Genomic DNA, 57,671 nt, shown 5'->3' with positions numbered 1-57,671 from the left:
TGGTGGCGATCACCATATAGACATCGCCCGGCACAAAACGGAAGGCCATCAGCTCTTGCCAATCCGCGCGAGTCAATACCAGAACCACACCCAGCAAAGACATCAAACCACCGACCAGTTGCCGCCCATTGACTGTAGATTTGAAAAACAGGCGGCCGATCACCAGCATCCAGAACGGCAAGCTGGCATTGACCAGCGTCACGTTAATGGGGGAGGAACTTTGCAGTGCCAGATATTGCAAAGCGTTATAGATCCCTATGCCCAGCAAACCCAAAATGGAGTAGCGTTTCCAGTTGGCCCACAAATTGCTGCCGCGTCGCAGCACTTGCCGTCCCACAAAAAGCAAGATGGTGAACGCCACCAACCAACGAAAAAAATTCAGGGTAATAGGCGGCACCTGATCATGAATCAAGCGTCCGACGATGGCGTTACTGGCCCACAAAATCGTAGGTAAAACCAGTAAAGCCGTCGTGCCAGGGGTCAGTTTCTGAGTGCTCACAACATGTCCTAAAAAACGGCAACGGCGCGTGTGATCCCTGCTCAGGTCAACACGGCGCCGCTACGATGGGGCTAGTATATAGGCAAGCATGCCCTGCCCTCTACGCCTTTACCTGCCTGCTTGTGACCATGCAGGCTGGTCAATCTTTGACCAATCCATAAATATTATTTATAATCATACAATTGTCACGTCATGGCGCTGATTGAGTTTTATTGGCCCATCCCATCCACGCTCGTCTGGCTTTGACAACATCAGATGCAGCTACCCAGGGTAAATCGACCTTGAAACACCCCCACTTTTGGGAATAAAGCTTGACCCGATCAAGCGCCCCAAGTGCATTACTTGGCACCACAACCAGCACTCTTAACCGCAAGGGACTGTCCCGCGCGTCGTTATGCAGGTCTACGTTTCTGGCAAGTATTCGTGTTTTTGCCCGTTTTTCAGGTAGGCAGACCCTGTCTGCCCTGGCCGGTTCTTCCCACGAACGGCGGGCGTGTTTTCAATTTGATCAACCCGACCCTGTCTGGAACCCAACCGTTCTGACAGACACAGATTCACCTCAATTTTCATGGGCCTAGTGCAAGGCTGGACACCAGACACCGTTTGTACGGTTTGTCGGTCTGCCTGGTTGCTACGCCCGTCCCCGTCCCGCCCAGCAGGGCCTGACGGGAATCATTATTTTTAAAGGAGTCCCGATTTATGGCCAAAGAAGAGCTACTTGAAATGCAAGGTTCCGTCACCGAAATCCTGCCTGACTCACGCTTTCGTGTCACCCTGGACAACGGTCACGCCGTTATCGCCTACACGGGCGGCAAAATGCGCAAGCACCACATCCGTATTCTGGCTGGCGACAGCGTCACCCTGGAAATGTCGCCCTACGACCTGAGCAAAGGTCGCATCATTTTCCGCCACTTGCCCAAGCGTGTTGGCGCCCCGACCTCTGCCCCTCGCCGCCCCCCCCACCGTCGTTAAGACATAGCGCCACACCCCTGTCACAATCAGATGCAAAGATAGGTGCGCCTGACAGGGGTGCGACAAGAGCCATCAGCGCTTGGGTGCACCCCACTCTTTGTGGGAGTCGCCTTGAAAAAACTACTGACGCTCAAAACCGGCTTTATCGCCTACTTTGCAACCCTGAGCCTGTTTTTAGTCCTGATGCTGATTGCCCTGCAGCACCTGAGCAACAGCATCGAACAACGCAAGCACCTGGAAGCCCAGCGCCACGACACCACGGCGCTTAGCAAAGACTTCAAACGCATCAGCGAATTGCTCAGCCGTCAGGCCATCGCCTTTGTCTCCAGCGAGCAAATTGAATTTCAGGATAACTTCCGCCGTCTGCTGGCGGTGTTTACCGGTGCCCAAGCCGATCAGGAAGGGGTCACCTTAGCAATGCTGGACCGTTTCAGGGATCTGGAGCTGGAGCCGGCTGAGCAGGATTTGCTGCGCTCTGCCTATGAACAGACCCTGGCCCTTAGTCAGGTTCAGTCCGAGGCGATTCAAACGGCCAGTGGCCAGTTTGAAGATGACAACGGCACGATCCGCATTGCCTTGCCCAATGCCTTGATGGCCAAAGTGCTGGTGTTCAGCCAGCAATACATTCAAGCCTCCGCCCAAATCACACACACACTGGATGAATTCGAGCATCAATTCAGCGAACGCCTGGACCGTTCTCTGGATCTGGCTGGCCGCAGCAGCGATCGTGCTTTCAGCCTGGCACTGGCCGCTCTGGCTCTGTTTTTCATCGCCAGCTCAGCGGCCCTGCGCTTGCTCTATCGCTCCATCAAACAACCCCTGGATCAAGGCGCAAATCTGGCCAAGGAACTGGCCAAGGGTAAACTCAACGCCCAGCTCAACGTCCGTCGTCACGACGAGTTCGGCACCTTGTTAAGCGCCCTGAACGGAATTGGGCAGGGCGTGCAAACCGTCGTACATCAGATCCGTGAACAAACTGGCCTGATCCGCGATGGCTCAACAGCAATTGTGTCGGCAAGCCATAACCTGGGCGAACAAATTCTAGAGCAGTCCACTGAGCTGAACCAGACGGTCAAAACCATGAATCAACTGGCCGATACCGTCAGACAGAACGCCAAACAGGCCCGAACGGCCGACCAACTGGCTCAAGACACGTCCAGTCAGGTCGCACAGGGCAACCAGGCCGCCCAAAACTTGCTCGATACCATCAACGCCATTGCCGACAGCTCACACAAAATGAGCGAGATCACCAAGCTGATCCGCAGCATTGCCTTCCAGACCAATATTCTGGCCCTGAATGCTGCCGTGGAAGCCGCCCGAGCGGGTGTGCACGGTCATGGCTTTGCGGTGGTTGCCGCTGAAGTGCGTAATTTGGCTTTGCGCTCCACCGATGCCTTGCAACAGGTTTCCACCTTAATTTCCAGCTCGGTCGAACAAACCGAACAAAGCTCGGTGGCCGCGCGCGGCATGGCGCAGGTCATGGCCAGCACACAAGACAAAGTCAATGAAATGCGCAGTATTGTGGCCGATATTGCCCAGGCCTCTCAGGATCAGGCGACACATATCGAATACGTAAACCAGGTCATGACGCGTCTGGACCAGCAAGGTCAGTCCAACCGCCAACTGCTTGAACACAGTGCCCACACGGCCCAGGAGCAGTTGGAACAAACGACGTTTCTGGCCCAGGTGGTGGCCCATTTCAGCCTGGATAGCGATCTTGCTGAACCCTCTGCCCCCACTGTACCCACCCTCTCACACCGACCTTCCTATCAATCTGCGTCCACCTATCGCACCGCTGCTTGCACAATGTCCAGTTCCTGAGCGGCCAATACGTGCCATAGACCTCCGATAAGGGTAAAATCGGAAGTTTGCCGCGCGCCGCCCTGCTGGCTGGCGCGGATGGCACCTCAAATATAGGAAAGCCGCTGAATCATGGAATCGGAACGACTTAATCAACTGGAAGCCCGCCTTGCCGATTATTCGGAGCGGGAAAATGCCTTACGGAGGTATCTTTGACTACGATGACAAAGCGCATCGTTTGCACGTAGTCAATGCCGAACTCGAGGACCCCAACGTCTGGAACGACCCTCAACACGCCCAGGATCTGGGCCGCGAAAAGAAAAGTCTGGAAAACGTGGTGCATGTGCTGGACGCCTTGCACACGGGCTTGAAAGATTCACAGGATCTGTTTGAGCTTGCCGCGATGGACGATGACGATGCCACCATCGCCGCCATCGAGGAAGATTGTGCCGCCATGGCCAGCCGCATCGAAGAGCTGGAATTTCGCCGCATGTTCTCCAACCCTGCCGATCCGCTCAATTGCTTTATGGATATTCAGGCCGGTGCGGGTGGTACCGAAGCCCAGGACTGGGCCTCCATGCTGCTGCGCATGTATGTGCGCTATGCCGAACACAAAGGCTTCAAGGCTGAAATCCTGGAACAGTCTGACGGTGACGTTGCCGGTATCAAATCGGCCACCATCAAGATTGAAGGCGATTACGCCTACGGCTTTTTGCGCACTGAAACCGGCGTGCATCGTCTGGTTCGCAAAAGCCCTTTCGACTCGTCCAACGGCCGTCACACCTCGTTCACCAGCGTATTCGTCTACCCGGAAATCGATGATTCCTTTGAAGTGGAAATCAATCCGGCCGACTTGCGTATCGACACCTACCGTGCCAGTGGTGCGGGAGGTCAGCACATTAACAAAACCGACTCGGCCGTTCGTATTACGCACGAACCCAGCGGCATTGTGGTGCAGTGTCAGAACGACCGCTCGCAGCACCGTAACCGTGCTGAAGCCATGCAGATGCTGAAATCGCGTCTGTACGAGCTGGAAATGCGCAACCGCATGGCCGAGCAGCAAAAGCTGGAAGACTCCAAGAGCGATGTGGGTTGGGGCCACCAGATCCGTTCCTACGTGCTGGACCAAAGCCGCATCAAGGACTTGCGTACCAACTACGAAAGCTCCAATACCCAGAAGATTCTGGATGGCGACCTGGATGCCTTTATTCAAGCCAGCCTGAAACAAGGGGTTTAATATGCACACTTCCACGCTGACTGTTCTAAGCGGTGCCTCTCGCGGTCTGGGCTTGTCCCTGGCGCGTCAGGCGCTGGCTGCTGGCCATCAGTTGATCACTCTGGCCCGCAGCGAACTGCAACTGGATGCGCCCCAAGGGGCTCATCAGCATCTGCAAGTGGATCTGGCCAGCGCGGAAGGCGCACAAGAGGCTGCCAAGGCCCTGCAAGCCTTGATCAGCCAGACACAGGCTCAACGCTACGTCCTCATTAATAATGCAGGCACGGTTGATCCCGTTGGGCAGGCCAGCCACCTGCTCGATGCCCAGGCTATTGCACAGGCGCTGCAATTGAATGTCGCCAGTGTCATGAGCCTGACCGCCGCCTTTTTGCAAGGCGCCCCCAAGGATGCCCAGCGCCAGGTGCTCAATATCTCCTCGGGTGCTGGCCGCAAGCCCGTTTCGGGCTGGGCCGTGTATGGCTCCAGCAAGGCAGCACTGGATTTCTATACGCAAACCCTGAAACTGGAAAATCCCGAGCTGGCCGTTTGCTCTCTGGCTCCGGGCGTGGTCGATACCGATATGCAAGGCCATATCCGTAGCCAGTCCCGCGATCAGTTCCCGAACCTGAGCCGCTTTATAGACCTGCATCAGCAAGGCCAGCTAAGCAGCCCGGACGATACCGCAGAGCGAATTTTGCGCCACCTGAACAGCCCGGAGTTTGGCCAGCACGTCCTGGACGACATCCGCCACTACGAATAAGTACTGACACAATGACTGAATCGCTAGACACTTCCGCACCCGTCGTAGACGAAAACCGCCTGATTGCCGAGCGTCGCTCCAAGCTGGACCGCCTGCGCGAAAATGGCATCGCCTACCCCAACGATTTTCGCCCTGATGCCCACGCTGCCGAGCTGCACAAGCAATACGGCGAGCAGGACAAAGAGGCGCTGGCTGCAAGCCATAAAGTCGTGAAAGTGGCTGGCCGCATGATGCTCAAGCGTGTCATGGGCAAAGCCAGCTTTGCCACGCTGCAAGATGCCTCCGGCCGTATCCAGATCTATCTGGACAAAGCCGCACTGGGTGAAGAGAACTATGCGCAATTCAAGGGTTGGGATATCGGTGACATCCTGGCCGTGGAAGGCACCGTCTTCAAAACCAATAAGGGCGAACTATCCGTGCACGCCTCCAGCGTGCGCCTGCTGGCCAAGTCCCTACGTCCCCTGCCCGACAAATTCCACGGTCTGGCCGACCAGGAATTGAAGTACCGTCAGCGCTACGTCGACCTGATCATGGGTGAAGACACCCGTCAAACCTTCCTGGCCCGCAGCAAGGTCATGAGCAGCCTGCGTCAGCACATGGCCCAGGCCGATTTCCTGGAAGTGGAAACCCCGATGCTGCACCCCATTCCGGGTGGCGCATCGGCCAAACCCTTTGTGACCCACCACAATGCGCTGGACATGGAAATGTACCTGCGTATTGCTCCCGAGCTGTACCTGAAGCGTTTGATCGTGGGCGGTTTCGAGCGCGTGTTCGAGATCAACCGCAACTTCCGTAACGAAGGCGTCAGCCCTCGTCACAACCCCGAATTCACCATGATGGAGTTCTACGCGGCCTACACGGATTACCAGTGGCTGATGGACTTCACCGAAAACCTGATACGCGAAGCCGCGATCAGCGCCCGTGGTACCGCCACCCTGCAATACCAGGAACGCGAGCTGGATCTGAGCCTGCCTTTTGATCGCCTGACCATTACCGGCGCCATCATGAAGTACGCGCCTTCCTACCAGATCGAACAACTGGAAGACATCCAGTTCCTGCGTACTGAGCTGGCTCGCCTGAAAGTGGACGTGAACTCGCCCCCGCTGCGTGATGCCGGCCTGGGTGCCTTGCAACTGGCTCTATTTGAAGAAACAGCCGAATCCAAGCTGTGGCACCCCACTTTCATCGTGGACTACCCCGTAGAAGTGTCGCCGCTGGCACGTGCCTCGGACACCCAGGAAGGCATTACCGAGCGCTTTGAGCTGTTCATCACGGGCCGCGAGATCGCCAATGGCTTCTCGGAGCTGAACGACCCAGAAGACCAGGCCGCTCGCTTCCAGGCTCAGGTTCAGGCCAAGGATGCTGGCGACGAAGAAGCCATGTTCTACGACGCTGACTACATCCGCGCTCTGGAATACGGCATGCCTCCTACAGGCGGCTGCGGTATCGGGATCGACCGTCTGGTCATGTTGCTGACCGATAGCCCTGCTATCCGTGACGTGATCCTGTTCCCGCACCTGCGTCGCGAAGACTAATCACAGTCTCAAGACAGAAAAACGCGCGGCCTTGACCGCGCGTTTTTCTTTATGCATCGTCGCCCCCATACGCACATACGCACATACGCACATACGCACATACGCAGCTATTCTGCCTGTTCGGGAACCGCCCCTCACTCCCATCGCCGCATTAGCCAGCCCCAAGCCCGTAAGGGCAGACATCACTCAGGTTTGATACCAGCAACGGCCGCTACGTCACGAAACAAAGCAATATCACGCGCCACAATCTGATCCAGCGACTCAGCCGATCCAGGGGCGATCACAAAGCCCAGTTCCTCCAGAGGAGCAGCAAACTCGCGGGAATCAAGTACAGCCGTAATATCGCGATTCAGCACAGCGACGACCTCATCGGGCGTGGCACGTGGCACAAAGATGCCCTGCCAACTTTCGATCACGAAATCAGATACACCCAACTCATGAAAAGTGGGAACATCCGGCAAAACCTTCGAACGCTCCAGCGACGTCACCGCCAGAGGAATGAGCTCACGCTTCTGAATGTTCTGGGTTGTCCCAGAGATATCAATAAGCGCCGCATCTACATGCCCGCCTAATATGTCCAAAACAGCCGGCGCCCCTCCCGCGTAGGGGATGTTATTGGTTTGCGTACCCAAACGCTGATTAAGCATCTCGACAGCCAGATGATAGATACTGCCATAGCCAATCGGCAGCGCGGCGGATACTTCGCCAGGTCGCTGTTTAAGCAGCGTCACGTACTCATCAAAATGGCTGACACCCAAGCCTGGGCGAACTACCAACACCTGCGAATTAACAATGGTACGAGTTACGCCACGAACATCGGTCGGGCTATAAGGTAGTTTGCGGCCAAGGGCAGCATTGATCGCGAGCTGGTCACCACTGGACAACAACGTGTGGCCGGTCGGTGCCGCGCGAACGACCCGGTTGACACCAAGACTGGTGTGCGCGCCGGGCACATTGTCCACAATCACTGTTTGTTGCCACAATTCGGCAAGGCTTTGCGCCAGCATTCGCGCAATGCGATCGGCGTTGCCACCCGGATTCACCGGAACAACAATGCGCACGGGCCCCGAAGGGAAGTCATCGAGCTGCTGCGTGTGTGCCGACGCCGTAATAAATGCAGCACCTAGTGAGGAAACAGCACCTCCAAGCCGGGCAAGCATACCCGCACCCATAGCATTCAAGATCATGCGACGATTCAAGCCTGCCTCCGGTATCTCCACACTACCCTATTGACTGAACGACATTGTGTTGCGGTGCTTGCAAATCACGATCGTAGTCTAGAGAAGCCCCGCCCACGGATCAAGCAGACCTTTCCCGTGTCATTGATCAAGGCCCTGCCAGGGATGTTCGTACAGTCAGGGAAACTGGCCCAGCGAACCTCATGTGAAACAAAAAAGGACGCTTTTAAGCGTCCTTTTTTACTGCCACCACAAGGTTTTTAAATAAACCTTGCAAGGCCTGTACGTCCATCCCTGCACAATCAATCCACCGGCAAACGCATCACCGCCTGTGCCCATTTATGGGCCACTTCGGGCGAGGAGAAACACGAAGCCTTATCTGCCACCACACGCACCGCGCGTTCCAGCAACTGAATGTCTGCCTCGTGCTGACGTGCGACGTGCGGGTCCTCGAAGAAGATCACACGCTGGCAACGGTTTTCCAGTACCAGCTCGGCAATTTGCGCATCGCCGCCCAAAGGACCGCTTAGATAAGACTGAATCCAGGGGGTTTCCTTGGGCCAGCCTTTGGACCAAGCCAGCTCGTTCAACAAGCGACTGGTCGTCCCTGTTCCCACGCGTTGGCCAAAACGGGACAGCAGGTCGAAATGCTTGTCAGCGAACTCAACCATCTTGTCCTTGAGTGCATCGTGCGCGATCAAGGCCAGAGTTTGGTTGGGGAAGTCAAAAATACGTTTGCAGCTGGAGTCGGGCCACAGGCCACGACTGACTCGCTCCACTTCAATCCATTCAATCGCCCCCATCAGGGTCGAAATAAAAGGACGACCATGCGTAATGCACTGACGCTTAAGCGCCAATGCTTCCGGGAAAATGGAAGATGGGTCTACCGGGTCAATCAGATAAATGGCGCCATCAAAAGGCGGAGTGCCATCCGGGCTTTGTGTGACCCGGGCAACCAGCTTCATCAAGCCGCCATCACGACCATAGGGATAGCGAACCAGGCCGCCATAGCCTTCCAGCAGGCCCGAACGCTCGATAGCATTACAGGTACGACCCACCGTATAAAGCTCAACTTCCAACTCGCGAATACCGCTGGCTGAGCGCCGCAACCACTGAAACAAAGCCGCATCTGCCGAATCATGGTGCAACTGATTGGCCGCCAAACCGAAACGTAATGACATGAGTTCCTACACGGTAAACGATTCGCCACACCCGCAGGAGGCTTTCTCGTTTGGATTGATGAATTTAAAACCTTCATTGAGGCCATCGCGGCCATAATCCAGACGCGTGCCATCAATAAAGGGCAGGCTCTTGGGATCAACAAACAGTTTAACGCCGTGCTCTTCAAACAGTTGATCGCCTTGAACCGGCTCATCAACAAAATCCAGCTTGTAGGCCAGACCCGAGCAACCGGTCAGACGTACACCCAAACGTAGCCCCAAACCGCCCCCGCGTTTTTTCAAATGACGCTGGATATGTTCTGCGGCGGGCTGAGTAAGAGAAATAGACATAATCTTTTCCTTTCTATAAACCTGAAGGGGATTCAGCCTTCAGGCTTGGACAACTAAAACGCGCCTTTGTTCTGTACCGAGGCAACGGCAGCCTGAACCGCCTCCTGGACCAACAAAGCACAATGCACTTTGACCGGTGGCAATTCCAATGCTTGCTGCACATCCGTGGACGAGAACTGGGCCGCTTGCTCCAGACTGCGATCTTGCAGCCATTGCGCCGCAAATGAAGCAGCTGCGATGGTACAGCCACAGCCATAAGCCTTGAAACAGCTCTCCTGAATCTGACCCTGCTCCGATACCTTGAGCTGGATACGAATCAAGGCCCCGGTTTGGTAGCTTCCTGCCTCCCCCGTGCCTACGTCAGCATCACTGCTGTTCATGACACCCACATGACGCGGGCGCAGAAAATGCTCCATGACAGCGTCACTATATCTCATTGCGTGAACGGCTCCGAAGCGGACTCGCTCCATAAAGGAGAGATGGCCCGCAATTGTTCAACCACACGACCGATGGCGGCAATCGTGTCATCAATGTCCTGCTCGGTCGTGAAACGGCCCAGACTCAAACGCAAGGAACTGTGTGCCAACTGATCGCTACGACCCAGGGCCGTCAATACATAAGACGGTTCCAAACTGGCCGACGTACAGGCCGAGCCACTGGACACGGCCAAATCAGTCAGGGCCATCATCAGGGCTTCACCCTCGATGTGATCCACACTGATGTTCAGGTTATGTGGCACACGCTCATCGAAGGTGCCGTTCAGGTACAAATCTGGGATCTGCTGCAAACCAGCCCACAGCCGATCACGCAGCGCGGTGATGCGCTGATTGTCTGTATCCATTTCCTGGGCGGCCAACTCAAACGCACGTCCCATGCCCACGATCTGATGTGTGGCCAAGGTGCCGGAACGAAAGCCGCGCTCGTGACCACCACCATGAATCTGCGCTTTCAGACGCACCGCCGGTTTACGGCGGATATACAAGGCACCTATCCCTTTGGGACCGTAGGTCTTGTGGGCCGACATGGACATCAAATCCACCGGCCATTCCTGCAGATTGATCGCCACCTTGCCGGTAGCCTGGGCGGCGTCCACATGGAACAGCACCTTGTGCTTACGGCAAATTGCACCCAAAGCCTGCACATCCTGAATCACACCAATTTCGTTATTCACCAGCATGACCGAGGCCAGGATGGTATCGGGACGAATGGCTTGTTCAAACGCCTGCGGATCAATCAGACCACTGGGCAGGACATCCAGAAAGGTGACTTCAAACCCTTCGTCCTGCAAGGCCAGACAGGTGTCGATCACGGCCTTGTGCTCCGTACGGACGGTAATAATATGGCGGCCCTTGGACTGATAAAACTGTGCGGCACCCTTCAAGGCCAGATTGATGGCTTCGGTCGCACCGGAAGTCCAGACGATTTCTCGCGGCTCTGCCCCGACCAGGGAGGCAACCTGACGACGCGCCTGATCCACGGCTTCTTCCGCATCCCATCCATAAGGATGGCTGCTGGAGGCGGGATTGCCAAATCGTTCCGTCAACCAGGGAATCATGCTGTCGGCCACACGCGGGTCTACCGGTGTGGTGGCGGCATAATCCATATAAATACGCTGAGCGCGACTCATACAAAACTCCGGAGTCAGTAGCGGCGACTGCCCACTACAAAGTACATTCTTCTGGCTGACCGGCTTCCTGAGCGGCCAACTTGAGCTGACGCAGGCGCTGCTGATCAACCAAGTCCTGTAGCGAGACAGAGTCCAGATAATCGACCATTTTACGACTAAGCGTCGCCCAAAGCTCGTGAGTCATGCACTCGCCTTTCTGCCCATTTGTGCCCTGCTTGCAATTACCCTTGCCACCACACTGGGTAGCATCAACGGGCTCATCGACCGCAAACACAATGTCAGCAACGGTGATGTGGCGGGCCAGACGCGCAAGCGTATAGCCACCACCCGGACCCCGCACACTATCGACCAGTTCATGGCGGCGCAACTTGCCAAATAACTGTTCAAGATAGGAGAGCGAGATACCCTGTCGCTGGCTGATGCCTGCGAGCGTCACCGGTCCACTTTGCTGGCGCAGCGCAAGATCGATCATCGCGGTTACGGCGAAACGCCCTTTTGTCGTCAAACGCATGATAGTTTCCTTGCCAAAGGCGAAAGCGGCCGGATTGCCAAGGGCAAATCCGACCAATTTGGTCCAGTATAGCAAATACAGGGGAAACTACCGTGCTTGAGCGTGTGTTTTTACACTTATACTGCAGTGTTATTTTAGTCGCTCAGGCAGCACGGTAATTGGGTACGCGCTTGCGAACCAACTCGAATACGCCCTGGCAGGCATCCTCAATATAGTCCATGACCTTATTGAAGCCATCCTGGCCACCATAATAAGGATCAGGCACGGTAGCCGCTTCGTAATCAGTGGCAAAACGCATCAGCAACATGAGCTTGTGACGGTACATGGGAGGACACATTTGCTGCAAGGCAGCGTGATTTTCCCAGTCCATGCTCAAGATAAGGTCGAAGTTGCGAAAGTCCTCGCGCTGGACCTGTCGGGCCTGATAGGTAGAGATGTCATAACCGCGTTTACGAGCGGCTATCTGTGCGCGTGTGTCAGGATGCTCGCCAACATGAAAGCCATGCGTGGCGGCTGAGTCCACCAAAATAGCCTCCGACAAACTGGCTTGGTCAACCAGTTGGCGCAAGACACCTTCGGCGCTGGGGGAGCGGCAAATATTCCCTGTACAGACAAACAGAACCTTACTCATAATGCGTCAAAGTCTGCGGGAAAACCCCAAATAAGGCAAGACGGAGCAAGGGCCTAAAACAGGTCTCCGATACGGCCTTGGAAACAGCAAACCCGGATCGTTTGGGGGCTGCAAATAAGAACAGTACGCCGGTGCTTGAAGTTTGGAATAAACCAAAGGCGCGGCACCCTTTGCTTAGCGGATACTGCGCCTTCGCGAGATGAGATAAATCAAGCAATACACCTGAGCGATGAAAGCCGGTAGCGGAACCGTGCTTTTACTGTCTTTTCGTCCAATCCTAGTTGCGAATACACAACAGCAACAAGCAAAGATGAAAAAGCTCCACGTTCCCAGGAAGGGGTTAAGCCTGATACCGACACACACACGCCCCATCTGGTCCAAGCGAAGGTTTGCGCTCCTGCCCAAGGCACACTGCAAGGGGCAAGCCCTTGCCTGATGCCATTAGGCCAAGGGCCGTCACGCCATCAGCAACTTGGCCTTGAGCCTTTGCAACTTGTCGCGCGCAGCCGCAGCTTGTTCGAACTCCAGGTTACGGGCGTGATCCATCATCTCTTTTTCCAGACGCTTGATCTCACGTGCTGCCGCCTTCTCGTCGCGAATCAAGGCTTCTGGCACGTCCTCGCGCAAGCTGGCGGTAGGATCCGAAGCCACAACGCCGTCAATCAATTCGCGTACCGCCTTGTTCACGCCGCGCGGCGTAATGCCATGCTCTTCGTTAAAGGCGATCTGCTTGGCACGACGACGCTCGGTTTCCTCGATAGCGCGACGCATGGAGTCTGTCATTCTGTCGGCATACAAAATGGCCTTACCGTTCAGATTACGCGCTGCCCGACCTATGGTTTGAATCAGGCTGCGCTCGGAGCGCAGGAAGCCTTCCTTGTCCGCATCGAGAATGGCCACCAAAGACACTTCAGGCAAGTCCAGGCCCTCGCGCAACAAGTTGATCCCGACCAGCACATCGAATACGCCCAAGCGCAAATCACGGATAATCTCGGCCCGTTCCACGGTATCAATGTCCGAATGCAAGTAACGCACCCGGATGCCATTCTCGGACAAGTAATCCGTCAAGTCTTCGGACATACGCTTGGTAAGCGTTGTCACCAGCACACGATCTTGCTGCGCCGTACGCAACTTGATTTCACCCAGCAAATCATCGACTTGGGTGGTGGCAGGACGAACTTCAATTTCGGGATCCACCAGGCCGGTAGGCCGCACCACTTGCTCGACCACGTTGTCGGCATGTTCTTGCTCGTAAGCAGCCGGTGTGGCCGACACGAACACGGTTTGCGGCATGCGACGCTCGAACTCTTCCAGCTTCAAGGGCCGGTTATCCATGGCCGACGGCAGGCGGAAACCGAATTGCACCAGCGTTTCTTTACGCGAGCGGTCACCACGGTACATCGCTCCCAACTGCCCGATCGTGACGTGGCTTTCATCAATAAACATCAGGGAGTTACGCGGCAGGTAATCAATCAGCGTTGGTGGCGGATCGCCGGGCGCCGCCCCTGACAAGTGGCGGGAGTAGTTCTCGATGCCTTTGCAAAAACCCAGCTCCTGCAGCATTTCCAGATCAAAACGAGTGCGCTGTTCCAGGCGTTGGGCCTCGACCAAATGCCCTTCCCGCGTCAAAAATTCCAGACGCTCACGCAGTTCCAGCTTGATGGTTTCAATTGCCCGCAACACCGTTTCACGGGGGGTCACATAGTGCGAACTGGGGAACACAGTAAAACGGTTCAGCTTCTGCACCACTTTGCCAGTTAGCGGATCAAACAGTTCCAGCTCTTCCAGTTCGTCATCAAACAGACTGACCCGCAAGGCCAGCTCGGCATTTTCCGCCGGGAAAATATCGACCACTTCGCCACGGGCCCGAAACACACCACGCTGGAAGTCCAGGTCGTTGCGCTCGTACTGCATGGCAACCAGTCGGGCCAGCAGCTCCTGCCGAGCGATTCGGTCGCCCTTGCGTAGCGTCAGCACCATCGCATGGTAGTCGCCAGGATTACCAATACCGTAGATGCAAGAGACCGTGCCCACAATAATGGTGTCCGGTCGCTCCAACAGGCTTTTGGTGGCCGACAAACGCATCTGCTCGATGTGTTCATTGATGGACGAGTCTTTTTCAATAAACAGATCGCGCGATGGCACATAGGCCTCGGGCTGGTAGTAATCGTAATAAGAGACGAAGTATTCCACGGCATTGCGTGGGAAGAACTCGCGCATCTCTGCGTACAGTTGCGCGGCCAGGGTTTTATTGGGTGCCAGAACAATGGCCGGACGCCCTGTCCGAGCAATAATGTTCGCCATGGTATAGGTCTTGCCCGAGCCCGTTACCCCCAACAGGGTCTGGTACATCAAGCCGTCATCAATCCCCTCGACCAACTGCTCAATTGCCGCTGGCTGGTCACCAGCAGGCAAATAAGGTTGGAAAAGCTTGAAGGAACTCCCTGGAAACTCTTGAAAGGCAGGCTCAAATTTCATGCTAGACACACTTTAGGGTAAGCCCGTATTATCACACTAATGCTTTGTTTTTCTACCTTTCTGCGCTAACGCCCCCATATCATCATGACATCGCTCTTCGAAACCGTCGAACTGGCTCCACGCGACCCTATTTTGGGTTTGAATGAACAATACAATGCCGACGAACGCAACGGCAAAGTTAATTTGGGAGTCGGTGTTTATTACGACGATCAAGGGCGTATCCCGATTTTGCAGGCTGTTCAACAAGCTGAAGACGCCTTGATGAGCAAGGCCGCTGCACGCAGCTACCTGCCTATCGAAGGTATCAATACCTACAACCTGGGTGCTCAAACCCTGTTGCTAGGCGCCGACTCCCCCGTTATTGCCGAAGGCCGTGCCTTGACGGTGCAATCCCTGGGCGGTACCGGCGCACTGAAAATCGGTGCTGACTTTCTGCACCAACTGCTGCCACAGTCCGAGGTTTACATCAGCGATCCAAGCTGGGAAAACCACCGTGCTCTGTTCGAGCGCGCCGGCTTCAAGGTCAACACCTACGCGTACTACGATGCCACCACTCATGGCCTGAACTTTGAGGGCATGATCGCTTCGTTGCGTGCCATGCCTGCCCAGTCCATCGTGGTCTTGCACGCGTGCTGCCACAACCCCACCGGCGTGGACCCCAGCATGGAACAATGGGCCCAGATCGCCAAACTGATCAAAGAGCGTCAACTGGTTCCTTTCCTGGACATCGCCTATCAAGGCTTTGGTGCCGGTCTGGAGGAAGACGCCAGCGTGGTACGCCTGTTTGCCAAGCTGGGCCTGTCCATGTTCATCAGCTCTTCTTTCTCCAAATCCTTCTCGCTATACGGCGAACGCGTAGGCGCCCTGACACTGGTCACGTCCAGCAAGGACGAAACGTCCCGCGTGCTGAGCCAGGTCAAGCGCGTGATTCGCACCAACTATTCCAACCCGCCAACACACGGCGGCAAGGTTGTAGCCACTGTCCTGAGCTCACCCGAGCTGTTCCAGACTTGGGCTACCGAACTGGCTGGCATGCGTGATCGCATCCGTGACATGCGTGCACAACTGGTTGCCAAGCTGAAAGAACATGGTGCCACCCAGAACTTTGACTTCGTACTGCAACAGCGCGGTATGTTCTCCTACTCCGGCCTGACGGCCGAGCAAGTAGAACGCCTGCGCCAGGAACACGGCATTTACGCCGTCAGCAGTGGCCGTATCTGCGTTGCTGCGCTCAACAGCCAGAACATTGATGTCGTGGCCAAAGCCATCGCTCAAGTCCTGAAATAAGCTGGCCGTCCTTACCGCCTCCAACGCCCTTCTTCGGAAGGGCGTTGTCGTTGCGGACCTTGGAGTACCCCATGACAGACGCTATTTCCCTGCACACCGAACGCCTGATCCTGCGCCCCTGGAAACCGACCGACCTCGAGCCCTTTTACCGATTAAATAGCGACCCCCACGCGCTGCGCTTTTATCCGGCCACCCTGGACCGCGAACAAAGCGATGCTATCGCCCACCGCAGCCAAAGCCTGATCGAAGAACATGGCTGGGGGCCCTGGGCTGTGGAGCTGAAGGAAAAAGGGGCCTTCATCGGTATGGTCGGCTTGAACCGCCCAACTGCTGAGCTCTACTTTCAGCCTTGCGTAGAACTGCTCTGGCGTCTTCTGCCTGAATACTGGGGCAAAGGCTACGCCACCGAAGCCGCCCGAGCCTGCATGGATTTTGCCTTTAACGAACTGGACCTGGAGCAAATTGTGGCGTACACCGCTCAGTTGAACCGGCCTTCGCAAACCGTCATGCAACGCCTGGGCATGACAAAACAAGCCGGCACCTTTGCTCATCCTGGCGTACCTGTGGGCCACCAGCTTGTCCCTCACGTGCTGTACACGCAGGATCGCAAAGACTGGTCTCCATCTGCCTGAACAGACCTCGAAGGGTCGAAAATTAAGCCTTTAAGGTCCCCAAAGCTTGCAAAAACGGCAACTGTAACGCACAATCTTTACTGTATATATATTCAGCAGACAATACTATGACCGCCAAGCTCACTGCACGCCAGCAACAAGTGCTGGACATTATCCGTTCTGAAATCGAACGGACGGGTTTCCCCCCCACTCGCGCAGAAATTGCTCAAGTGCTGGGTTTCAAATCCGCCAATGCGGCCGAAGATCATTTGAAAGCTCTGGCCCGCAAAGGCGCGATCGAGCTAACCGCCGGTGCCTCGCGCGGCATACGCCTGCTTGGCACGGATACACGCGACCATGCTGCGCCCAATAGCAGCCCATTGGCCAATCTGACTGACGCCCTCTTACTGCCCATTATTGGCCGCGTTGCTGCCGGTAGCCCTATTCTGGCTACTGAGCATATCGAGCGCGAAATTGGTGTTGCCCCTACCCTGTTCACCCAAACGCCTGATTACCTGCTACGTGTGCGCGGCCTGAGCATGAAAGACGCCGGAATTTTTGACGGCGATCTGCTGGCCGTCAAAAAAGCTAGCGAAGCGCGTAATGGGCAGATCGTGGTGGTCCGCATTGGTGATGATGTCACCGTCAAGCGCCTGTCGCGCTCCAGCAATCAGGTCATCCTTTTACCTGAGAACGCGGACTTTGAACCCATCATTGTTACCGACCCGGACTCTCTGTCCCTGGAAGGTATTGCTGTAGGCCTGATTCGTACCAGCCCGCTGCATTAAACCTTGTCTCTCTAGGCTATCAGGCCTGTTTTATGAGCTTGGTGCACCTGATAAGAGAAAAACCCCATATACCGTTTGGTGCATGGGGTTTTTTTACTGGTCAAAGTGCATGCCGCTATACAAGTTTGAGCAGATTAACGGCGACAAGCGCTTTGACTATGGCCATCACGGTATGTCTGCAGTTGCAGTCATGGCTGCAATCGTGGGGGCAGCCATACCTGCCCCCCCCACATGCCTACATGCCTACATGCCTACAGCAAGAGTTGAGCAGCCGTAAACCTCTCGCGCAAGCTTGCGACCCTCACCTTCCTCATATCATTGCCCAAAGATCTGGCTCCCACTGCTGTCAACATGGCTAACCTCAAAGCCACGATCAGTCTGACCAAAATGCAAACAGGCTACCTTGGGTTCAAGGTAGCCTGTTTCACTGCTTGCTTACTACTGCTGATGCTTAGTGCTTGAAGGACTCCGAGCCCGTGCCTGCGGCACGAGTGGCGGCCAAAGCCTCAGCAGCCAGGCGAGCCACCTCTTCGTCGCTCAGAGGCGTGACGGCGTCTTGCAGGGCCACTTCCAATACACGATCAATCCAACGCACTGGAATGATCTCCAGCGTGTTCTTCACGTTATCTGGAATGTCGGCCAAGTCTTTGACGTTTTCCTCCGGGATCATCACCGTTTTGATGCCACCGCGCTGCGCTGCCAACAGCTTCTCTTTCAAGCCGCCAATAGGCAAAACTTCGCCGCGCAAGGTGATTTCACCCGTCATGGCCACATCAGAGCGAACCGGAATACCCGTCAGACTGGACACAATAGCCGTGGTGATGGCGATACCAGCCGATGGACCATCCTTGGGCGTAGCGCCTTCAGGAAAGTGCACATGCAGGTCGCGCTTCTCGAACACCGTGTTGGGGATGCCCCATTTCTGGGCACGCGAACGCACCACTGTGCGGGCCGCCTCAACGGACTCTTTCATCACATCGCCAATCGAACCGGTGCGTAACACATTGCCTTTACCGGGCATATCGGCCACTTCAATGGTCAGCAGATCGCCACCCACCTCGGTCCATGCCAGGCCGGTCACCTGTCCAATCTTGTTCTCCTTCTCGGCCAGGCCGAAGGAGTAGCGACGCACACCCAGGTACTCGTTCAGGTTCTCCGAATTGACCACCAGAGTTTCCTGTGTCAGGGCCTTGTTACGGGCAGCACGCGTACCAGCCTGTGGATTGGCCACCAGCAGCTTGCGAACCACCTTGCGGCAGATCTTGCTGATTTCACGCTCCAGCGAGCGTACACCCGCCTCACGCGTGTAGTAACGCACGATGTCGCGTACAGCATCTTCGGTGACTTCCAGCTCACCAGCACGCACACCGTTGTTCTTCATCAGCTTGGGCAAGAGGTAATCAAAAGCAATGCGTACTTTTTCGTCTTCGGTGTAGCCAGACAGACGAATCACTTCCATACGATCCAGCAAGGCCGGTGGAATATTCAGGGTGTTACTGGTTGCCACGAACATCACGTCGGACAAGTCGTAGTCCACTTCCAGGTAGTGATCCTGGAAGGTGTGGTTTTGTTCAGGGTCCAGAACTTCCAGCAATGCCGAGGAAGGATCGCCACGGAAATCCGCGCCCATCTTATCGATCTCGTCCAGCAAGAACAGCGGATTACGTACACCCACCTTGCTCATGTTCTGAACAACCTTGCCGGGCATAGAGCCAATATAGGTACGACGGTGACCACGGATCTCGGCCTCGTCACGTACGCCACCCAAAGCCATGCGAATGAACTTGCGGTTCGTTGCCTTGGCAATGGACTGACCCAGCGAAGTTTTACCGACGCCTGGAGGGCCAACCAAACACAGGATCGGAGCCTTCAATTTGTCCACACGTTGCTGAACTGCCAGGTACTCAACAATCCGCTCTTTGACTTTCTCCAGACCAAAATGGTCCGCATCCAATACTTCCTGAGCATTGCTCAAGGAATTATTGATACGGCTCTTTTTGCGCCAAGGCAGACCAACCAGCGTTTCAATGTAGTTGCGCACCACCGTGGCTTCAGCTGACATGGGCGACATCAGCTTGAGCTTCTTCATTTCAGCTTCAGCTTTCTTGAGCGCTTCTTTGCTTAGCTGAGCCTGCTCGATGCGCTTTTCCAGTTCCTCGACATCGGCACCGTCCTCGCCTTCGCCCAACTCTTTCTGAATCGCCTTGACCTGCTCGTTCAGGTAGTAGTCGCGCTGGCTCTTTTCCATCTGCTTTTTCACACGGCCGCGAATGCGTTTTTCGACCTGCAAAATGTCGATTTCACCTTCCAATTGCGACAGCAAGCCTTCCAGACGCTCCATGGCCTTGGGCGTTTCCAGCATGCCCTGCTTTTGCTCCAGCTTCAACGGCAAGTGAGCAGCAATGGTATCGGCCAGCCGGCCAGCATCATCAATCCCGGTCAGGGAAGTCAGAATTTCCTGAGGGATCTTTTTATTCAGTTTGACGTACTGTTCGAACTGACCCAGCACAGCGCGGCGCAAGGCTTCGGTTTCAGCCGCATCACCGGCATCGCCAGGCACTTCAACCACCGAGGCCATAAAGTGGGTGTCAGCATCCTGAACCTGGGTGATACGAGCGCGTTGCAAGCCCTCTACCAGCACTTTTACGGTGCCATCAGGCAACTTGAGCATTTGCAAAATACTGGCCGCACACGCAATTTCGTAGAGATCCTCAGGAGCGGGATCGTCCTTGCCTGCGGACTTTTGCGCCACCAACATAATGTTATTGCCGGACTCCATCGCCAGCTCAAGGGCTTTTATCGAGCGAGGCCGACCAACAAAAAGCGGAATCACCATGTGAGGGAACACCACTACATCGCGCAAGGGAAGCAGCGGCAGCTCAATAGGTTCCGTAGAAAGAATCTGGCTCGCAGACATAGTCATTTCCTATAAATGTCCTTAGACGCAAAAGGGAAGCCTGGGCTTCCCTTTCACGGTTTAACCTGTTGTAGCTCAGATTGTGGCGAATTTTGATATTTCAAGTAGGCCGTACGAACATTAGAACAGAACTTCACAGAGTTAAAGAGAGACAAATTTTTATGTCTGGTGGCCATCATGAACACCCACTCTTTTCTCTTTACCTTCGCCTGTCGCCCGGTCTTGCCTGTGCCCTTCCGGTCAGAGCCAGACAGAGCACAAACAAGGAGATATCTCTAAGCTACTGCGTTCTTCAAGGGCGACTCAGTGTCACTGGCTTCACTATCGGACAAAGTGCGACCCAAAATCAATTCGGGTTTACTCTTTCCGGCAACGGCGTCCTCGGTCAGCACCACTTTGCTGACATCCTTGCGCGACGGCAACTCGTACATCGTGTCTAGCAGCGCTTGCTCGACAATGCTGCGCAAGCCGCGGGCGCCTGTACGACGTTTGATGGCACGCTGGGCCACAGCACGTAGCGCGGCAGGTTGAACTTCCAGCTCCACACCTTCCATGCTCAGCAGTTTCTGGAACTGCTTGACCAAGGCATTGCGTGGCTCGGTCAAAATGCGGATCAAGGCATCTTCGTGCAGCTCTTCCAGTGTGGCGACCACAGGCAATCGTCCTACCAGCTCAGGAATCAGACCGAATTTGATCAGATCCTCGGGCTCGGCCTCTGCAAACAGCTCACCTACGCCACGCTCGGATTTGGCTTTCACCGAGGCGGAAAAACCGATGCCGGATTTTTCTGTACGGTCACGAATCACCTTTTCCAGGCCATCAAAGGCGCCGCCTACGATAAACAGGATATTGGTGGTGTCGACCTGTACAAAGTCCTGGTTCGGGTGTTTGCGACCACCTTGTGGAGGCACCGAAGCCACGGTACCCTCGATCAGCTTGAGCAGTGCCTGTTGCACGCCCTCACCCGATACGTCGCGGGTGATCGACGGGTTATCCGACTTGCGGGAAATCTTGTCGATTTCATCGATATAAATAATGGCACGCTGCGCTTTTTCCACATCGTAATCGCAGTTTTGCAGCAGCTTCTGAACGATGTTCTCGACATCCTCACCCACGTAACCGGCTTCGGTCAGGGTGGTCGCATCGGCCATCACAAAAGGCACATCCAGCATGCGGGCCAGCGTTTGAGCCAACAGCGTTTTGCCCGAACCGGTAGGCCCGATCAGCAAAATATTACTTTTGGACAGTTCCACATCGTCACGGCCTGCCTTGCCGCCACGAATCCGTTTGTAGTGGTTATATACCGCTACGGCCAAGGTGCGCTTGGGCGTCTCCTGGCCAATGACATAACCGTCCAGAAACTCTTTGATTTCCTGGGGGGTGGGCAATTCTTTACGTTCACCATCAGGAGTGGCGCCCGCAGCTTCGTCACGAATGATATCGGTACACAGATCAATACATTCGTCGCAGATGAACACCGACGAAGGTCCAGCGATCAGTTTCTTGACCTCATGCTGGCTTTTATTGCAAAACGAGCAATGCAGAACTTTCTCGTCGGCCGATTTCTTTTCGGACATAAATTTAAATTTCACTTCAGGATGGTAAAAGGACGGGAACAAGTCCCGCCCCCGAACAGCCATAGTACTGCTTCAGATCGATCCCTGTTGGGACGGATGATTATTCGTCACGCGTATTCATCACCTTGTCGATCAGGCCATAGGCCACAGCGTCTTCAGCTGCCATGAAGTTATCACGCTCGGTATCGAGCTCGATACGCTCGACAGGCTGGCCGCAGTTCTCGGCCAGAATCTTGTTCAAGCGTTCACGCAGACTCAGGATTTCCTTGGCCTGAATCTGGATATCGGAAGCCTGACCACGCGCACCGCCCGAAGGCTGATGAATCATGATGCGCGAGTTAGGCAAGGCAAGGCGCTTGCCCTTGACGCCCGAAGACAACAAGAAAGCACCCATGCTGGCAGCCATGCCGGTACACAATGTCGAGACTTCCGGCTTGACGAACTGCATCGTGTCGTAGATGGCCAGGCCTGCGTAGACCGAACCACCGGGCGAATTGATGTAGAGCGAAATATCTTTCTCGGGATTTTCCGACTCCAAAAACAGCAGCTGGGCCACAATCAGGTTGGCCGAGTTGTCATGAACCGGGCCCACCAGAAAGATGATGCGCTCGCGCAGCAGGCGGGAGTAGATGTCGTAAGACCGCTCTCCACGACCAGACTGCTCAATCACGATGGGCACGTAGCCCAGACCCGTAGGGGCAACGGACTGCCCCCCATGCATTGAAGCGTAGAAGTCGACAAAGGTTGACGACATTAGTTGGTTCCCATGATTTGGTCGAACGCCACCTCCTCGTCGGACACCTTGGCCTGGGACAGTACGTGCTCGACGACGTTGTCTTCGAGTACCACTGCCTCAATCTCGGCGCGACGCTGGCGATCGGACAAGTAGTAGGCCACCACTTGGGCGGGCTGTTCATAGTTCTGGGCAAACTCTTCGATGCGGGTACGAACCTGCTCGGGCTTGGCTTGCAGTTCAGCAGCCTTGACCAGCTCGGAGACCAGCAGACCCAGACGCACACGGCGTGTGGATTCTTCCTGGAAAGCCTCGGCAGGGATAGGCATCTTGTCTGCGTCGGGCACGCCACGGTCTTTCAGCTCAGCACGAGCCGAAGCGATACGGCCTTGGACATCGTTGTCTACCAGAGCCTTGGGCACCTCAAATTCGCTGGCGGACAACAAAGCATCCATCACGGCGGATTTATTGCGAGCATGCACACGAGCCTTGATTTCGCGCTCGATGTTGGCACGGATGTCTGCCAGCAAAGCGGCTACATCACCTTCGGCCTGACCCAGGGACTTGGCAAATTCAGCATCCAGCTCGGGCAGAACGGGCTGGGCCACGTCTGTCACGGTGATCTTGAATTCAGCGGTTTTGCCAGCCACTTCCTTGCCGGTGTAATCGGCCGGAAATTCCAGGGGGAATGTTTTGGTTTCGCCTGCTTTCATGCCGGCAACGGCAGTTTCAAACTCGGGCAGCATGCGGCCACGACCTTGCAGGTATTGGAAACCTTCAGCGCTACCACCTTCGAAAGGAACGCCGTCAATGGTGCCCACAAAGTCCAGAGTGATGCGATCATCTTCCTGGGCTTCGCGATCAGCGCTGGACTCGTAGTTGGCGCGTTGCTTGCGCAACACGTCTACGGTGCGCTGGATGTCTTCGTCGGTCACAGGCGTAGTGGCACGCTTGATTTCCAGCTTGGACAGATCGGGCAAGGCCACTTCCGGATAAACTTCGAAGGTCGCGGTAAAGGCCATCGTGCCTTCAGCAGGCTCGCCTTCTTTGGCTTCCAGATTAGGAGTGCCGGCTACGCGCAATTTGGAGTCCTGGATCACTTTGTCCAGGGCTTTGCCGATTTCTTCGTTGATGGCGTCGTAACGAATACCAGGGCCGTGGCTGCGCTCGACAACGGACAAAGGCGCTTTACCGGGACGGAAGCCCTGTACCTTGGCCGTGCGAGCCACACGCTTGAGCTGGGCCTGGACTTGTTTTTCTACGTCGGCCACCGAAACGACCACATCGACTCGGCGCTCCAAGCCGGACAGAATTTCAACCTCGGGCTGCATTGAAGACCTATATTAAATTGAGTAATTGATAAGAGTAATCCGGCATTTTACCGGAAACTGGCACGGTAAATCCAAACAAACGTATTTTGAATCATAATTTCCTGTCAAGACAATACAGCCGTGCCGGACTATGATCCCTTACTTTACCTTCCCTACGCAAGACTGATATGCACATGACTACCCCTTTGGGCGGCATCCGGGTCCTGGAACTGGGCCAATTGATCGCCGGCCCCTTTGCTGCCAAGATCCTGGGCGAATTTGGCGCGGACGTGATCAAGGTCGAATCCCCTAAAGGCGGCGACCCCTTGCGTAAATGGCGTTTGCTACATGACGGTAACTCGGTCTGGTGGGAGGTGCAATCACGTAACAAAAAATCGCTGGCCTTGGACCTGCGCCAAGCGCAGTGCCAGGACATGATCCGGGCATTGGTAAAAGAGTGTGACATACTGATCGAAAATTTCCGTCCCGGTGCCCTGGAAGAATGGGGGTTGGGTTGGGAAGCCCTGAAAGCCATCAACCCAGGCTTGATCATGCTGCGCGTGTCGGGCTACGGCCAGACAGGCCCTTACAAGGACAAACCTGGTTTTGGCGTGATTGGCGAAGCCATGGGTGGTTTGCGTCACCTTAGCGGTGAAGCCGGACGCCCACCGGTACGGGTTGGCGTCTCCATTGGAGACTCTCTGGCGGCCTTGCACGGTGTCATCGGCATCATGATGGCCCTGCGCCAACGCGAGCAAAACCAGGGTGTAGGTCAATATATTGACGTGGCCCTGTATGAATCCGTTTTCAACATGATGGAGAGCCTGCTGCCGGAATACTCGGCTTTTGGCGCAATACGAGAACCTGCCGGCAGCAGCCTGCCCGGTATCACCCCCAGCAATGCCTATGTCTGCAAAGACGGCAAATATGCCCTGATTGCCGGTAATGGTGACAGCATTTTCAAGCGTTTGATGAACGCCATTGGCCGCGCCGATATGGCAGAAAATCCCGACTATGCTCACAACGATGGTCGCGCACGGCATGCAGGCGTGATTGATGCCGCTATCGGTCACTGGGCCAGCGCCCTGGAGCTGGACAAGGTACTGGAGATTCTTGACCAGGCCGGCGTTCCGGCAGGCCGCGTGTATGACATCGCCGATATTGCGACCGACCCCCACTACCAGGCCCGCGACATGCTGCTTGACAGTAATTTGCCGGATGGCACACCGCTTAAAGTGCCGGGCATTGTTCCCAAGCTTAGTGACACTCCCGGCGGTATTTACCGCCTTGCTCCCCATCTGGGCCAGGACACCGAAGAAATCCTGAATCAGTTGGGCATCAGCGCCGAGCAACAGGCCGACTGGCAAGCACGTGGATTGATCGCAAAAAGCCCAAAACGTCGATAAAACAAAGCGGTACAAAAACGTTTGAGGGCCACATCAGGATGGCCCCTAATCAATTTGCTTCCCCATAGGGCAGACTACTTGCCTAGGGTGAAAATCCACGCTAGAATCTACTTCTTTCGTGTTGCGAACGTGGCGGAATTGGTAGACGCACCAGATTTAGGTTCTGGCGCCGAGAGGTGTGAGAGTTCGAGTCTCTCCGTTCGCACCAAAGCATGAAAACCGTTGATTCAAAAAAATCAATTTTAAGCAAAATCAACGGCTTAGCTTCTTCTCTAATGGCTTTTGATGGCCTGTTTTGAAGTATTCAACATCGTAAGCCCCATAAAGGCCCCACGAAAACAGCTTATAGCCAGCATCAACAAACACACTTCTGGGTATCGAACCCGGATAAAACTGCCCCCTGCTGCGCAATCAGCCCCCCTTATCGGGAAAGCCGGGTCTTTTCGACCAAACAGGAAACGCAGACCTGGGCGATGCAACGCGCGCTTTACCTTATCTCCCCTACGTTTGAGACCGCTCGCCTTGAATCGGCATAAGATGACACGCTCATTGTTGGCATCAAAGCCGCACGCCTGGCCAACTCAAAAGTAGCAAAATGTGCAATCGACTCAGTCATTTCTCAGAGCCCACACAAGTCTGCAATGAGGGTCGCTGCGCTTGCTCAAACACAAGCCCCAGACACAAAAAAGCCGCTCATGGTGAACGGCCTTTTTATTTGGGTTTGAAGACTATTCCTGCCTATCATGCTTGCCGGGAAAGTCACTAGGCCAACGCATGGGCTTAGGTTCCGGATCGGGCCTGGGGGCTGGATTGGGAGAAGGGATACCATTCACGTCCGAACCTCCTTCACATAACAATCAAAAGTGTGCAAGGCCACGCATTAATTGCACTAAATACTATACCAATGGTGGAAAATCACCAGCCTTCTAGTATTTACCCCAGTGCAACATGGCACCACGTCCTCAGATCAAGCGTTCTCCGGGAAACGTAGTACGGACACGAAAGCAGACTTGCACTTCCTTTTAATCAGACTGTTTTTTAGCCTTGCAGTTCCGTGCGACTATGATCCCAAACAATGGCGCGACGGCAAATACGCCAAATAGATAATAAGCAGCCTGACGCGTCCCCGCCACTCCACCCGGATCAATAAGTCCACCTGCATTGGCAACCATCCCCGCCAAAGCCGCTCCGCTGGCCGTTGCGAAGAGCTGAATGGTGGTGATGGATGCCCCGGCCAGTTCTTGCTCCTGAGCAGAAGCGGCTTTTAACACCCGTATCAGCAGGTGGGGCCAGGCCAGCCCTACTCCCAAGCCGATCAGCGCCAGTGCCAAACAAATCGGAACCAGGTCCAGAAACAGGCCCGTGCTGGTCTCCGGTACCAGAAAGGCGAGCCCGAGCATGCCCAGCAAGCCGCAAACCGGCCCGACCAGAATCGCCCGCTCAATCGCCCGTCCGCTCAGCCCCGAGCTGATGACAGCACCTACCGTCCAACCCGCTCCCATCAAGGCGGCCAGGTAGCCCGCCACCAAAGGAGACTGCTGATGCAAAACTTGCAGAAAAAGCGGTGCGAAAACCTCTCCGCTAGTGACAGTCAACACCAACAAGGACATCAAGGCATACAAACCGGCAATCTCGGAACGAAACTGAAAGGTCCCCGACGGCAACAAGCGGCTTGGCGAACGTTTTTCGACGGCAATCAAGGCGGCACCCAGCACGAACGCCAGCGCCAGGCCCAGGACATTGCGCACCAGCTCTGCCGAGGTGCTACCCGCAGAAATAGCCAGCACAGCCAGCGTCAATAAAATAAGCTGAATCAAAGGGGTAGATGCCTTTGCCTCAGTGCCGGATTGAGGCTCCCGTTTAGGCAAGACACCAGAAGCCACTACAGCAAAAAGAACTGCGATCAGGGCAACGGATCCAAAAGCAGCCCGCCACATGCCCCACTGCGCAAACAGGCCGCCGATCGCCGGGCCAGCAAGGGTGGCCACACCCCACATGCCCGACACCAAAGCCATCGCACGGGGCCATAACTGCTCGGCAAAAACCACGCGAATCATGGCGTAGGCCAATGCAAAGAGCAAACCCCCACCTATGCCCTGAACAAAGCGACCGAACAGCAAAATGGACATGCTGGGTGCCCCCGCACAAATCACCGCCCCCACCGCAAAGGTCACGGCGGCCAGGCCGTAGCTTCCTTTAGGGCCTGTCATGGTCAGCAACTTGGGGGACAAGGCCGAACCCAGGATGGATGCCACCACAAACAAGGTCGTGTTCCAGGCATAGAGATCCAGTCCGCCGATATCCTGCACAACCGTAGGCAAAATGGTGGTCGCAATATAAACATTAACGGCATGCAGCACCACGCCGCCCGCCAGCACCAGTGCACGCATGGCATTGGCGCCAGACAATAAATCCCCCCAGGCTGACTGGCTGGGCGCCCCCTGCCCCCCATTCGCGGCCAACTGGTCTTGTGCCGCTGGCACCTCGCCCGCAGGGGCTTGCTGATTCTTCATAAGATCTCGACTCGTTCACAATAAGACGCCCCGCTGCTCAAGGAGCTTGCAGGGGCAAGAGTCGTCTTTTATAAAACCTCATGTATAGATGAGGTCAAGAGAATCAGTCACCATGAAAATCGACATTACTATCCCGCTATCGGTAGGCGAAGTTGCACGCCGCAGCGGAGTAACCATTGCCACCGTGCATCACTATGAGGCCAAAGGCTTGATTCAAGGCTGGCGCAGCGATGGCAATCAGCGACGGTATCACCGCGAGGTTTTGCGGAAGATCGCGGTAATCAAAATTGCCCAAAGAGCCGGTATTCCGCTGGCAACAATCAAGGAGGCCTTGGATAAACTGCCATCCGGCAAGCCACTACAGGCCAAGGACTGGGCGCTGCTCTCAACCCGCTGGCGCGACATGCTCAATGATCGGATCCGCAGCCTGACCCAACTTCGTGATGAGCTGGATGGCTGCATAGGCTGTGGATGCTTGTCCATGACGAATTGCCCGTTACGAAACCCGGGGGATCAATTGTCATTGGTGGGAGATGGGGCTGTGTTACTGAAGCAGAAGAGCACCATTTAAGGCATTCACCAGCAGGATCTGCTCAATTAGGCAAAGAGCCTTCAATGCCGCCCCGAGGGCCCGGTCGGGATGCCGGGCCTGTTCTTATGGGGATTTTTATCAAGCCAATACTAAGCCGCTTTAAATCACGCCCCAGAAATACAGCAAGGCAGGCAGCAGCGCCGTCAACACCCCCTGTACGGCGGACACCATGCCTGTCAAGCGGGCAATGGGTTTATTCAGGACCAGCAGCAAGAAGAACAGGAACCAGAGGACGGCCCAAGACAGCCAGCTTAGCACTTGCCAATAATCAAAAATCCGCTCGGCAAGACTCAGGTTGGTGATCGCGGCAGGAACGGCAATGCAGGCCACCGCCAGGGAGTACCAACCCAGCGCACGGCCGTCACTGCCAGTAAAGGCGTTCACCCCGACCCAGAAATAGGTCAGGGCAAACAGGCCCAGGTAAATGGCGGACAAGGGGGAGTACACCACGCTGTTGGCCGGATTCAGGATGTGAGACATGCAGATGAATCCCAACACGGCGGTGAACAAATTAACAATGGCAGCATCTTTAGCATCCACCAGCCTGCCCGCGTGGTGACCTTCAGAATAGTAGAGACGAACACCATTCACGAACAGGCACAGGCCTGCAAACGCCAGAAAAGCGGCAACTAGCATTTTGAAGATTTCCTAAGTAATAGAAAGCGGACACAGAACATGCCCGCAACATGATGTTGCACTCAGAGCCGAGGCGGAGCAGATCATAGAGCCTGGTAGCCCAATCGCCATGTATGTTTTTTTATAAGCTCTATAAGAAAAAACCGCGCATTTTTACGGCGGTTTTCCAGTGAGTAATCATCCTAAAAAGCAAAGATTTTGCACGGGCTTGAACAGGTCAGATCAGCCCTTACCCATTTTGAGAACGAAACCTAGCCGAAAACAGGACAAACGTTCTCCATCAATACGTGGAAAATCCCATCGAATTCAGGACAAGCGTGCTGCAAATGATATTTGCCAGCCAACAAACGGCTTACACAAGAAACCACTCAAGCCTGTTCGTTTTAGCCTCAGCGAGCCAATACGCGCACATAGACCAGTTGCGCCAGCAACTCCACCAAGGTCTGGGTCAAAATGATAGCGGGCAACAAGGGCAAGGCACCTGGAATAGCCAGGGCCAAAGGCAGAACAACCAGGGAGTTACGAGTCGCGCTACTAAAGGCCACTGCTCGTCGCAAAGGGACTTCCAGACGTACTTGTTGCGCCAGCACCCAGCCAATGACAGGAGCCAGGACGGCAAACAGAACATACACTGGCAAGACGCGCCACAACACATCCAGCGCCGGCTCCAATTGCCTCAAAACGGCGGCTACCACAATAAACAGCACCAGGGCGGTAGCCGGGACAGGCGCCAGGCCTAAACCCGTCTGGATCTGCGCCCAGACGCGACTTTTCCCAGCAAGATACTGAGTCGCCCCCGCCAATAGCAGTGGAGTCAAAATCAGAAAAAAGAAGGCGTCCAGAAAAGGCCCGGCCTTGATGTACAGGCCAAACTGTTCTCCCAATGCCAACTTCAGGAACAAGGGTAAAAGCAGCATTTGCACCACAAGCAGCACCGGCGTGGCCGCCAGCAAGCTTCGCGCATCTGCACGGCCTAATTGAGCAAACGTGACAACGTAGTCAATGCAAGGGGCCAGCAGCACCAGCAACACACCCAGACGCAGCATGGTATGGTCTGGCAGCAAGGGCAGCAGCGCAAAGACAAAGAGAGGAATCAGGCAAAAATTGGCCACGAGCAGCACGGCCAAAAAGCGCAGTTGCGTCAGCGCCTTACCCAGTTGAGAAACAGGCACCTGCAAAAAGGTGACATACAACATGAAAGCCAGTGCCGGATTGATCCAGTCGACCAAACTGGCCGGCATCACCCAGACACTGGCCATCAAACCGGCCAGCAACATCGCCACACAATAAATGGCGATTTGCCGACTTTCCAACGCTTCACGAATCACGGTCAGCACCTCGCTTGGCAGCAAACCCGCAGCACTGCCGTGAAAAAACCTTACAGACCGCTACGACGCAAACGGGCGGCCGACTGACGATTCAAGTCCCGAGCCTCACGCTCGGCATATTCGCTTTCACCAGCTTCGTAGCGACCTTCATGCATGCAGGACTCACGATCCCAGGTACATTCATTGAAGAGTTTGGAGACGGGGCCACCGCCTGGTTTGGCCGAAGAACACGCCGCCATCAAGGCAGTCAAACCAATGACCGCAGCACCTTGGATCAGTCGTCGAAGCATCATTTCGTCTTCCCTACAAAAAATCTTTTCTTACCGCAAATCGAAACGACAGCCAATCGCGGACAATACGAACACTGTACCCCGAGGCCTAAAAGCTCGTCGATTCCCTTTCCTGTTAATTTGCAATTTATGACTCAAGAACAATTTCTGCTATTGGCCCAAATTTTGCACTTATCACCCAGCCCGGAGCTTGAGCACGAGACGCAACGTCCAGACGGGCCCCTTAGCCCAGAGGCACAACAAATCCTGGCTCTACATCATCAACTCAAGCAGGCCTATGTTATTCACCGGCCCACCGCGTTTCGGGTTGTGGTCAGCCATGACGATCTGGATCGATTCCCTGGCGCGCTGGACCTAAAGCAGGGCATGCGCGTCCAACTTGTCTCCTACATCAGTGAACGCTACATCAACGTTCGCATCACCGAAGTTCCCTCTACACCCAAGGCCTATTTCCGAGGGATGGTCACGGAGCAAAACACCGGCTACACGCTATTTGAAGTCGGGGACAGCGTGTATTTTTCTGAAGATCAAGTGCACGCTGTCCTCAAGCCGTCGGCCGGGCGACATCCCTGATCCCGGGTCCCGCCTCTATCCCAAGGTTTTCAGGCTGGAATCGGGCAACAAATGCAGCCCAGTCCGACGGACAAACTCTTCGTAGCTGATGGGTGGGCTAACGCGAGTGGACGCCTGATTCGCCTGCCAATGTACCCAGGAGCGTCGAGTGCTTGCGTCGTACACCAACTTGAATAAATGACTGGGAACGGCAACCTGACTAGAGCCAATGCTTGCCGCACGGCGCGCATACACTGGCCCGGTAAAGACATAGACATTACCGGCAGCACGGGCGACGTATTTACGAGTATCCGCTTCAATCTTGTTCCAGGGACCGGCATTATGAGTCTGGTTTTGCGGCACCATATTAGCCAAAGAAAAGCTTTGGGCCATACTCTGTTCAGAGGCCATGTCCCCTGCCGGAGCCATATGTCCACGTGAAAATCCCGAGCCCCGGTAATCATTCAGTTCGGCGCGTTCGGCCTGAGGCAAACGGCCTTCGGCATAAAAACGATCCGTACGCTTGACGCCCTTGGCCGACTGAATCTGTTGCCGATTCAAACGCTGCACAACAAACACCGGGGTTTTGGTTTGGCCGCTATGCAAAATCGCAAAAGCGCTAAAGCATAACTCCCGTTGCGCATAAGCCATGGGCACAACAGGCCGTGAACCGGGAAAGAACTGGGGGCATTGCGCAAAAGAGGTCTGGACATACCCATCAATGGCAGCGGGGACGGGCGCACTGTCTTGCTGAACGACCGTGGGCCAACCCAAAGACACCAGAAACGGCTCAAGACTTTGCCAGTTCAGCCCCTGTGGATGAAGCCAGGCAGTCGCAAGCCCAAAACTAGTGAGGGCCGCTGCAATGACTGATTTCAAAAATCGGGACGGGCTACTCTGCCCTACCTTCTTTCTACTACTGGTTTTTGTACCGCGACGACCTGTGCTTTTTCTGCTCATACCACTCTTGTTTTATGCTTGGTCGGCCTACATCATTGCGCCGACTGCACCTGTGATTATAAGCAGTCCTTTCTATATAAAAGGAACGTGCCCCCACCGGGAGCACGTATTTCCTTCTGACTCCTGCCTTTTTCAGTCCATTTGATGAGCCTAGCAGAAGCGGATTCAAAAGCTGGAGCGCGCTTCTTACTTTGCGCTCAAGGCCTGCAGCTCTTTCAATTCCTCTTGCAACTGCTCCAGCTTGGCGCGATCGCGCTCCAGCTTTTTCTCCAGCTCCTGCACCTTGTCTTGCCGCCCTTCAGCACGCTTTTCGGCGATTTCGTCAATACGATCCTGAATGTCCTCTTCTTGCTCGCGGATATCATCCTGCACATCGCGCAGCAAGTCAGCATCTCGACAATGCATTTGCACATTGGCCAATGCGCGCTGCAGACCACGCTCGCGGTGCACATTCCCGTGCTGGCGCGCATAGTCGATCTGGTTCTGGATCTCAGCAGCCCGATACTGGCAAGCTGGGTTATCCGCCCAGGCGGGCAAAGCCATCACACCTAAAACGGCGCTCACGCACCATACAGAGCTTTTCATCATGATTACTCCTGCTGTGTTCCTGTGGAACATCATCATACAAGCGCATTCGCTGTTTACCTGGAGTGGACGCTTATAACAAACTTCGTCGTCTTGTCACGAATACGTGATTAAATTCGAAGATTCCTTCGTTTATGTCATGATCAAGTAACAGAATTGTCGCAAATTGTGCCAAAGAACTTACACAACGTGTCTTTAAGCATAAAACAGTTCAGTTACACTCAAAATCCTCATAAAGCAAACTTTTACTTTTCATCGTGTCCAACATCACCATCAGGAAATGGATCTTTTTCCTGTGCGCTGCTTTGATTGTTTTGTGGCTCTTTCCCTTTGCGCACATCAACGAAAGTTTGCTCAACTCCTCCCAGGCGTATTCCGCCTGGCATACCAGTGTGCTCAACTCCTTGATGCCTTTGTCGATCCTGGCGGTTGCCAGCTTGATCTGGGCAGACAAAGCAGTGTCCGCCTGCCTGGCCATGGCCGTCAACACCGTCTTGTTTTCACTGGCGATCAAAAATATCTGTGATACCGCCGACCGTTTCTCTCACGTGTGCGGTATTGATGTTTCTGTTTCCTACGGAGCCATGCTCTATGGGCTGGGCATGGCGGCGCTGTGGGTATTACTACTTAGCTATCGCTGGAAAAATCCTAAAGAGCGGTCCGGTCCCTGATGCCGCTCAGTCTGGTATCAGGACTTCTCCGCCCGCCCCTGCATCACCATAATCGTTTGCTGCATCAACGCACATAAGGTGTGCTTGCCCTCTTCCATGGCAAATACCTCGGCCTGCGTCACGATCAAACTGCGGCCCTGACGAACCACAGACCCTCGGGCCAATAAAGACTCCCCTTTGGCCGGCGCCAGAAAATTCAGCTTGTATTCCACGCTGAGCACGCTGGCGCCCAAAGGCGTACAGGTCATGGCGGCATATCCTCCGGCCGAATCAGCAATCATGCCCACAACACCACCATGTACAAATCCGTGCTGTTGCTGAACCCCCTCCCAATGCGGCAGATGGATCTCGACCAGGCCTGCCTCGACCAACGGCATGGTGGCGCGAATCAAGCTCATTGCCTGCTGGCGGGAAAAACTGTCTTGCACGGCTTGCCGCATGGATGGGTCCAATGCGGGCTTAGCAGAAGCGAGGGCTGAACGCATGACTGAGGTCTCCTTTATTTTTTTCGTGGATACAGCGGTGTCAAACGGGATTGAACGGCCAGAAAACGGGAATCAACATCACGCCCAAGACCCAGAAAATCAAGTTCAAGGGCAAACCGACTTTCAGAAAATCCGCAAACCGATAACCACCCGCGCCATAGACCATCGTATTGGTTTGGTAGCCCACGGGGGTTGCGAAACTAGTGGAAGCGGCAAAGGTCACTGCGATTAAAAAAGGCGTGGGATCAACCCCCATCATTTTGGCCGTGGACATCCCTATGGGCGCCAGTAACACCGCAGCGGCGGCATTGCTCATAAACTCGGTCAAGACCAAGGCCATCAGATAAACCACTGCCAGCACCGTCAACGGCCCAAAAGACTCGACCAAGCCGACCGTGTTTTCCACCAGAAACTGGGCGGCCCCCGTCTCACTCATGGCCAATCCCAAGGGCAACAAACCAGCCATCAAGATAATGATGCGCCAATCGATGGCGTCGTAAACATCATCTGCCTTCAGGCAACCGGCCAGCGTCATGGCTACGGCACCGAGCAATGAGGTGACACTGATGGGCACCCAGCCCAAGGCAGGCACCACAATCACCAAGGCCATGGTGACCAGGGAAAAAGGTGCGCGCCAGCCCATTTCTTTTTCAGCCTCACGCTCGGAGAGCACAATAATATTGCTGTCAGCCCGCAAGTCAGCCGCCTCGGAAGCCGGGGTCAACATCAACAAAATATCGCCCACCTGTAAACGTACAGCACGCAACTGCTCACGCAAGACCTGGCCACGGCGATGAATCCCCAACACAGTGGCATTCCTGTGCCAGCCCGCCCTCAAGCTGCCCAAGGTACGCCCGCTGATACGCGAACGCGGCGCAATCATGACCTCCGTCAAAACCTGATCAACCTGTTCAAAAGATCGTTGCTCCAACTTGAACTGCGGATCTACTTCCAGACCGGCTTCTTTGCGCAACTCATCCAGCTTGGTCCAATCTCCACGCGCCAACAGCACATCGTCCTGCTCAATCTTCTGCTCTCGCGGCCCCCACACTTTGATATCACCGCGCAACAGCTCCAGCACAAAGACGCCATACTGCTCACCCAACTTTGCGTCGCCAACAGACTGACCGATCAAGGAGGAGTCCGGCATGACGCGCAGTTCGGTTATGTACTTGCCCAACTCATATTGCTCGACCAGCTCGCCACCGCGCGCCGCAGGCAATAGCCAGCGCCCTACTGTCAGTAAATAAATACAACCGACTGCCATGCAAATGACACCCAGCTTAGTGAATTCAAACATCGTGAAGCCTGGATGCCCCATGTCGCGAGCAATGGCATTGACCAACAGGTTGGTAGACGTTCCAACCAAGGTACAGACCCCGGCCATTTGCGAGACATACGACAAGGGAATCAGCGCTTTGGAGGCTGACATACTTATCCGTGCGCTAGCGGCCATCACGATAGGAATGAATACCGCCACCACTGCCGTGTTATTGACAAAGGGGGCAATCACCGCCAGGACCAGAAACAAAAGCACCAGAAACTGAAGTGGGGAGCGGGCCTTGCCCAGCAAATCCCCAATCCCTGACAGCGCGCCGCTATTTTGCAGGCCGGCGGCCAACACAAACATCGCAGCGACGGTGACTGTGGCCGGATTACTGAAGCCGCCTACGGCCTGTTCAGGAGTCACCAAGCCCAGAATAGCCAAGGTACCAAGCACCAATAAAGCAATCGCGTCGATTCGGAGTTTTTCTGTGGCAAACAAGACAATCGCAACTAAAGCCAGGCCCAAAACCACTGCAATTTCGATTGTCATGTTGCCCCACTCCTGTTTATTCTGTGCTGCCAAGTATAGGTAAAAATGCAGCCCCCCAAGCGCTGCATTTCGCCGTACTGAACAAAAAAACACAAGTTTTTCAAAACAGGCAAAGCAAAACCTGCTGCATCAGGTAGATGCTGATACCGCAGCACCCTGGCCAGATCTAGACCAACAGCATCACCAGGAACACCCCTGCCAACAAGGCGATATAGGCTTTGGCGTGAATGCGGTCGGGGATCTTGCCAATCCAGCGTGAGGTAAAACGAATCCCCAGCCAGGAACCCAGCACCAATACCAGACAGGCACGCAGGTCGATATAACCCGCATGCCAAGGCCCCAATGAGTCTGCATTCCAGGCCAGCATCGCGTAGCTCAGGCTGCCCACCACCGCCATAGGCAAGGACAAGGGATTTGCCGCTGCTGTGGCGGCCGTCATGCTGGCACCGCGTCGGCGCATCAAAGGTACCGTAATCACGCTCCCGCCCACGCCCAAAAAAGCGGCGATCGCACCAATAAGAACGCCGGCCCCGGCGCTGCTGGCCTTGCTTAAAGGGCGCATGGCCTTGCTTGCTGTCTGCGTAAAACCCGCTCGAAACAGGCTATCAAGAATCGTCAGGCCCAGATACACCACAAAAACCCAACGCACCCAGGCCCCACTCAAGGCCATGGCCGCTACCGCACCGGGAATCGCCCCCAGGGCGATAAACCAGAGCAAAGGACGCACCTGCCCCCAAGGCACGGTGCCAGCCTTGTGATGGCGCCAACTGGACAGGCCAGCCCCAAAGATCATGACGCAGGTGGACGTGGCCACCGCAATATGCATGGCCGCCTGCCCCATCTGGCTGTCTACGCCATACAGAGCAATCAACACCGAATACAGCACGGGAACCACCACAAAGCCACCACCGAAACCAAACAGCACGGTGGTCACCCCGGCCAGCAAACCAAAAAACAGCAATAGCAAATACATAGTCGCCCATCAAAAGAGATACCAAAACCCAAGAATAGGTCGCTCCGCCTTGGCTGACATGCTAAAACCGGTCATTAATACTTTCGTTTCGGCCAGAGGCTTGCTGATGCACAATGTACGACTGGATAGCGTGGATGCCACCCCCCGCCCCTTGCTGGCGATTGGCACGGACTACGCCCCGGGCACTCTGCTGGACTTTCATGTACACCGGCGGGCGCAAATGCTCTATGCCATGACAGGCTTGATGGAAGTAGAAACGGACGATGGCGCCTGGGTCATTCCACCCTACAGTGGCGTCTGGATTCCGGCCGGCAAGCGCCATCGCGTGCGCATGCAAAGCGCCAGTACGCGCAGTCTATATATAGAACCCGAGGCCGCCCCCCGCCGCAGCACACATTGCGAAGTGCTGGTGATTACGCCCTTGCTGCATCACTTGCTGCTGGCCTCCCTGGCCTTGCCCGCCTTGTACGAGGAAAATGGCCGCGACGGTGCCTTGGCTCAGCTTCTCTTGCATGAAGTTGGCCTGGCACACACCATGCCGCTCTTTGCGCCCATCCCCCAAGATTGCTCCTTGGCCGCTCTGTGCAAAGCATTCCTGGGCCAGCCTAATATCCAAAGCACGCCAGAACAATGGGCCAAGCAATTGAACAAAAGCCTGCGCAGCTTCACACGTCTGTTCCGGCAGCAAACCGGCATGAGCTTTAGCGAATGGCGGCAACAAGCCTGCCTGTTGACAGCCTTGACCAAGCTGTCTGCCGGCCAATCAGTCACCCAGATTGCGCTGGACCTGGGCTATGACAGTGCCAGTGCCTTTTCCACCATGTTCCGTCGCCGTTTAGGGCAAGCTCCCAGCAACTTTATTCGTGTTCGCTGACGCGTCGGGCCAGGCAGCAGCTTGATCGAAGCGGATACAAAAAGGCCCCCGAAGCTCTGAAATTCGGGGGCCTTGCACCGCTCGCTTCAAGGGATAAGCGGTTCATCGTCGTACAAAAGGCTTAACGCGTGATACGCGCCCGCCCACCAATCGTGGCCGCCAGACTGGCCACAAAGGCACCGACCAACAAGGATGCAAATGCCCACAGCGCGAAAGCAGCAGCAGCCTTGCGCGCGGTATCTGCTGCTTCGCGTGCTTGCTGCTCCAACTTCTCGGCTGTTTCCTTGGCTTGCATTTGAACTGAGTCCAGACGTTCCTTGGCCTGTTCAGGCGTCAGACCGGTGCGATTGGCCACCAGGCGCAGCAAGTAATCCTGATCCTGCTGGGACACCTCACCTTCTTTCAGGCTGCGCGCCAGAATGCGGCTGACTTCACGCTCAGGGTTGCCCGTGTGTGCCGATGCGTTGGCAGGGTCAGCAGGACGCAACAAGGCGTCGGTGAAATAGCTCAGACCTGGACCTTGAGCATGATCTTTCCCTGCCTGGCCCACAACCGCCGACGCGGCACCCACTCCGGCCCCAGCCAGATTCGCCCCTGCCTGTGCCGTACCTGACACCACGGAGGCAACGCCCGAGCCCAGCAAGAAAACGCTGACAACCAAACTGACAGCCCACACAAGAAAGCCATGCGCCGTATCGCGGAAATGAACTTCGTCGCCATGCACACCGGCCCAGTTAGTACGCAAACGGCCAGTGACATAACCCGCAATGCCATAAGCGACGATCTGTGTGACAAACAACCAAACAATCGTGCCGATAGCCATGGTGGTGCCCGAGGCCCCGTCATTGCCCCAGGGAGAGATCGCCATGAAACCCAGCCCCGTCCCGCCTACCAGCAAGGTAGCCGTCAAGGCTGCGGCGATCACCGCGCCCCCGATGATAGCTCCCCAAGACACCGCGGAATGCGATGACTCTGCGCCGGCGTGCGTACCCAAAGCTGTCTCCGAACCCAATTGTGTTGTAGCCATGATGACTCCTTACTCAAGATTGTGATCGCAAATACCTTAGTGCCAAAACAAGGCCAGCAAAATGATGATAGGAATAGGGACACCTAAAAGCCATAAAAGAATCGATCTCATAACCCCTCCATTAAAATGAAGAAACAAGAGAAAAATCTGGCTAAAACAAAAACAGCACAATCATTCTAGGCAGATAAAAATCGAATGAATCTTAAAAAATGTAAAAAACACTACTGAATCATTGAGCATAATGACGACCTCTTTTTCTTCACACCAACACGGAAACATGCCTAGGGAGAAAACGGTCAACTGCGTTTTACTTAACGCTCACAGAGGAAGAGCAGAAATTTTCAAGCTGAAAAACAATCCGACACAAACGCCAAGCCAAGCCTGATCAAGAACACTGCATACGATCACCACAGTAATTGGCGCTTATTTTTTATTATTTTGAAATAATTAATTACGTAGACGACTTAATAAAATAAACGCAATAAACAATAAAAAAATAGTCATATAAAAAAAAGAAATTTTTATCAAAAAACAAGAATTCAGAAAAACCGCCTTAAAAGAAAAAGAAACAGCGCAAACATGCACGTCCAGCCATGCTGCTCGTACGGTTTCACGGCTCAATCCTGGTCCAGAAACCACAACCGTCCCCCTTCACCCACCCTCATCCCACACTCATCTGCTCTCAAAAGCGACAAAGAAAGCCATAAAACCGTGCATGGATGGGGCAGACTCGGTTATTCTGTTGCCTCCATTCAAGCACGGCCGCTGCGGTAGTTAACCGCGCATCATGCGCCTTTATTCCGGTACTGCCCATGACGGCCTGCATTCACAGAGCCTAGCCTATGAGCGACCTCCAAAGTCTGATCGAGTCAGCGTGGGAACAACGAGCTTCCCTCAGCCCCCAAGAACACAGCATTGAACTGCGCACGGCCATCCACACCGTGATTGAAAAGCTGGATTACGGCTCCCTGCGCGTGGCGGAAAAAATCGACGGACAGTGGCAGGTCAACGACTGGGTCAAGAAAGCGATCCTCCTGTCCTTCAGGATCAACGAGAACCGCGTGATGGCCAGCGAGCCCGCTCCCTTCTACGACAAAGTGCCACTGAAGTTCGAACAGCATGATCAGGCCGCTTTTGCCCAGGCCGGTTTTCGCGCCGTCCCCGGTGCGGTGGTGCGCCAAGGTGCCTACGTCGCTCCAGATGTCGTGCTGATGCCCTCGTTTGTGAACATCGGCGCTTATGTCGGTGAAGGCACCATGGTCGATACCTGGGCCACCGTGGGTTCCTGCGCCCAGATCGGCAAGCATGTTCATCTATCGGGCGGCGTCGGTATTGGCGGGGTATTAGAACCTCTGCAGGCCAACCCCACTATCATTGAGGACAACTGCTTTATCGGTGCCCGCTCCGAAGTAGTGGAAGGGGTCATCGTGGAAGAGAACTCGGTGCTGGCCATGGGCGTGTTCCTATCGCAGAGCACCAAAATTTACGAGCGCGAAACGGGCAAGATTTATCAAGGCCGCGTCCCTGCAGGTTCGGTGGTGGTCCCTGGTTCCCTGCCTTCGGCCGATGGGCTGTACAGCCTGGCCTGCGCCATCATCGTCAAGCGTGTGGATGCCCGTACCCGCGCCAAGACCAGTATTAATGATTTACTTCGCGCCTGAACATGAGCACTGACTTTTCCGTACTAGATACCCTTAAAGCCCTGATTGCCCGCCCCTCGGTGACCCCCGAGGACGCCCACTGCCAGCAATGGCTGGGCGCCAGGCTGGAGCAAGCGGGCTTTAGCCTGGAACATCTGCCCAGCGGGCCGGTGTCCAACCTGTGGGCCCGCCGTGGCACCGAAGCGCCCTTGTTTGTTTTTGCGGGTCACACAGATGTGGTCCCTGCCGGGCCAGAAGCCGCCTGGGACTCGCCCCCGTTTGAACCTACCGTGCGCGATGGACAGCTCTATGGCCGTGGCGCTGCGGATATGAAGGCCTCGATTGCGGCCTTCATCCACGCGGTTGAAGAATTTACCCAGGCCCATCCTGAGCACAAAGGTTCGATTGCCCTGCTACTGACTTCGGATGAAGAAGGCCCGGCAACCGACGGCACCGTGCATGTTTGCCGGGTCCTGAAAGAACGTGGCGAACAACTGGACTATTGCATCGTGGGCGAACCCACTTGTTCACGCCAACTGGGTGACACCATTAAAAATGGCCGTCGTGGCTCCATGTCCGGTCATCTGATCGTAAAGGGTCGCCAGGGCCACGTGGCGTACCCGCAGTTAGCGATCAACCCACTGCATATATTCGCGCCTGCGCTGCACGAGCTGACAGACCGCATGTGGGACGCCGGCAATATCGACTTCCCACCTACCAGCTTTCAGATCTCGAATATCCATGCCGGTACTGGCGCGGGTAATGTGATCCCCGGTCAGTTGGATGTTCATTTCAACTTCCGTTTTTCCACCGAGCAAACCCCTGCCGGCCTACAAGCCGAAGTGGAGTCCATTTTGCGCCGTCATGGTGTGGACTTCCAACTGGAATGGACAGTAAGTGGCGAGCCCTTCCTGACCGAGGCTGGCCCGCTGAGCCAGGCCCTTGCCAAGGCCATCGAAACCGAAACCGGCGTACAAACCGATCTGTCCACGACAGGCGGCACCTCCGATGGCCGCTTTATCGCTAAAATCTGCCCTCAAGTGGTCGAGTTTGGCCCGCTCAATGCCAGCATTCATCAAATCAACGAGCACGTTGCGGTTGCTGACCTTGAGCCTCTTAAAAACATTTATCGCCGTACATTGGAATCCCTGCTTTGTTAAGCCCTTGCATCGATCATTCCTCCCTGCTTCAAGCCCAGCAGGAACTGCGCACCGTGCGCGACGTGTTGCGCTGGTCTGTCAGCCAGTTCAACCGCTGTCAGTTGGCCTTTGGCCACGGCAGTGACAATGCCTGGGACGAGGCCGCCTACCTGCTGCTGCACACCTTGCATCTGCCACTGGACACGCTGGACCCGTATCTGGACGCCATCATGCTGGAGTCCGAGCGCGCCGCCTATCTGGCTCTGGTTGCCCGCCGCTGCAACGAGCGCGTGCCCGCCGCCTACCTGACCGGCGAAGCCTGGCTGCAAGGCCATCGCTTCCGCGTCACCACCGACACCATCGTGCCGCGCTCTCCGATCGCGGAATTGCTGGCAGAGCAGCTCCAGCCCTGGATTGCCGACCCAGACGCCATCTACAACGCCTTGGATTTGTGTACCGGCTCAGGCTGCCTGGCTATTTTGACGGCGCTGGCTTTCCCACAAGCGCAAGTCGATGCGGTGGATCTGTCCGATGCCGCGCTAGAAGTGGCGCAGTCGAATATCGATGCTTTTGAGCTGAACGATCGCATGAGCCTATACAAGAGCGATCTGCTGGATCAATTGCCACAAACCGCCTACGACCTGATCATTTGCAACCCACCGTATGTAAATGAGCAGTCCATGCAGAACCTGCCCCAGGAATACCAGCACGAGCCACAACTGGCTTTGGCTGGCGGTGACGACGGCATGGACCTGGTACGTCGCATTCTGGAAGCAGCCCCCAATTTCCTGTCGCCTGAAGGCGTACTGGTATTAGAAATTGGCAATGAGTACGACAATTTCATCGCCGCTTTCCCGGAGCTGGAGCCTATCTGGCTAAGTACGGAAACCGCTGAAGACCAGGTGCTCTTGTTAAGCCGGGAGCAACTGGCTCTGTGATACGCGCAACTGGAATTACGCTGCGTCGCGGCGTCAAAGTCCTGCTGGACAATGCGGATTTCATCGTCAATCCGGGTGAGCGCCTGGGCATTGTGGGCAAGAACGGTGCGGGTAAGTCCTCGCTGTTTGCTCTGCTGCAAGGCGAGCTGGATCTGGACGGGGGTGACCTGAGCATCCCCGAAGTCTGGGAAGTGGCCAGTGTGCGCCAAACCATTCCAGACCGTGACCGCCCTGCCCGCGAATTTGTTATCGACGGCGACGAGCGTCTGCGTGCCTTGCAGGAAAAACGCGCCAACACGCCCGATAGCGATGGCCAGGCCATTGCCGAGCTGGAAAACGCCCTGATCGAAGCCGATGCCTGGTCCGCCCCTTCGCGTGCCGAGCAACTGTTGGCCGGCCTGGGTTTCCGCCCCGATCAATGGATGCTGCCCGTGCGCGAGTTCTCCGGTGGCTGGCAAATGCGCCTGTCCCTGGCCCGCGCCCTGATGGCCCCTTCTGACCTGCTCTTGCTGGACGAACCCACCAACCACCTGGACTTGGACGCCATGCTCTGGCTGGAGCGCTGGTTGGGTTCCTACCCCGGCACGGTCCTGCTGATTTCGCACGACACCGAGTTTCTCGATGCGGTGGCCCGTTCGATTCTGCACGTGGACCAAGGAAAGTTGGTTCGCTACAAAGGCGGCTACAACGACTTTCTGGTGCAACGTGCCGAGCGCGTCCAACAAAGCCAGATCGCCTACGAGCGCCAAACCCGTGAAGCCGCGCGTCTGCAAAGTTTTATTGACCGCTTCAAGGCCCAGGCCACCAAGGCCAAGCAGGCACAAAGCCGCGTCAAGGCTTTGGCCCGCATGCAGACCGTAACGCTCTTGCGCGACGACTCAAGCGTTTCCATTCGCCTGCCCTCGCCCGAGTACACCCCCGATCCCTTGCTGACATTGGATCAGGCCGATCTGGGTTACCCCGGTCAGGACAAAGCGATTTTGAGCCAGGTCCGCCTGATGGTGCGCGGCGGTGCCCGTGTGGGTATTTTGGGGATGAACGGTGCGGGTAAATCCACGCTGGTCAAAACCCTGGCTGGCAAGCTGGAACCTATCAAGGGCGAACGCCTAGAATCCAAGGGCCTGGTAATTGGCTACTTTGCCCAGCACCAGTTGGACTCCATTGACCCGGACTCCACCCCCCTGCAACATCTGGCGCGTCTGGCTCCGGATGTGCGCGAGCAGGAACTGCGCAATTACCTGGGCTCTTTCGGTTTTAGCGGTGATATGGTCACCAGCCTGACAGCCCCCTTCTCCGGGGGTGAAAAGGCGCGTCTGGCCCTATCCCTGATTGTCTGGCAAAAGCCCAATCTGCTCTTGCTGGACGAACCAACCAACCACTTGGACGTGGATACCCGCGAAGCCCTGGCGGCTGCTTTGGCTGACTACGGTGGCAGCGTACTGCTGGTATCTCACGATCGCCACTTGCTGCGTTCTACCGTTGATTCGTTCTGGATCGTGGCCGATGGTCAGGTTCAGGAGTTTGACGGCGACCTGGAAGACTACCGCGACTGGCTACTGGCCCGCAGCGCACAATCACGCTCGGAAGCTCGCCAGGAAGCGCGTGCTGATACGGGCAATGAAGGCACAGACCGCAAGACGCAACGCCGTCAGGAAGCCGAGCTGCGCCAACGTCAGGCCCAGCAACGCAAGCCCCTGGAAAGCCGCTTGAAGAAAGTGGAGTCGGCCATGGAGAAAGCTCAGCTACGTTTGCAGGAGCTGGATACCTTGATGCAGGACCCCGACTTTTATTCGGACAGCTACAAAGACCAACGGCCCGCCTTGATGACTGAGCATGGTGAACTCACCAAAACACATCAAACGCTGGAAGAAGAATGGCTGGAAATTCAGGAAGCGATGGAAGAAATTGGGCGGCAGGTTTAGGCCCATCAATTCCGTTCTGCTCATGAACTCCTGAAAAAGAAGGCGCCATATCCACCAGGATTGGCGCCTTTTTTAGCTCTTGATGGTCTGTAAAACACGCATTGAGGCTTTACGAGATTGCTGACACCTTGGGGCTGAGACAGGGCTATGGCACAGGTACTCGCAACCTGGCTATGACACCCCACGTCCTGCGTTTTGCTGCAGTACGTCATTCACTGCCTGCGTTTAGCTAGGGCGATTCCGACCGCTAAACAGCAACAAGCTCATATCAGCCAAGCTCCTCTCGAAAATTGTATCGACAACTCAGCGTCCTGATCACTTCTTCCCGAAGCTGGCACAACCCACTAAGCGCACAGCAGACCCACAAGGGAGTCTTTCACCTATTCCGGCGAATAAAGCACACACGGAGAAAGAACTGCCCGAGCAGGCGGATTAATGGTACAAAGCAGCGCATTCACTTTGAATCATTAATCGGCTTACTCAGGACCCGCACATGCACCTTGCTACACAGGAATTCCCCCGTATCTGGATCTCGAACAGCTCTCCATCCAACTGGAAAGCAGAACTGGAAGCCTTGCTGAATCAAGGACAACGCTTTGTCTTGCTGACCCGCGAGCTGCCCGGTGCAGAGGAAGGTTCGGACAAGGAGGCGTTCTCGCAATGGATCAAGGACAACCGCAGCCGTTTAAGCGTTTCCTGTGCCGCCAGCCTGGTGGTCGTGGACAATGCCTTGATGGCCTTTTCCCTGAATGCCTTTGTCGCCCCCTTGAGCGAAAAACTCGGCTTTCCGGTACGTGTGGTGCATGAGGACGATCTGGACGCACAAGTGACTGCGTTTCTGCAAGCCAAGCCGGAAATGGAAAACAGCTAAGCGGCATGCTCTCACGGACAAGTGCTTATCAGCCGGACACGAAGGGCTCGCTTTTTGACAGGCGACCCTTCTTGTTGGTATTTCACGCATTAAGCACTTTATCTCCACATGCAGCGGCAGTGCAGGCGTACCGACAGACAGAACTAGCACTGCAACTTTCTACACTCTACACTGTCCATTGTCTTTTCTGATTCTGGCTGTTACCCGTTTGAGTCTCTCCCAACTTTCATCGAACTTGCCTCCAGTACTAGCTGGCCCTATTTTGCGTCGCCTGGACTCCCAGCGTTTAGTCCTGTGGCTGGTCGGCAGTTCAAGCCTGTCACTGGATCTGATCCTGGAGCCAGAAGGTCACCCCGCTCAACGTATCTCGCTAGATGCGGATCAGTGCCGCATCGTGCCGCTTGGCACACACGCCTTTATTCATTTCCTGGATGTAGAACTCACTACCGAGCTGCCCCTGGACACGCTGGTGCATTACGATCTGATCCTCTCGGCCGGCCATGGAGCGGGACAAGGGATTGCGGATTGGGCGCCACATCTATTGCATCAAGATCAGACCAAGCCCAACTTTGTATTGGCCAGCCGCGCTGATAATCTGATGTTTGGCTCCTGCCGCAAACCTCATCACGCCTCACGCGATGGCCTGGCGCAGGCCGACAGGGTCCTGAGTGAACACATCACCGAGGCCAAAGCCCGACCCGCCTTGCTCATGCTGTCCGGCGATCAAGTCTACGCCGACGATGTGGCAGGCCCCATGCTGGCGGCCATTCATTCTCTGATAGCGCGCTTAGGCTTGTATGGAGAGTATCTGGAAGGCGCTGTCGTCTCGGATAGCGAAGCCCTTTACCAGCATCCCGCCAGCTATTACCGGCGCGCGGATTTGCTGCCAGCGTTCAAATCCAACGACGATCTGCGTGAGCGTTTTTTTGGTGGGGTAGAAAAACCAATTTTCACCACCGCGAACGCACACAACCACTTGGTGACACTGGCTGAAGTCTTTGCCATGTACTTGCTGGTCTGGTCCCCCACCCCCTGGCAGATCATTGCCGAGCCAGCGCCCCCTTGCCTGGAACCCAAACATCAGCAACGTTGGGAGCGTGAAGCCACTGCTCTGCAGGGGTTTCGTCAGGATCTGCCCCAGGCAGCCCGTTTGTTGGCGCACGTGCAAACCTTGATGATTTTTGACGACCATGACATCACTGATGACTGGAATCTGTCGGCCAAATGGGAAAGCGTTGCCTACGGCCATCCTTTTTCACGGCAGATCGTGGGCAATGCCCTGATCGCCTATTTATTATGTCAGGCCTGGGGTAACCGCCCCGAGGTCTTTGAGTCTGTACTGGACACGGTCACCGCCTGGACCCGCTCGCCCGATGAGCATCAACGCCTTGAACATCAGACACAGGATGCAATCATCAAGGAGCTGCTGGAGTTTCGACAGTGGGACTATGTCCTGCGCACCCAGCCTACGTTGATTGTGCTGGATACACGCACGCGCCGCTGGCATAACCGCCGCCTACCCAGCCGACCTTCTGGACTGATGGACTGGGAGTCCCTGACCGAGCTGCAACACGAGTTGCTGGACGAGCGTGCCGCAGTCATTGTGTCTGCCACGCCCATGTTCGGCGTCAAGCTGATCGAAGTCATTCAAAGCATCTGTACCTACGCGGGCTTTGCCCTGACGGTGGACGCAGAAAACTGGATGGCACACCGAGGTGCCGCCAACACCATGCTGAACATCTTCAGACATTCACGCACTCCCGGTAACTATGTCATTTTGTCCGGCGATGTGCACTACTCCTTTGTCTACGATGTACAAGTGCGTCATAGCAAACATATTCCACATATCTGGCAAGTCACCAGCAGCGGCATCAAGAACGAATTTCCGGAAAGTTTGCTGAACTGGCTGGATCGGCTGAATCGCTGGCTCTATTCTCCACGATCCCCCCTGAACTGGTTTACGCAACGCCGTGACTTAAGCATCAGCCCACGTCTGCCAAATCAGCGCAAACACGGGGAGCGCGTCTGGAATGGCTCCGGCATTGGGCAGATCTGGCTGGATGAGAAGGGCCGCCCTGCCCGCATCCTGCATCACAACGCCAACAAAAAGCCGCCTACCGAATTTCTACCTCCAGATCAGGAGAAGAAAGGGTAAGGCGGCTAGCGTCTGGCTACTACAGGTATAACTTATTGACCCGCTACAGAGCTGACGTAGGTGGCGATAGCATCACGCTCTTGGTCACTCAGGGTCTGGGCAAAGGACGGCATGGCACCCATGCCTTCTTTCATGACTTTCAGGATCTGCTCCTTGCCTGGCTTGAGCTCATCCAGATCCGGACCGATTGCCCCGGCTGAACCAGCGTCAGCCAAGGTATGACAGACCGCACAGGCAATGGGCTTGGCGCCCGTTAAAAACAGTTCCTTGCCTGGCTCCTGAGCATAAGCCTGGGTACTAAAAACAACGACAGATACTGCAGCAACGAGATATTTCTTCATGATTCGCTTCCATAGCCGCCCCGAGCTGACGGGGCGGATACAACATTCAAGACTTAAACGACAGTGACAGCCAGCATGTGGTCACGCCAGCTATTGTTCAAATAGCCACGGTTATTAGGTACACGTTCTTCAGGCTGGACCGTGCCTGCTTCGCTGGTTGCCCGACTAGTAATTTCATACTTGCCAGGTTTCAAATCCACGCCCACCACGAACTGGCGCCACGCATATTTGCCCAGATCAGGGCCTACAAAGCTTGCTTTCACCCAGTTCTTGCCACCATCGACGGACACCTCCACCTCTTTGGCGGCCGACATGCCCCCAAAAGCCAAGCCTTGAATCTGTACCTTGCCCGCCTTGAGTTCTTCGCCAGGCTCACCACTAGGGCTGGTCACCCAGGACTTGACGGGCATTTCCCATACCGACTCCTGATTCGGGTTGGATTTTTCACCAACCGGCGCCAGACGATAGCTGTTTTGCTGAATGTTGGCGGCAGACTGTTCCTTGGTAAACGCCAACTGCTTGATGTACTTGACGTTGTTGACGCCGGTGTAACCAGGCACAACCAAGCGCAAGGGACCACCGTGAGCCAATGGGATAGGCTGACCATTAATTTCCCAGGCCAGAATCGCATCATCAATGGCATCCAAAGGAAGCGAACGCTCCACCATGATGGTGTTCGGGTCCAGTCCCTGAGGAATTTCCTCGCCACCTTGCCCTGTCATGTACTTGGCACCCTCGTCCATCCCGCCGACAGCCTCCAGCACAGCCTTGATCGGCACGCCGGTAAAGACCACACAGCCTGCTGCGCCAACCGTCCACTGTGTACCGCTGGGTTTCTCGGGGAAAAAGGCACGGCCATTGCCCGAGCACTGCAGCACCATAGGCACAGCCACCAAGCCCAATCGTTTCAGCTCGGCTACGGTCATGTCTTTAGGATTTTTGACACCCTTGATCGACAGTACCCATGCGTCCGGATCGGCCACGATTTGTTCAGACGGGGGAGTCACGTTATTGCGTACGAACAAGCGGTCCAACGGTGTGATCAGCCCCGAACCAAATGCGCTGCGCTTGGTTTCAATGGTATTGGCACTGTGCACGATCAAGCTGTCGGCATGTTTCCAAGATGCATAGGCGGGCAAGGCTTTAGCCTGCGTTTTTGCCTTTTCCTGCGCCAGTGCGGCTGACAAGGGAGTCAGGCTTGCCGTTCCGGCCAGGGCCATCATCCCGCCCGTGGACAACAGCATGCGCCGGCGTGAAAGATTGCTAGGTTCCATGATCGCCTCCATGTGTATTTGGTATTTGTAATTAATTTAGGCTTCGATTTTATGGCGGCACCATCTTTATAACTAGAATCCATAACCCTTATATATAACGCTCATATAGAGGTTTAGCGACAAATCCTGAAAACGAGAACGCCTGATTAAACATGCGGTTTCCATGCAAGATCGCCTTTTGCCTGAACGGTGAAATCAGGCGTCGTTTTTTCTTGAAAGGTGGCAGCGACAGGCAAGACGGACTACAAAAAATAAACAGTGTGAAAGAAGACGCGTAAGAAAAACTGCAGCCGTCTAAAACTTCCCACGGCATTGGGCAGACCATAAAAAAGCCCCCGGGGGGTCCCGGGGGCCTTCGAACTGCAATTGATTGACTCAGTCTTTGTTTCGTCTTCAGCTAACAGGATCCAGCTTGGCGATGGCCAAGGCCAGAGTCTTGCTACCAACTTCACGGAACTGAATCAAGGCCTGGGCGTCGTCACCCTGCCCCGTCAGATTAACGATGGTGCCGTCACCAAAACGGTTGTGATGCACTCCCTGCCCCACACGGAACGTCTGCCCATTCACTTCCAGCACACTGGTGTGGCTACGACCGCCGTAAGGCTGGGCCGAATAGCTCTTGTCTTTGGACTCCCAGCTTTGACCGCGACGAAATGCCCCCGAGCTAGCCTCGGATTGCATGGGCGGGCTAGTGTAGCGGGCCGACAACCACTTGATATGTTGCTCCGGCAACTCTTCCAGAAAGCGCGAACGCATGGCGTAACGCGTCTGGCCGTGCAACATGCGGCTTTGCGCCAAGGTGATGTATAGACGCTGACGCGCCCGCGTAATCGCCACGTACATCAAGCGACGCTCTTCCTCGATACCGCCCGGATCGAACAAGCTGTTCTCATGCGGGAACAACCCCTCTTCCAGGCCAGTAATGAAAACCGCATCGAACTCCAGACCTTTGGCGGCATGGATCGTCATCAGTTGAATGGCATCCTGGCCTGCCTGGGCCTGATTGTCCCCTGCTTCCAAAGATGCATGGGTCAGGAAGGAGCCCAACGGCGACATGGGGGCGAGCACAGAGGCAACCGGCTGATCTGGATTTTGCATGGCCTGCTCGGACTCGCCCGCCACGGCTTCAGGCACTCGACCTGCGGGCAGCTCAGCAAAGCCTTCCTCACCCACAAAAACCGTGGCCGCGTTGACTAACTCCTGCAAGTTTTCCAGGCGTTCGGCACCTTCGCGGTCGGCCTGATAATGGGCCAGCAAGGTACTGTCGTGGACAACGTGCTCAATCAGCTCGGGCAAAGACAAGATCTGCGCCTGGCTGGCCATATCCTGAATCAGGTTCGAGAAACGCATCAAGCTGGCAGCCGCACGTCCTTGCAGATAAGGGATGGCACGCAGCAAACTGGTACCGCGCTCGCGCGCCAAATCGGCCAGTTGCTCTACCGAACGGGCACCAATTCCGCGAGTCGGGAAATTCACGACGCGCAGAAAAGCGGTGTCATCATCCGCGTTATCCATCAGGCGCAAGTAAGCCAGCACGTGCTTGATTTCCTGACGCTCGAAGAAACGGTGGCCGCCATACACTTTGTAGGGCAAACCTTGGGAAAACAGCCTGTGCTCAATCACTCGGGACTGGGCGTTGCTGCGATACAGAATGGCAATTTCACGACGTGGCTTGCCTTCAGCAATCAGGGCGCGAACTTCATCCACAATCCACTGTGCTTCCAGGGCATCCGAAGCCAGTTCGCTGATGCGTACCAGCTCGCCTTCGCCGCTATCGGTCCACAGATTCTTGCCCAGGCGACCACTATTGTTCTCGATCAGCGCGTTGGCGGAATCCAGAATATGACCGCAGGAACGATAGTTCTGCTCCAGGCGGATCACATTGCCACGGGCATAGTCGCGCTCGAAGTCGGCCATATTGCCCACGTTCGCGCCACGGAAAGCATAGATCGACTGGTCATCGTCGCCCACGGCAAACATACAGGCCTGATCACCGGCCAACAGACGCAACCAGCGATACTGCAGCACGTTGGTGTCCTGGAACTCGTCCACCAGAATGTGTTTGAAGCGGCGCTGATAATGCTCGCGGATTGGTGCATTGCGAGACAGCAGCTCGTAAGCGCGCAGCAGTAGCTCGCCAAAGTCCACCACACCTTCACGTTCGCACTGCTCTTGATAAAGCTGGTAAAGCTCGATCAGGCGGCGGCGGTGAGGGTCATGAGCTTCCAGGTCGCCAGGACGTTGGCCGTCTTCTTTACAGGCGTTGATGAACTTCTGAATTTCCTTGGGCGGAAATTTCTCATCATCCACATTGTTGGCCTTGACCATGCGCTTGATGGAGGCCAACTGATCTGCCGTATCCAGAATCTGAAACGTCTGTACCAGACCGGCATCGCGGTAATGCATGCGCAGCAAGCGATTACACAGGCCGTGAAAGGTCCCGACCCACATTCCGCGAGTATCGATAGGCAATAAAGAAGTAAGCCGCGTCAGCATTTCGCGCGCGGCTTTGTTGGTGAAGGTAACAGCGGCCAGTCCGTGAGGGCTGACCTGCCCAGTCTGGATTAACCAGGCCATTCGGGAGGTCAGGACACTGGTTTTTCCGCTACCCGCTCCGGCCAGCACCAAGGCATGGCCAGAGGGGAGAGTAACGGCGGCTCGCTGTTCCGGGTTTAAGCGATCCATCATGCCGCGTAGCGGCGCAGACGCAAGGCGAACTGCTCAAGACTTTCAATACCACTTTGCTGAGCGCGCTGGCACCAGGTGCGCAGGTCAGACAGCAACTGCTCGCTGGAGGCGCTGGAGCTTTCCCAGATACCGGCCAGTTCACGCTGCATGCGAACCAGGATGGACAGGCGAGAATCGCCAGCCGCCACGGTTTCCAGTTCAGCACGCTGCTCGGGAGCCAGAACGTCGTCGCCACGGCCAATCCAGTCGTTGCAGCTCTCCAACAGGGACCAGGAGCAATTTGGGTTGTCTTTGTTCACTTGTGGCTTCAAACGAGCAATTTCTTCCGAGGCCGTGGTTTTGATGATGTCCGCATAGCGGGCCAGAATTTCGTAGCGGTGCGTAATGACGCCTTGCAAGGTTGCCAAGCTGATGCCGTCGATTGGGGCATTAGAAGGCACACTAGGTTCCAGACGCAGCTTGGGAGCAACCTTCTTGACCTTGGCCAGACCCAGTGCCTTGAACACCGAGATATAGCACCAGCCCAAGTCAAATTCGTACCATTTGCTGGAGAATTTGGCGGACGTACCGTAAGCGTGGTGGTTGTTGTGCAGCTCCTCACCACCAATGATGATGCCCCAAGGGAATACGTTGGTGCTGGTATCAGGGCTGGCAAAGTTGCGGTAACCGATCGCATGACCCAGACCGTTGACCACACCGGCGGCCCAGAAAGGAATCCAGGCCATCTGGATAGCCCAGACCGTCAGGCCCAGCAGACCGAACAGGAACAGATCAATACCCAGCATGATGGTAATACCCAACATGCTGTATTTGGTGTACAGGTTGCGCTCGAGCCAGTCATCGGGCGTGCCGTGACCGAAACGCTTCAAGGTTTCGGGGTTGGTGGCTTCCTGGCGGTACAGTTCTGCACCACGGAAGAACACCTGGCCCAGACCAAAGACCACGGGGGAATGGGGATCGCCTTCGCGTTCACATTTGGCGTGGTGCTTGCGGTGAATCGCAACCCATTCTTTGGTGACCATACCGGTGGTCATCCAGAGCCAGAAACGGAAGAAATGCATCAGCGCCGGGTGCAGGTCTAGCCCGCGGTGCGCCTGACTACGGTGAAGAAATACAGTAACTGACACAATAGTGACATGAGTCACCGCCAGAATGACAAGAGTAAGCTGCCACCAAGACAGTTGCAGCCATCCGTCAGCAAGAAAAGAAAGAAACGATTGCATAGACCCTTTTAGACCTGATCTTTGTTAAGGGAAACCGGAAAAGTGTAGCCCACCTAACCAGTTAACAATAACATTATTTAAGGACGAACTTGCTTTAAATCAAGCACTTTCCGTGATTCGTTCAAGTGCCGCACCAAAGAAACAGTCTGTCTGGTGACGGTCCGTGCGCAGATTCAAATAAGGCCCCTCTAGCGCAAGGGCGGGACATTTGTCCTTCAAGATTTCCCGGGCATCCAGCAGTCGGAACTCGGGGTGTTTGTCCAAGAATGCCTGCACTTGTTGCTCGTTTTCTTCGGGTAAAAAACTACATGTTGCATAAACCAAACGGCCTCCTGGTGCGACACACGCCGCAGCCTGCTCCAGAATGTCGGCCTGCATCTGAGTGTACTGCTCCAGAGCTTGTGGGTGTTGACGCCACTTAAGATCAGGATTTCGACGTAAAGTTCCCAATCCGCTGCAAGGCGCGTCCACCAATACACGCTGTGCCTTGCCATGCAGGCGGCGAACACGCTGGTCGCCCGATTCCTGTATGACAACAGGCACCACATTGGACAGGCCGGCACGTGCAAAGCGCGGCTTGGCCTTGTTCAAACGGCTTGCCGATACGTCAAAGGCGTACAAACGGCCTGTAGAGCGCATCAAGGCGCCCAGCAGCAAGGACTTGCCACCGGCACCAGCGCAGTAGTCAATCACCATCTCGCCACGACGAGGCTCCAGCAAGGCGGTCAACAATTGGCTGCCCTCTTCCTGAATTTCCAGCTCGCCTTTCTCATACTGTGGCCATACTGCGACAGATGGGCGGCCTTCAATACGGATACCCCAGGGTGAAAACGGCATGGCAACCGGTTTGAAGCGGGCCATGGGGCCATTTTGCAACTGGCGCAATACCGTATCGCGCTCGGCTTTCATGGGGTTGACGCGCAGATCCAGCAAGGCCTGCTCGTTCATGGCGGCCATCAGCTTGTAGGAATCCGGGATCTCTTTCAGACGCTCTTCCAGCCACTCGGGCAGACTCAGGCGTACGCCAACCGGCAGACCGTCCACGTTCAGGGCACGGATATGGCCCAGCCACTGGCGCTCTTCTTCCGTCAACCCCAAAGACAGGGATTCCTGACCGATTGCGGTAGACAGGCCCAGAATGGCCAGACGACGGGTGGATGGGCCTACGCCGCTTTCCGCCCAGTTACGGTACTGGCGCAAGTGGCGCAGCACATCGAACACAGCTTCGCGAATCTCGGCACGGTCACGCGAGCCCATTTTGGGGCGGGTACGCGCCCAGCGTGTCAAGGCCAGGTCGGCGGGGTGCTTCCACTGCAAAACTTCACCCAGGGCGCTGGAGACCTGCTCCAGACGGCGCTGTGCCATCGCTCCCGGCTCGGGTGGACCCGAGGGCTTGTCGCGGCGTGCTGCATAAGGGCGACCACGCGCTCCGGACTCGTTACGTTGGGTAGACGAGGACGGGCGCTTGCGGTCCGAGCGGCCGCGGGATTGTTGGTGATCAGACATGAATATTCAAAAATTCCAAATAGCCCGCTCAATCAGGCGGGAAAATAAAAGCCGCGATGCGCAAGTCCGGCAACCTCGACACGGCCATCAGCCTGTAAACGCACTCGCCCCTCGATCAGCCAGCGGACGGCCTCGGTATAGACGTGGTGTTCGGTTGCCAATACGCGCTCTGCCAGGGTTTGTGCATCATCGTCGTGCAGGACGGGCACGATACTTTGGGCAAGGATGGGACCATCATCGAGCACAGGGGTCACAAAGTGCACCGAGCAGCCATGAAACTGCACGCCCGCGTCAAGTGCCTGTTGATGGGTATTCAAACCGGGAAAGCTAGGAAGCAAGGATGGGTGTATATTGATGAGCTTGCCTGCATAGTGCTGAACAAAATCGGTGCTCAGGATGCGCATGAATCCCGCAAGTAGAACATAATCTGGCTGGTAGCGGTCAATCACGCGTGCCAAAGCCTGATCAAAGGCTTCACGTGTTGCAAATTCGCGATGCGAAACCGTCTCGGTAGGCAGCCCTTGACGCTGCGCCCATTCTAGTCCGGGCGCATCGCCCTTGTTAGAGATGACCGCCTCAATACGGCCATTTAAGCCCGCTGTCTTGATCAGTTCGCCAATGGCCTGCAAGTTGGAGCCCCGGCCTGAAATAAGCACAACAAGGCGACAAGGTAGGGTGGAATCGGTCAAAATCCTGTTTCCCGAGAAATAACGAATCCAAAATTGTAAACTCTCGCTTGTGAAATCTGATCTAAAACTCTATCGCTCTCTGCCACGGCGCAACAGCACGGCCCGCAGCGCTGTCACCATTGGCAATTTTGACGGGGTCCATCTGGGCCATCAGGCCATCTTGCACCGCGTCAATGAAGTGGCGCGCCAGCAGGACCTGAGCTCCTGTGTGATGACCTTTACGCCCCACCCGCGTGCCTTTTTTGCGCAGCGTGGCCAACGGCCCGAACTGATCCCCACGCAGATCAGCGGCCTGCGCGACAAGGTCGAAGCCCTGCACCAATGCGGCATTGAACAAATTTATCTGGCCCGCTTCAATCAGGCCATGGCCGATATGTCGGCCGCCACCTTTATTGACGAGATTCTGGTCCAGGGCCTGAACACCGGCTGGTTGCTGGTGGGCGAGGATTTCCGCTACGGCCACAAACGTGCCGGCGACATTGAAATGTTGCGCCAAGCGGGCAAACGCCATGGCTTTAGCGTCGAGACCTTGCACGATGTGGCCGATGCCGATGGCCGCCGCATCTCCAGCTCAGAAGTGCGCACCGCCCTGGCCGTGGGCCAACTGGACCGCGCCCGTGCTCTGCTGGGCAAACCCTTTCATATTAGTGGTCATGTCATTCATGGCCAGAAGCTGGGTCGGGACATTGGCTACCCGACCTTGAACGTGCGCGTTCCCGAACACTGTGCCGCCCGCTCCGGCGTGTACGTGGTCCGGGTTCACGGACTGACCGGACAGGCTCTGCCCGGCATTGCCTCCTTGGGGGTACGCCCAACCGTCATCGACCAGGGACGGCTGCTGTTAGAGGTGCATTTACTGGACCAACGCCTGGATGCTTACGGTAAACTTGCCCGTATAGAATTTCTGGAATTTGTCAGGGACGAAGAAAAATTCCCGGACCTCATCACAATGATCGCCGCCATCGACAACGATGCACAACGCGCTCGCGACTACTTTGCTTCAAATGGACTATAAAAACTCTCTCAATTTGCCCGACACTCCCTTTCCCATGCGTGGTGACCTCGCCAAACGTGAGCCGGGCTGGATTAGCCAGTGGGAAGAAAACAAAGTCTATGCAGCAATTCGACAAGCCAGTGCCGGTCGTCCCAAATTTATTTTGCACGACGGCCCTCCCTATGCGAACGGCGACATTCACATTGGTCACGCGGTCAACAAGGTTCTGAAAGACATCATTGTCAAAAGCCGCAATATGGCCGGCTTTGACGCGCAGTACGTGCCCGGCTGGGACTGCCACGGCATGCCCATTGAAGTCCAGATCGAAAAGAAATACGGCAAGAACCTGCCTGTGGCTGAAGTTCAGGCCAAGGCGCGCGCCTACGCTCTGGAACAGATCGACAGCCAACGCAAGGACTTCAAGCGTCTGGGCGTGCTGGCCGACTGGGACCTGCCTTACCTGACCATGAACTTCAGCAACGAAGCCGACGAACTGCGCGTGCTGTCCAAGATCATGCAAAAAGGGTTTGTGTTCCGTGGCCTGAAACCCGTGAACTGGTGTTTTGACTGTGGTTCCGCCCTGGCAGAAGCCGAGGTTGAGTACGCGGATCGCACCGACCCGTCCGTGCACGTGGCCTTCCCCTTCGCCCAGAAAGACAGGCTGGCAGCCGCCTTTGGCGTGGACAGCGTGGACGATGGCGCCATCGTCATCTGGACCACCACCCCCTGGACCATCCCTGCCAACCAGGCGCTGAACGTACATCCTGAAATCAGCTACGCTCTGGTCAAACTGGACAGCCCACGTGCTACCGGCTCCATGCTGATCGTGGCCGAAGATCTGGTGAAGTCCTGCCTGGAACAATGGGGCCTGAGCGGCCAGGTTGTAGCCACCGCCACTGGTGAAGCCCTGAACCTGATCGAATTCAATCACCCTCTGGCCCACGTGGACGCAGGCTACCAACGCCGCTCCCCTGTGTATCTGGGCGACTACGTCACCCTGGACAGCGGTACGGGCGTGGTGCACTCGGCTCCTGCCTACGGTATTGAAGACTTTATCTCCTGCAAAGCCCATGGCATGAAGGACGACGATATGCTCACGCCCGTGATGGGCAATGGGCATTACGCCGAGAATCTGCCCCTGTTTGGCGGCCAGATGATCTGGAAGGCCAATCCGCAAATCGTGGAAGCCTTGCAGAACGCCGGTACTTTGCTGAAAACCGAACAGCACCCGCACAGCTACATGCACTGCTGGCGTCACAAGACGCCCATCATCTACCGTGCCACCAGCCAATGGTTTGCCGGCATGGACAAGGAAAACAGCAGCGGTCGTACCTTGCGTGAAATGGCGCTGGAAGCCATTGATAACACCGAGTTCTACCCCTCCTGGGGTCGTGCCCGCCTGCACGCCATGATCGCCAACCGCCCTGACTGGACCTTGTCGCGTCAGCGTCAATGGGGTGTGCCCATGGCTTTCTTTGTGCACAAGGAAACGGGTGAACTGCACCCCCGCACGCCCGAGCTGATGGAACAAGTAGCTGAGCGCATCGAAAAGAGCGGTATCGAAGCCTGGCAAAACCTGGACCCACGCGACCTGCTGGGTGACGAGGCCGACCTGTACGAGAAAAACCGCGACACACTGGAC

General features: G+C 55.6%; 50 protein-coding genes and 1 tRNA gene (2 of these 51 only partly in view). 22 read left to right on the top strand and 29 right to left on the bottom strand.

Going from position 1 to position 57,671, the window contains the following annotated elements:
- Positions 1–499 carry the 5' portion of a DMT family transporter gene (locus CA948_RS03515; protein WP_108727333.1) on the bottom strand. 407 nt of this gene lie to the left of the window's left edge, so the window shows 499 of its 906 coding nt (coding positions 1–499); its start codon is at positions 497–499; its stop codon lies beyond the left edge, outside the window.
- 699 nt (positions 500–1,198) lie between these two features.
- Here CA948_RS03515 and infA point away from each other — a divergent pair.
- The 5 genes from infA (at position 1,199) to lysS (ending at position 6,782) form a co-directional block, all read left to right on the top strand.
- The gene (gene infA, locus CA948_RS03510; RefSeq protein ID WP_094196433.1) at positions 1,199–1,471 is read left to right on the top strand and encodes a translation initiation factor IF-1; all 273 of its coding nucleotides are present in this window, start codon (positions 1,199–1,201) and stop codon (positions 1,469–1,471) included.
- Between the two features lie 111 nt (positions 1,472–1,582).
- The gene (locus tag CA948_RS03505) at positions 1,583–3,292 is read left to right on the top strand and encodes a methyl-accepting chemotaxis protein (protein ID WP_108728696.1); all 1,710 of its coding nucleotides are present in this window, start codon (positions 1,583–1,585) and stop codon (positions 3,290–3,292) included.
- Between the two features lie 111 nt (positions 3,293–3,403).
- Positions 3,404–4,508, top strand: a protein-coding gene (prfB, locus tag CA948_RS03500) for a peptide chain release factor 2 (RefSeq protein WP_108727332.1) whose coding sequence is annotated in 2 segments (ribosomal slippage) — positions 3,404–3,484 and positions 3,486–4,508 — 1,104 coding nt in all. Because the reading frame shifts where the segments join, the coding sequence is not laid out codon by codon here.
- Position 4,509: 1 nt separating this feature from the next.
- Complete coding sequence (locus tag CA948_RS03495; protein ID WP_108727331.1) at positions 4,510–5,247, top strand: SDR family NAD(P)-dependent oxidoreductase; 738 nt, start codon at positions 4,510–4,512, stop codon at positions 5,245–5,247.
- A gap of 11 nt (positions 5,248–5,258) precedes the next feature.
- Positions 5,259–6,782, top strand: a complete 1,524-nt coding sequence (gene lysS, locus CA948_RS03490) for a lysine--tRNA ligase (protein ID WP_094196431.1) — start codon at positions 5,259–5,261, stop codon at positions 6,780–6,782.
- A gap of 182 nt (positions 6,783–6,964) precedes the next feature.
- On the opposite strand, the gene CA948_RS03485 is transcribed toward lysS, so the two are convergent.
- From CA948_RS03485 to uvrB, 8 genes are all read right to left on the bottom strand, one after another.
- On the bottom strand, positions 6,965–7,981 hold the full coding sequence (locus tag CA948_RS03485) for a Bug family tripartite tricarboxylate transporter substrate binding protein (RefSeq protein ID WP_238988644.1): 1,017 nt from the start codon (positions 7,979–7,981) through the stop codon (positions 6,965–6,967).
- Positions 7,982–8,262: 281 nt separating this feature from the next.
- A complete protein-coding gene (locus tag CA948_RS03480) occupies positions 8,263–9,141 on the bottom strand; it encodes a methylglyoxal synthase (RefSeq protein WP_042479804.1) in 879 nt (292 codons plus the stop codon).
- Between the two features lie 6 nt (positions 9,142–9,147).
- On the bottom strand, positions 9,148–9,471 hold the full coding sequence (locus tag CA948_RS03475; protein ID WP_094196429.1) for a HesB/IscA family protein: 324 nt from the start codon (positions 9,469–9,471) through the stop codon (positions 9,148–9,150).
- Between the two features lie 53 nt (positions 9,472–9,524).
- Complete coding sequence (locus CA948_RS03470; RefSeq protein ID WP_094196428.1) at positions 9,525–9,908, bottom strand: iron-sulfur cluster assembly scaffold protein; 384 nt, start codon at positions 9,906–9,908, stop codon at positions 9,525–9,527.
- Entirely contained in the window at positions 9,905–11,098 is a 1,194-nt protein-coding gene (locus tag CA948_RS03465; protein WP_108727329.1) for an IscS subfamily cysteine desulfurase, read from the bottom strand. The genes CA948_RS03470 and CA948_RS03465 overlap by 4 nt, the downstream gene beginning before the upstream one ends.
- Positions 11,099–11,132: 34 nt before the next feature.
- A complete protein-coding gene (gene iscR, locus CA948_RS03460; RefSeq protein WP_021446710.1) occupies positions 11,133–11,609 on the bottom strand; it encodes a Fe-S cluster assembly transcriptional regulator IscR in 477 nt (158 codons plus the stop codon).
- Between the two features lie 142 nt (positions 11,610–11,751).
- Positions 11,752–12,243, bottom strand: a complete 492-nt coding sequence (locus CA948_RS03455) for a low molecular weight protein-tyrosine-phosphatase (RefSeq protein ID WP_162988252.1) — start codon at positions 12,241–12,243, stop codon at positions 11,752–11,754.
- 453 nt (positions 12,244–12,696) lie between these two features.
- Complete coding sequence (gene uvrB, locus CA948_RS03450) at positions 12,697–14,718, bottom strand: excinuclease ABC subunit UvrB (RefSeq protein ID WP_094196425.1); 2,022 nt, start codon at positions 14,716–14,718, stop codon at positions 12,697–12,699.
- Between the two features lie 84 nt (positions 14,719–14,802).
- Between uvrB and CA948_RS03445 the strand changes: the two genes are divergently transcribed.
- From CA948_RS03445 to lexA, 3 genes are all read left to right on the top strand, one after another.
- Positions 14,803–16,005, top strand: coding sequence for an amino acid aminotransferase (locus CA948_RS03445; protein ID WP_108727328.1), 1,203 nt, complete (start codon positions 14,803–14,805; stop codon positions 16,003–16,005).
- A 71-nt stretch (positions 16,006–16,076) separates the two neighbouring features.
- Positions 16,077–16,637, top strand: a complete 561-nt coding sequence (locus CA948_RS03440) for a GNAT family N-acetyltransferase (protein WP_094196423.1) — start codon at positions 16,077–16,079, stop codon at positions 16,635–16,637.
- Positions 16,638–16,744: 107 nt separating this feature from the next.
- Entirely contained in the window at positions 16,745–17,404 is a 660-nt protein-coding gene (lexA, locus tag CA948_RS03435; protein ID WP_108727327.1) for a transcriptional repressor LexA, read from the top strand.
- Between the two features lie 451 nt (positions 17,405–17,855).
- Here the strand turns inward: lexA and lon are convergent, their stop codons facing one another.
- The 4 genes from lon to tig all read right to left on the bottom strand — a co-directional run bounded on the left by lon (position 17,856) and on the right by tig (position 23,962).
- Positions 17,856–20,321 carry an endopeptidase La gene (gene lon / locus CA948_RS03425; RefSeq protein ID WP_094196421.1) on the bottom strand — a complete coding sequence of 822 codons (2,466 nt, stop codon included), beginning with the start codon at positions 20,319–20,321 and terminating at the stop codon, positions 17,856–17,858.
- 275 nt (positions 20,322–20,596) lie between these two features.
- Entirely contained in the window at positions 20,597–21,898 is a 1,302-nt protein-coding gene (gene clpX, locus CA948_RS03420) for an ATP-dependent Clp protease ATP-binding subunit ClpX (RefSeq protein WP_094198325.1), read from the bottom strand.
- A gap of 100 nt (positions 21,899–21,998) precedes the next feature.
- Positions 21,999–22,652, bottom strand: a complete 654-nt coding sequence (gene clpP / locus CA948_RS03415; RefSeq protein ID WP_021446711.1) for an ATP-dependent Clp endopeptidase proteolytic subunit ClpP — start codon at positions 22,650–22,652, stop codon at positions 21,999–22,001.
- Entirely contained in the window at positions 22,652–23,962 is a 1,311-nt protein-coding gene (tig, locus tag CA948_RS03410) for a trigger factor (RefSeq protein WP_108727325.1), read from the bottom strand. The genes clpP and tig overlap by 1 nt, the downstream gene beginning before the upstream one ends.
- A gap of 173 nt (positions 23,963–24,135) precedes the next feature.
- Here tig and CA948_RS03405 point away from each other — a divergent pair, with 173 nt between their 5' ends.
- Together CA948_RS03405 and CA948_RS03400 are read left to right on the top strand one after the other, a co-directional pair.
- A complete protein-coding gene (locus tag CA948_RS03405; RefSeq protein WP_108728695.1) occupies positions 24,136–25,347 on the top strand; it encodes a CaiB/BaiF CoA transferase family protein in 1,212 nt (403 codons plus the stop codon).
- A gap of 123 nt (positions 25,348–25,470) precedes the next feature.
- Positions 25,471–25,555, top strand: a tRNA-Leu gene (locus CA948_RS03400).
- Positions 25,556–26,369: 814 nt separating this feature from the next.
- On the opposite strand, the gene CA948_RS03395 is transcribed toward CA948_RS03400, so the two are convergent.
- Complete coding sequence (locus tag CA948_RS03395) at positions 26,370–27,860, bottom strand: MFS transporter (RefSeq protein WP_203226746.1); 1,491 nt, start codon at positions 27,858–27,860, stop codon at positions 26,370–26,372.
- A 112-nt stretch (positions 27,861–27,972) separates the two neighbouring features.
- Here CA948_RS03395 and soxR point away from each other — a divergent pair, with 112 nt between their 5' ends.
- A complete protein-coding gene (soxR, locus tag CA948_RS03390) occupies positions 27,973–28,431 on the top strand; it encodes a redox-sensitive transcriptional activator SoxR (RefSeq protein ID WP_094196417.1) in 459 nt (152 codons plus the stop codon).
- Between the two features lie 120 nt (positions 28,432–28,551).
- Here soxR and CA948_RS03385 read toward each other — a convergent pair whose 3' ends face one another.
- The 3 genes from CA948_RS03385 to CA948_RS03375 form a co-directional block, all read right to left on the bottom strand.
- On the bottom strand, positions 28,552–29,088 hold the full coding sequence (locus CA948_RS03385; protein WP_094196416.1) for an AmiS/UreI family transporter: 537 nt from the start codon (positions 29,086–29,088) through the stop codon (positions 28,552–28,554).
- A gap of 389 nt (positions 29,089–29,477) precedes the next feature.
- Positions 29,478–30,365: an arsenic resistance protein gene (locus CA948_RS03380; RefSeq protein ID WP_406846447.1), complete on the bottom strand. Its 888-nt coding sequence runs from the start codon at positions 30,363–30,365 to the stop codon at positions 29,478–29,480.
- A gap of 101 nt (positions 30,366–30,466) precedes the next feature.
- Entirely contained in the window at positions 30,467–30,709 is a 243-nt protein-coding gene (locus tag CA948_RS03375) for a hypothetical protein (RefSeq protein ID WP_094196415.1), read from the bottom strand.
- A gap of 126 nt (positions 30,710–30,835) precedes the next feature.
- Here CA948_RS03375 and CA948_RS03370 point away from each other — a divergent pair, with 126 nt between their 5' ends.
- Complete coding sequence (locus CA948_RS03370) at positions 30,836–31,279, top strand: hypothetical protein (protein WP_094196414.1); 444 nt, start codon at positions 30,836–30,838, stop codon at positions 31,277–31,279.
- A 15-nt stretch (positions 31,280–31,294) separates the two neighbouring features.
- Here the strand turns inward: CA948_RS03370 and CA948_RS03365 are convergent, their stop codons facing one another.
- A complete protein-coding gene (locus tag CA948_RS03365) occupies positions 31,295–32,218 on the bottom strand; it encodes a DNA/RNA non-specific endonuclease (protein WP_108727324.1) in 924 nt (307 codons plus the stop codon).
- Between the two features lie 186 nt (positions 32,219–32,404).
- Entirely contained in the window at positions 32,405–32,806 is a 402-nt protein-coding gene (locus CA948_RS03360) for a DUF1090 domain-containing protein (protein ID WP_230018566.1), read from the bottom strand.
- A gap of 347 nt (positions 32,807–33,153) precedes the next feature.
- Here CA948_RS03360 and CA948_RS03355 point away from each other — a divergent pair, with 347 nt between their 5' ends.
- Complete coding sequence (locus CA948_RS03355; protein ID WP_230018568.1) at positions 33,154–33,474, top strand: DUF202 domain-containing protein; 321 nt, start codon at positions 33,154–33,156, stop codon at positions 33,472–33,474.
- A gap of 17 nt (positions 33,475–33,491) precedes the next feature.
- Here the strand turns inward: CA948_RS03355 and CA948_RS03350 are convergent, their stop codons facing one another.
- The 3 genes from CA948_RS03350 to CA948_RS03340 form a co-directional block, all read right to left on the bottom strand.
- On the bottom strand, positions 33,492–33,959 hold the full coding sequence (locus CA948_RS03350) for a PaaI family thioesterase (RefSeq protein ID WP_199827879.1): 468 nt from the start codon (positions 33,957–33,959) through the stop codon (positions 33,492–33,494).
- Positions 33,960–33,999: 40 nt separating this feature from the next.
- Positions 34,000–35,775: an SLC13 family permease gene (locus CA948_RS03345; RefSeq protein ID WP_094196411.1), complete on the bottom strand. Its 1,776-nt coding sequence runs from the start codon at positions 35,773–35,775 to the stop codon at positions 34,000–34,002.
- 166 nt (positions 35,776–35,941) lie between these two features.
- Positions 35,942–36,748, bottom strand: coding sequence for a sulfite exporter TauE/SafE family protein (locus tag CA948_RS03340; RefSeq protein WP_094196410.1), 807 nt, complete (start codon positions 36,746–36,748; stop codon positions 35,942–35,944).
- Positions 36,749–36,854: 106 nt separating this feature from the next.
- Here CA948_RS03340 and CA948_RS03335 point away from each other — a divergent pair, with 106 nt between their 5' ends.
- Entirely contained in the window at positions 36,855–37,622 is a 768-nt protein-coding gene (locus CA948_RS03335; protein ID WP_108728692.1) for an AraC family transcriptional regulator, read from the top strand.
- Positions 37,623–37,743: 121 nt separating this feature from the next.
- On the opposite strand, the gene CA948_RS03330 is transcribed toward CA948_RS03335, so the two are convergent.
- On the bottom strand, positions 37,744–38,649 hold the full coding sequence (locus tag CA948_RS03330; protein WP_108727323.1) for a hypothetical protein: 906 nt from the start codon (positions 38,647–38,649) through the stop codon (positions 37,744–37,746).
- Positions 38,650–39,491: 842 nt separating this feature from the next.
- Between CA948_RS03330 and dapD the strand changes: the two genes are divergently transcribed.
- The 6 genes from dapD to CA948_RS03300 all read left to right on the top strand — a co-directional run bounded on the left by dapD (position 39,492) and on the right by CA948_RS03300 (position 47,314).
- Complete coding sequence (gene dapD / locus CA948_RS03325) at positions 39,492–40,310, top strand: 2,3,4,5-tetrahydropyridine-2,6-dicarboxylate N-succinyltransferase (RefSeq protein WP_026482863.1); 819 nt, start codon at positions 39,492–39,494, stop codon at positions 40,308–40,310.
- A 2-nt stretch (positions 40,311–40,312) separates the two neighbouring features.
- Positions 40,313–41,449: a succinyl-diaminopimelate desuccinylase gene (gene dapE, locus CA948_RS03320; RefSeq protein WP_108727322.1), complete on the top strand. Its 1,137-nt coding sequence runs from the start codon at positions 40,313–40,315 to the stop codon at positions 41,447–41,449.
- A complete protein-coding gene (gene prmB, locus CA948_RS03315) occupies positions 41,443–42,366 on the top strand; it encodes a 50S ribosomal protein L3 N(5)-glutamine methyltransferase (protein WP_094196406.1) in 924 nt (307 codons plus the stop codon). Before dapE ends, prmB begins: the two co-directional genes overlap by 7 nt.
- Positions 42,363–44,288, top strand: a complete 1,926-nt coding sequence (locus CA948_RS03310; RefSeq protein WP_094196405.1) for an ABC-F family ATP-binding cassette domain-containing protein — start codon at positions 42,363–42,365, stop codon at positions 44,286–44,288. Before prmB ends, CA948_RS03310 begins: the two co-directional genes overlap by 4 nt.
- Before the next feature lie 493 nt (positions 44,289–44,781).
- Entirely contained in the window at positions 44,782–45,159 is a 378-nt protein-coding gene (locus tag CA948_RS03305; RefSeq protein ID WP_108727321.1) for a hypothetical protein, read from the top strand.
- 235 nt (positions 45,160–45,394) lie between these two features.
- Complete coding sequence (locus tag CA948_RS03300) at positions 45,395–47,314, top strand: metallophosphoesterase family protein (RefSeq protein WP_238988643.1); 1,920 nt, start codon at positions 45,395–45,397, stop codon at positions 47,312–47,314.
- A 32-nt stretch (positions 47,315–47,346) separates the two neighbouring features.
- Here the strand turns inward: CA948_RS03300 and sorU are convergent, their stop codons facing one another.
- The 6 genes from sorU to purN form a co-directional block, all read right to left on the bottom strand.
- Positions 47,347–47,655: a SorU family sulfite dehydrogenase c-type cytochrome subunit gene (gene sorU, locus CA948_RS03295; protein ID WP_094196403.1), complete on the bottom strand. Its 309-nt coding sequence runs from the start codon at positions 47,653–47,655 to the stop codon at positions 47,347–47,349.
- Between the two features lie 53 nt (positions 47,656–47,708).
- The gene (sorT, locus tag CA948_RS03290) at positions 47,709–48,929 is read right to left on the bottom strand and encodes a SorT family sulfite dehydrogenase catalytic subunit (RefSeq protein ID WP_094196402.1); all 1,221 of its coding nucleotides are present in this window, start codon (positions 48,927–48,929) and stop codon (positions 47,709–47,711) included.
- 393 nt (positions 48,930–49,322) lie between these two features.
- On the bottom strand, positions 49,323–51,617 hold the full coding sequence (locus tag CA948_RS03285; protein ID WP_108727320.1) for a UvrD-helicase domain-containing protein: 2,295 nt from the start codon (positions 51,615–51,617) through the stop codon (positions 49,323–49,325).
- Complete coding sequence (locus CA948_RS03280; protein ID WP_094196400.1) at positions 51,614–52,840, bottom strand: DesA family fatty acid desaturase; 1,227 nt, start codon at positions 52,838–52,840, stop codon at positions 51,614–51,616. Before CA948_RS03280 ends, CA948_RS03285 begins: the two co-directional genes overlap by 4 nt.
- 99 nt (positions 52,841–52,939) lie before the next feature.
- Positions 52,940–54,205: an RsmB/NOP family class I SAM-dependent RNA methyltransferase gene (locus tag CA948_RS03275; RefSeq protein WP_230018809.1), complete on the bottom strand. Its 1,266-nt coding sequence runs from the start codon at positions 54,203–54,205 to the stop codon at positions 52,940–52,942.
- Between the two features lie 173 nt (positions 54,206–54,378).
- Positions 54,379–55,035 carry a phosphoribosylglycinamide formyltransferase gene (gene purN / locus CA948_RS03270; RefSeq protein WP_094196398.1) on the bottom strand — a complete coding sequence of 219 codons (657 nt, stop codon included), beginning with the start codon at positions 55,033–55,035 and terminating at the stop codon, positions 54,379–54,381.
- A 49-nt stretch (positions 55,036–55,084) separates the two neighbouring features.
- Here purN and CA948_RS03265 point away from each other — a divergent pair, with 49 nt between their 5' ends.
- Positions 55,085–56,050: a bifunctional riboflavin kinase/FAD synthetase gene (locus CA948_RS03265; RefSeq protein ID WP_094196397.1), complete on the top strand. Its 966-nt coding sequence runs from the start codon at positions 55,085–55,087 to the stop codon at positions 56,048–56,050.
- On the top strand, positions 56,040–57,671 hold the 5' portion of the coding sequence (gene ileS / locus CA948_RS03260) for an isoleucine--tRNA ligase (RefSeq protein WP_108727318.1). Its footprint extends 1,209 nt past the window's final position; only the first 1,632 of its 2,841 coding nucleotides appear in the window; it begins with the start codon at positions 56,040–56,042; its stop codon lies off the right edge, out of view. The genes CA948_RS03265 and ileS overlap by 11 nt, the downstream gene beginning before the upstream one ends.

Source organism: Alcaligenes aquatilis (genome assembly GCF_003076515.1).
Classification (GTDB): Bacteria; Pseudomonadota; Gammaproteobacteria; order Burkholderiales; family Burkholderiaceae_B; genus Alcaligenes; species Alcaligenes aquatilis.
This window is presented reverse-complemented; position numbering and strand designations above follow the sequence as displayed.

Bases quoted from the DNA above. Each gene is read 5' to 3' on its own strand.
- infA (WP_094196433.1), top strand. From the start codon at position 1,199: ATGGCCAAAGAAGAGCTACTTGAAATGCAAGGTTCCGTCACCGAAATC.
- CA948_RS03495 (WP_108727331.1), top strand. From the start codon at position 4,510: ATGCACACTTCCACGCTGACTGTTCTAAGCGGTGCCTCTCGCGGTCTG.
- lysS (WP_094196431.1), top strand. From the start codon at position 5,259: ATGACTGAATCGCTAGACACTTCCGCACCCGTCGTAGACGAAAACCGC.
- CA948_RS03480 (WP_042479804.1), bottom strand. From the start codon at position 9,141: ATGTCATTACGTTTCGGTTTGGCGGCCAATCAGTTGCACCATGATTCG.
- CA948_RS03475 (WP_094196429.1), bottom strand. From the start codon at position 9,471: ATGTCTATTTCTCTTACTCAGCCCGCCGCAGAACATATCCAGCGTCAT.
- CA948_RS03470 (WP_094196428.1), bottom strand. From the start codon at position 9,908: ATGAGATATAGTGACGCTGTCATGGAGCATTTTCTGCGCCCGCGTCAT.
- CA948_RS03465 (WP_108727329.1), bottom strand. From the start codon at position 11,098: ATGAGTCGCGCTCAGCGTATTTATATGGATTATGCCGCCACCACACCG.
- iscR (WP_021446710.1), bottom strand. From the start codon at position 11,609: ATGCGTTTGACGACAAAAGGGCGTTTCGCCGTAACCGCGATGATCGAT.
- uvrB (WP_094196425.1), bottom strand. From the start codon at position 14,718: ATGAAATTTGAGCCTGCCTTTCAAGAGTTTCCAGGGAGTTCCTTCAAG.
- CA948_RS03445 (WP_108727328.1), top strand. From the start codon at position 14,803: ATGACATCGCTCTTCGAAACCGTCGAACTGGCTCCACGCGACCCTATT.
- CA948_RS03440 (WP_094196423.1), top strand. From the start codon at position 16,077: ATGACAGACGCTATTTCCCTGCACACCGAACGCCTGATCCTGCGCCCC.
- lexA (WP_108727327.1), top strand. From the start codon at position 16,745: ATGACCGCCAAGCTCACTGCACGCCAGCAACAAGTGCTGGACATTATC.
- lon (WP_094196421.1), bottom strand. From the start codon at position 20,321: ATGTCTGCGAGCCAGATTCTTTCTACGGAACCTATTGAGCTGCCGCTG.
- clpX (WP_094198325.1), bottom strand. From the start codon at position 21,898: ATGTCCGAAAAGAAATCGGCCGACGAGAAAGTTCTGCATTGCTCGTTT.
- clpP (WP_021446711.1), bottom strand. From the start codon at position 22,652: ATGTCGTCAACCTTTGTCGACTTCTACGCTTCAATGCATGGGGGGCAG.
- tig (WP_108727325.1), bottom strand. From the start codon at position 23,962: ATGCAGCCCGAGGTTGAAATTCTGTCCGGCTTGGAGCGCCGAGTCGAT.
- CA948_RS03405 (WP_108728695.1), top strand. From the start codon at position 24,136: ATGACTACCCCTTTGGGCGGCATCCGGGTCCTGGAACTGGGCCAATTG.
- CA948_RS03395 (WP_203226746.1), bottom strand. From the start codon at position 27,860: ATGAAGAATCAGCAAGCCCCTGCGGGCGAGGTGCCAGCGGCACAAGAC.
- soxR (WP_094196417.1), top strand. From the start codon at position 27,973: ATGAAAATCGACATTACTATCCCGCTATCGGTAGGCGAAGTTGCACGC.
- CA948_RS03385 (WP_094196416.1), bottom strand. From the start codon at position 29,088: ATGCTAGTTGCCGCTTTTCTGGCGTTTGCAGGCCTGTGCCTGTTCGTG.
- CA948_RS03380 (WP_406846447.1), bottom strand. From the start codon at position 30,365: ATGTTGCTGGCCGGTTTGATGGCCAGTGTCTGGGTGATGCCGGCCAGT.
- CA948_RS03375 (WP_094196415.1), bottom strand. From the start codon at position 30,709: ATGATGCTTCGACGACTGATCCAAGGTGCTGCGGTCATTGGTTTGACT.
- CA948_RS03370 (WP_094196414.1), top strand. From the start codon at position 30,836: ATGACTCAAGAACAATTTCTGCTATTGGCCCAAATTTTGCACTTATCA.
- CA948_RS03365 (WP_108727324.1), bottom strand. From the start codon at position 32,218: ATGAGCAGAAAAAGCACAGGTCGTCGCGGTACAAAAACCAGTAGTAGA.
- CA948_RS03360 (WP_230018566.1), bottom strand. From the start codon at position 32,806: ATGATGAAAAGCTCTGTATGGTGCGTGAGCGCCGTTTTAGGTGTGATG.
- CA948_RS03350 (WP_199827879.1), bottom strand. From the start codon at position 33,959: ATGCGTTCAGCCCTCGCTTCTGCTAAGCCCGCATTGGACCCATCCATG.
- CA948_RS03345 (WP_094196411.1), bottom strand. From the start codon at position 35,775: ATGACAATCGAAATTGCAGTGGTTTTGGGCCTGGCTTTAGTTGCGATT.
- CA948_RS03340 (WP_094196410.1), bottom strand. From the start codon at position 36,748: ATGTATTTGCTATTGCTGTTTTTTGGTTTGCTGGCCGGGGTGACCACC.
- CA948_RS03335 (WP_108728692.1), top strand. From the start codon at position 36,855: ATGCACAATGTACGACTGGATAGCGTGGATGCCACCCCCCGCCCCTTG.
- CA948_RS03330 (WP_108727323.1), bottom strand. From the start codon at position 38,649: ATGGCTACAACACAATTGGGTTCGGAGACAGCTTTGGGTACGCACGCC.
- dapD (WP_026482863.1), top strand. From the start codon at position 39,492: ATGAGCGACCTCCAAAGTCTGATCGAGTCAGCGTGGGAACAACGAGCT.
- dapE (WP_108727322.1), top strand. From the start codon at position 40,313: ATGAGCACTGACTTTTCCGTACTAGATACCCTTAAAGCCCTGATTGCC.
- CA948_RS03305 (WP_108727321.1), top strand. From the start codon at position 44,782: ATGCACCTTGCTACACAGGAATTCCCCCGTATCTGGATCTCGAACAGC.
- sorU (WP_094196403.1), bottom strand. From the start codon at position 47,655: ATGAAGAAATATCTCGTTGCTGCAGTATCTGTCGTTGTTTTTAGTACC.
- sorT (WP_094196402.1), bottom strand. From the start codon at position 48,929: ATGGAACCTAGCAATCTTTCACGCCGGCGCATGCTGTTGTCCACGGGC.
- CA948_RS03285 (WP_108727320.1), bottom strand. From the start codon at position 51,617: ATGATGGATCGCTTAAACCCGGAACAGCGAGCCGCCGTTACTCTCCCC.
- CA948_RS03280 (WP_094196400.1), bottom strand. From the start codon at position 52,840: ATGCAATCGTTTCTTTCTTTTCTTGCTGACGGATGGCTGCAACTGTCT.
- CA948_RS03275 (WP_230018809.1), bottom strand. From the start codon at position 54,205: ATGGCACAGCGCCGTCTGGAGCAGGTCTCCAGCGCCCTGGGTGAAGTT.